At 70.8% G+C, this 44,175-nt stretch carries 44 protein-coding genes and 1 tRNA gene; 34 read left to right on the forward strand and 11 right to left on the reverse strand.

The window, feature by feature from the left end; translation table 11 throughout:
* The first annotated feature begins 54 nt into the window (after positions 1 to 54).
* The 4 genes from RR49_RS03295 to RR49_RS03310 all read left to right on the forward strand — a co-directional run bounded on the left by RR49_RS03295 (position 55) and on the right by RR49_RS03310 (position 3,269).
* Positions 55 to 888 (forward strand): DUF3097 domain-containing protein, encoded by an 834-nt coding sequence (locus RR49_RS03295; RefSeq protein WP_045246645.1) that lies wholly within the window; start codon positions 55 to 57, stop codon positions 886 to 888.
* Between the two features lie 31 nt (positions 889 to 919).
* The gene (gene trmB / locus RR49_RS03300) at positions 920 to 1,639 is read left to right on the forward strand and encodes a tRNA (guanosine(46)-N7)-methyltransferase TrmB (RefSeq protein WP_045246646.1); all 720 of its coding nucleotides are present in this window, start codon (positions 920 to 922) and stop codon (positions 1,637 to 1,639) included.
* A 165-nt stretch (positions 1,640 to 1,804) separates the two neighbouring features.
* Positions 1,805 to 3,121 (forward strand): hypothetical protein, encoded by a 1,317-nt coding sequence (locus RR49_RS03305; RefSeq protein ID WP_048809313.1) that lies wholly within the window; start codon positions 1,805 to 1,807, stop codon positions 3,119 to 3,121.
* Positions 3,122 to 3,196: 75 nt separating this feature from the next.
* Positions 3,197 to 3,269: transfer RNA gene (locus tag RR49_RS03310), tRNA-Arg, on the forward strand.
* 39 nt (positions 3,270 to 3,308) lie between these two features.
* Here the strand turns inward: RR49_RS03310 and RR49_RS03315 are convergent.
* The 5 genes from RR49_RS03315 to RR49_RS03335 form a co-directional block, all read right to left on the reverse strand.
* Complete coding sequence (locus RR49_RS03315) at positions 3,309 to 4,517, reverse strand: DUF2029 domain-containing protein (RefSeq protein ID WP_045246647.1); 1,209 nt, start codon at positions 4,515 to 4,517, stop codon at positions 3,309 to 3,311.
* A gap of 27 nt (positions 4,518 to 4,544) precedes the next feature.
* On the reverse strand, positions 4,545 to 5,720 hold the full coding sequence (locus RR49_RS03320) for a sensor histidine kinase (RefSeq protein ID WP_045246648.1): 1,176 nt from the start codon (positions 5,718 to 5,720) through the stop codon (positions 4,545 to 4,547).
* A 71-nt stretch (positions 5,721 to 5,791) separates the two neighbouring features.
* The gene (locus RR49_RS03325; protein ID WP_045246649.1) at positions 5,792 to 6,208 is read right to left on the reverse strand and encodes an arsenate reductase ArsC; all 417 of its coding nucleotides are present in this window, start codon (positions 6,206 to 6,208) and stop codon (positions 5,792 to 5,794) included.
* Complete coding sequence (locus RR49_RS03330) at positions 6,205 to 6,732, reverse strand: GNAT family N-acetyltransferase (protein WP_045246650.1); 528 nt, start codon at positions 6,730 to 6,732, stop codon at positions 6,205 to 6,207. The genes RR49_RS03325 and RR49_RS03330 overlap by 4 nt, the downstream gene beginning before the upstream one ends.
* Positions 6,720 to 8,027 carry an FAD-dependent oxidoreductase gene (locus RR49_RS03335; protein WP_045246651.1) on the reverse strand — a complete coding sequence of 436 codons (1,308 nt, stop codon included), beginning with the start codon at positions 8,025 to 8,027 and terminating at the stop codon, positions 6,720 to 6,722. Before RR49_RS03335 ends, RR49_RS03330 begins: the two co-directional genes overlap by 13 nt.
* Before the next feature lie 82 nt (positions 8,028 to 8,109).
* Between RR49_RS03335 and RR49_RS03340 the strand changes: the two genes are divergently transcribed.
* Complete coding sequence (locus RR49_RS03340; protein ID WP_045246652.1) at positions 8,110 to 8,454, forward strand: ArsR/SmtB family transcription factor; 345 nt, start codon at positions 8,110 to 8,112, stop codon at positions 8,452 to 8,454.
* A 183-nt stretch (positions 8,455 to 8,637) separates the two neighbouring features.
* On the opposite strand, the gene RR49_RS03345 is transcribed toward RR49_RS03340, so the two are convergent.
* The gene (locus RR49_RS03345; RefSeq protein WP_045246653.1) at positions 8,638 to 8,925 is read right to left on the reverse strand and encodes a metal-sensitive transcriptional regulator; all 288 of its coding nucleotides are present in this window, start codon (positions 8,923 to 8,925) and stop codon (positions 8,638 to 8,640) included.
* A gap of 116 nt (positions 8,926 to 9,041) precedes the next feature.
* On the opposite strand from RR49_RS03345, the gene RR49_RS03350 reads away from it, so the two are divergent.
* The 3 genes from RR49_RS03350 (at position 9,042) to RR49_RS15635 (ending at position 12,115) form a co-directional block, all read left to right on the forward strand.
* On the forward strand, positions 9,042 to 9,677 hold the full coding sequence (locus RR49_RS03350) for a DUF5134 domain-containing protein (RefSeq protein ID WP_169815881.1): 636 nt from the start codon (positions 9,042 to 9,044) through the stop codon (positions 9,675 to 9,677).
* Positions 9,678 to 9,714: 37 nt separating this feature from the next.
* Positions 9,715 to 10,371 (forward strand): YcnI family copper-binding membrane protein, encoded by a 657-nt coding sequence (locus RR49_RS03355; RefSeq protein ID WP_048809316.1) that lies wholly within the window; start codon positions 9,715 to 9,717, stop codon positions 10,369 to 10,371.
* A 73-nt stretch (positions 10,372 to 10,444) separates the two neighbouring features.
* Entirely contained in the window at positions 10,445 to 12,115 is a 1,671-nt protein-coding gene (locus RR49_RS15635; RefSeq protein ID WP_048809317.1) for a copper resistance CopC/CopD family protein, read from the forward strand.
* A 7-nt stretch (positions 12,116 to 12,122) separates the two neighbouring features.
* Here the strand turns inward: RR49_RS15635 and RR49_RS15070 are convergent, their stop codons facing one another.
* Complete coding sequence (locus tag RR49_RS15070; protein ID WP_048809318.1) at positions 12,123 to 12,950, reverse strand: M48 family metalloprotease; 828 nt, start codon at positions 12,948 to 12,950, stop codon at positions 12,123 to 12,125.
* 2 nt (positions 12,951 to 12,952) lie between these two features.
* Positions 12,953 to 13,324 carry a BlaI/MecI/CopY family transcriptional regulator gene (locus RR49_RS03370; protein ID WP_045246655.1) on the reverse strand — a complete coding sequence of 124 codons (372 nt, stop codon included), beginning with the start codon at positions 13,322 to 13,324 and terminating at the stop codon, positions 12,953 to 12,955.
* A gap of 140 nt (positions 13,325 to 13,464) precedes the next feature.
* On the opposite strand from RR49_RS03370, the gene RR49_RS03375 reads away from it, so the two are divergent.
* From RR49_RS03375 to prfA, 12 genes are all read left to right on the forward strand, one after another.
* Complete coding sequence (locus RR49_RS03375; protein ID WP_045246656.1) at positions 13,465 to 13,686, forward strand: heavy-metal-associated domain-containing protein; 222 nt, start codon at positions 13,465 to 13,467, stop codon at positions 13,684 to 13,686.
* Positions 13,683 to 15,809: a cytochrome c oxidase assembly protein gene (locus RR49_RS03380; protein ID WP_048809319.1), complete on the forward strand. Its 2,127-nt coding sequence runs from the start codon at positions 13,683 to 13,685 to the stop codon at positions 15,807 to 15,809. The genes RR49_RS03375 and RR49_RS03380 overlap by 4 nt, the downstream gene beginning before the upstream one ends.
* Positions 15,806 to 18,061 carry a heavy metal translocating P-type ATPase gene (locus tag RR49_RS03385; protein ID WP_045246657.1) on the forward strand — a complete coding sequence of 752 codons (2,256 nt, stop codon included), beginning with the start codon at positions 15,806 to 15,808 and terminating at the stop codon, positions 18,059 to 18,061. Before RR49_RS03380 ends, RR49_RS03385 begins: the two co-directional genes overlap by 4 nt.
* A 64-nt stretch (positions 18,062 to 18,125) precedes the next feature.
* Positions 18,126 to 18,956, forward strand: coding sequence for a transglutaminase-like domain-containing protein (locus RR49_RS03390; RefSeq protein WP_045246658.1), 831 nt, complete (start codon positions 18,126 to 18,128; stop codon positions 18,954 to 18,956).
* 42 nt (positions 18,957 to 18,998) lie between these two features.
* Complete coding sequence (locus tag RR49_RS03395; RefSeq protein ID WP_045246659.1) at positions 18,999 to 20,666, forward strand: arginine--tRNA ligase; 1,668 nt, start codon at positions 18,999 to 19,001, stop codon at positions 20,664 to 20,666.
* 7 nt (positions 20,667 to 20,673) lie between these two features.
* Positions 20,674 to 21,489, forward strand: a complete 816-nt coding sequence (locus RR49_RS03400) for an LmeA family phospholipid-binding protein (RefSeq protein ID WP_045246660.1) — start codon at positions 20,674 to 20,676, stop codon at positions 21,487 to 21,489.
* 125 nt (positions 21,490 to 21,614) lie between these two features.
* On the forward strand, positions 21,615 to 23,024 hold the full coding sequence (lysA, locus tag RR49_RS03405) for a diaminopimelate decarboxylase (protein WP_045246661.1): 1,410 nt from the start codon (positions 21,615 to 21,617) through the stop codon (positions 23,022 to 23,024).
* Positions 23,021 to 24,346, forward strand: a complete 1,326-nt coding sequence (locus RR49_RS03410; protein WP_045246662.1) for a homoserine dehydrogenase — start codon at positions 23,021 to 23,023, stop codon at positions 24,344 to 24,346. The genes lysA and RR49_RS03410 overlap by 4 nt, the downstream gene beginning before the upstream one ends.
* A gap of 1 nt (position 24,347) precedes the next feature.
* Positions 24,348 to 25,436, forward strand: a complete 1,089-nt coding sequence (thrC, locus tag RR49_RS03415; RefSeq protein WP_045246663.1) for a threonine synthase — start codon at positions 24,348 to 24,350, stop codon at positions 25,434 to 25,436.
* A complete protein-coding gene (gene thrB, locus RR49_RS03420) occupies positions 25,427 to 26,368 on the forward strand; it encodes a homoserine kinase (RefSeq protein WP_137877572.1) in 942 nt (313 codons plus the stop codon). Before thrC ends, thrB begins: the two co-directional genes overlap by 10 nt.
* A 165-nt stretch (positions 26,369 to 26,533) precedes the next feature.
* Positions 26,534 to 28,459, forward strand: coding sequence for a transcription termination factor Rho (rho, locus tag RR49_RS03425; protein ID WP_052671994.1), 1,926 nt, complete (start codon positions 26,534 to 26,536; stop codon positions 28,457 to 28,459).
* A 27-nt stretch (positions 28,460 to 28,486) separates the two neighbouring features.
* Positions 28,487 to 29,563, forward strand: a complete 1,077-nt coding sequence (gene prfA, locus RR49_RS03430) for a peptide chain release factor 1 (protein ID WP_045246666.1) — start codon at positions 28,487 to 28,489, stop codon at positions 29,561 to 29,563.
* A gap of 122 nt (positions 29,564 to 29,685) precedes the next feature.
* Here the strand turns inward: prfA and epsC are convergent, their stop codons facing one another.
* Positions 29,686 to 30,264 (reverse strand): serine O-acetyltransferase EpsC, encoded by a 579-nt coding sequence (gene epsC / locus RR49_RS03435; protein WP_048809322.1) that lies wholly within the window; start codon positions 30,262 to 30,264, stop codon positions 29,686 to 29,688.
* A gap of 1 nt (position 30,265) precedes the next feature.
* Positions 30,266 to 31,204 carry a cysteine synthase A gene (cysK, locus tag RR49_RS03440; RefSeq protein ID WP_045246667.1) on the reverse strand — a complete coding sequence of 313 codons (939 nt, stop codon included), beginning with the start codon at positions 31,202 to 31,204 and terminating at the stop codon, positions 30,266 to 30,268.
* 142 nt (positions 31,205 to 31,346) lie between these two features.
* Here cysK and prmC point away from each other — a divergent pair, with 142 nt between their 5' ends.
* The 13 genes from prmC (at position 31,347) to RR49_RS03505 (ending at position 42,380) form a co-directional block, all read left to right on the forward strand.
* On the forward strand, positions 31,347 to 32,264 hold the full coding sequence (prmC, locus tag RR49_RS03445; protein WP_084603790.1) for a peptide chain release factor N(5)-glutamine methyltransferase: 918 nt from the start codon (positions 31,347 to 31,349) through the stop codon (positions 32,262 to 32,264).
* Positions 32,265 to 32,298: 34 nt separating this feature from the next.
* Complete coding sequence (locus RR49_RS03450) at positions 32,299 to 32,973, forward strand: L-threonylcarbamoyladenylate synthase (protein ID WP_045246668.1); 675 nt, start codon at positions 32,299 to 32,301, stop codon at positions 32,971 to 32,973.
* Positions 32,970 to 34,124 carry an MraY family glycosyltransferase gene (locus RR49_RS03455; protein ID WP_045246669.1) on the forward strand — a complete coding sequence of 385 codons (1,155 nt, stop codon included), beginning with the start codon at positions 32,970 to 32,972 and terminating at the stop codon, positions 34,122 to 34,124. The genes RR49_RS03450 and RR49_RS03455 overlap by 4 nt, the downstream gene beginning before the upstream one ends.
* Positions 34,121 to 34,612 (forward strand): Cg1360 family ATP-synthase-associated protein, encoded by a 492-nt coding sequence (locus tag RR49_RS03460; RefSeq protein WP_045246670.1) that lies wholly within the window; start codon positions 34,121 to 34,123, stop codon positions 34,610 to 34,612. Before RR49_RS03455 ends, RR49_RS03460 begins: the two co-directional genes overlap by 4 nt.
* 145 nt (positions 34,613 to 34,757) lie before the next feature.
* The gene (gene atpB / locus RR49_RS03465; RefSeq protein ID WP_084603791.1) at positions 34,758 to 35,552 is read left to right on the forward strand and encodes a F0F1 ATP synthase subunit A; all 795 of its coding nucleotides are present in this window, start codon (positions 34,758 to 34,760) and stop codon (positions 35,550 to 35,552) included.
* Between the two features lie 42 nt (positions 35,553 to 35,594).
* The gene (gene atpE / locus RR49_RS03470; RefSeq protein WP_045246671.1) at positions 35,595 to 35,831 is read left to right on the forward strand and encodes a F0F1 ATP synthase subunit C; all 237 of its coding nucleotides are present in this window, start codon (positions 35,595 to 35,597) and stop codon (positions 35,829 to 35,831) included.
* Positions 35,832 to 35,860: 29 nt separating this feature from the next.
* Positions 35,861 to 36,412, forward strand: a complete 552-nt coding sequence (locus tag RR49_RS03475; protein ID WP_045246672.1) for a F0F1 ATP synthase subunit B — start codon at positions 35,861 to 35,863, stop codon at positions 36,410 to 36,412.
* The gene (locus RR49_RS03480; protein WP_045246673.1) at positions 36,412 to 37,203 is read left to right on the forward strand and encodes a F0F1 ATP synthase subunit delta; all 792 of its coding nucleotides are present in this window, start codon (positions 36,412 to 36,414) and stop codon (positions 37,201 to 37,203) included. Before RR49_RS03475 ends, RR49_RS03480 begins: the two co-directional genes overlap by 1 nt.
* A 60-nt stretch (positions 37,204 to 37,263) precedes the next feature.
* Positions 37,264 to 38,904 carry a F0F1 ATP synthase subunit alpha gene (gene atpA / locus RR49_RS03485; protein ID WP_045246674.1) on the forward strand — a complete coding sequence of 547 codons (1,641 nt, stop codon included), beginning with the start codon at positions 37,264 to 37,266 and terminating at the stop codon, positions 38,902 to 38,904.
* 18 nt (positions 38,905 to 38,922) lie between these two features.
* Positions 38,923 to 39,819 carry a F0F1 ATP synthase subunit gamma gene (locus RR49_RS03490; RefSeq protein ID WP_045246675.1) on the forward strand — a complete coding sequence of 299 codons (897 nt, stop codon included), beginning with the start codon at positions 38,923 to 38,925 and terminating at the stop codon, positions 39,817 to 39,819.
* 18 nt (positions 39,820 to 39,837) lie between these two features.
* A complete protein-coding gene (atpD, locus tag RR49_RS03495; protein ID WP_045246676.1) occupies positions 39,838 to 41,292 on the forward strand; it encodes a F0F1 ATP synthase subunit beta in 1,455 nt (484 codons plus the stop codon).
* Positions 41,293 to 41,294: 2 nt separating this feature from the next.
* Positions 41,295 to 41,555, forward strand: a complete 261-nt coding sequence (locus RR49_RS03500; protein WP_045246677.1) for a F0F1 ATP synthase subunit epsilon — start codon at positions 41,295 to 41,297, stop codon at positions 41,553 to 41,555.
* A 72-nt stretch (positions 41,556 to 41,627) separates the two neighbouring features.
* On the forward strand, positions 41,628 to 42,380 hold the full coding sequence (locus RR49_RS03505; RefSeq protein ID WP_048809325.1) for a YaaA family protein: 753 nt from the start codon (positions 41,628 to 41,630) through the stop codon (positions 42,378 to 42,380).
* Positions 42,381 to 42,439: 59 nt separating this feature from the next.
* On the opposite strand, the gene RR49_RS03510 is transcribed toward RR49_RS03505, so the two are convergent.
* On the reverse strand, positions 42,440 to 42,862 hold the full coding sequence (locus RR49_RS03510) for a DUF4870 domain-containing protein (RefSeq protein ID WP_045246678.1): 423 nt from the start codon (positions 42,860 to 42,862) through the stop codon (positions 42,440 to 42,442).
* A gap of 216 nt (positions 42,863 to 43,078) precedes the next feature.
* Here RR49_RS03510 and RR49_RS03515 point away from each other — a divergent pair, with 216 nt between their 5' ends.
* Positions 43,079 to 44,053 (forward strand): aldo/keto reductase, encoded by a 975-nt coding sequence (locus RR49_RS03515; RefSeq protein ID WP_045246679.1) that lies wholly within the window; start codon positions 43,079 to 43,081, stop codon positions 44,051 to 44,053.
* Positions 44,054 to 44,175: the final 122 nt, after the last annotated feature.

Raw genomic sequence — 44,175 nt, forward strand, 5'->3', positions numbered from 1 at the left:
GGTCGCGGGCTCGGTGTCGCCGCACCGGCCTAGGCTCGCTCGTCGGAGGCGACGATGGACGACAGGTACGGCGGCGATGTGCTGGCGGCGGGCTGGCGCGAGCGCGGCCGGCGGGTCGTCCCCGACGTGCCCGCGGCACGCGATCTCGTCGTCGAGGTCGCCGCCGACGGCTTCTGCGGCGCGGTCGTCGCGGTGCGCAGCGGCATGGTCGAGCTCGAAGACCGCCGCGGCGCGGTACGGGTCTTCCCGCTCGGCAGCGGCTTCCTCATCGACGGCGAGCCCGTGCGGCTCGTCGCCCCGGTCGCCGCCGCCCCCACGGCACCCCGCCGGTCGGCGTCGGGATCGATCGCGGTCGAGAACCATCAGGCGCGCGTCGCACGACCGAGTCGCATCCTCGTCGAGGGCCGCCACGACGCCGAGCTCGTCGAGAAGGTGTGGGGGCATGACCTCCGAGTCGACGGCGTCGTCGTCGAGTACCTCGAGGGCGTCGACCACCTCGCCGCCCTGCTCGACGCGGAGCCTCCGGCATCCGATCGCCGGTACGGCGTGCTCGTCGACCACCTCGTCGCGGGATCGAAGGAGTCGCGCATCGCCGAGGGCGTGGCCCGCGGCCGGCACGGCGCGCATGTGCGAATCGTCGGGCACCCGTTCATCGACGTGTGGCAGTGCGTGAAGCCCGCCGCCGTCGGCATCGCCCGCTGGCCCGAAGTGCCGCGCGGCATCGAGTGGAAGGTCGGCGTGTGCCGGGCGCTCGGCTGGCCCGCCGACGACCAGGCCGACATCGCCGCGGCGTGGCAGCGCATCCTGGCGGGCGTGCACACCTACCGCGATCTGGAGCCCGCGCTGCTCGGCCGCGTCGAGGAGCTCATCGACTTCGTCACGGCGTGAGGCGGGGGAGAGCAGTCGTTAGCCTGGACGGATGACCGATCCGGCGCCCGTGTTCCGTGACTCGCCCGTCTCGTTCGTGCGTCGCGGCGGCCGCATGTCCGACGCCCAGACCCGCGCCTGGAACGAGCTCGCACCGCGCTACGTGCTTCCGGTCGAGCGCGTTGTCGCCACGACGAGCGTCGCCGCCGGCAGCGCCGTCGATCCGGCCGAGGTCTACGGTCGACGGGCGTCGCTCATCGTCGAGATCGGCTCCGGTCAGGGGCACGCGATCGTGCACGCCGCCCGCACCCGGCCGGCCGACGACTTCCTCGCCGTCGAGGTGTTCAAGGCGGGGCTCGCGCGCACAATGCTCGACGCGGATGCCGCCTCCCTCACCAATCTGCGCCTGGTCGAGGCGAACGCGCCCGAGGTGCTCGAGCATCTGCTGCCCGCGGCATCCGTCGCCGAGGTGTGGGTGTTCTTCCCCGACCCGTGGCACAAGGTCAAGCACCACAAGCGGCGGCTCGTGGCGCCCGGCTTCCCCGAGATCGTGCGCGCCGCGCTCGCCCCCGGGGGTGCGCTGCGCCTCGCGACCGACTGGGAGGACTACGCATTGCAGATGCGCGAGGTGCTCGACGCCGCAGACGGGTTCGAACGCGGCTTCCCGGGGGAGTGGGCGGAGCGGTTCGACGGCCGTGTCGAGACGGCCTTCGAGCGCAAGGGCGCACGGGCGGGACGCGACATCCGCGATCTGGTCTACCGCGCGGTCTGAGTGGCGACCGTCGGCGCATACGGGATGCCGCCTGAGGGCGTGCTGAAGAGGCGTTCGCGGCGGAATCATGCCATCATCCATTGACACCATCGGCTCCACCGGCGCGCTCGTCGCGCGCCCCACAACGGACTCGTCTTGCCGCGCTGCGGCGGCGGAAGGGACGTCGTGACGACTTCTGGCGACCACGACCTGCGCGGCGCTGCGGGCTCTCTCCCGCCGGCCGCGACCGTGGCGTCCCCGCTGCGTCGGCGCGCCGTGCGCGCCTGGCAGGGGCTGCTCGACTGGTTCGAGGAGACCTCTCAGCCGAACCCGGCGGTGCGCCCGGTCACGGCCCGCGCGGTGCGCGCCGTCGTCGGCGTGTGGGCGCTGGGGCGTGGGGTCAACTTCCTGCTGATGTTCGTCATGTACGAGCTCGCGCACGCCTTCGGTTGGGCGTTCGGCCCCAACGCGCAGCGGGTGACGACGTTCCTGCAGTTCCTCTCCGACTGGGACGGCGCCCGCTACGGCCGCGTCTCGCAGATCGGCTATCCGACGCAGCTGCCACTCGACGCGTACGGCGCGGTCGTGCCGAACGACTGGGCGTTCCTGCCGGTTTTCCCCTGGCTCGAGCGCATCATCTCGGATGCCACGGGCATCCCGTGGCAGATCGTCGGCATCTCGATCGCCGTGCTCGCCAGCGGCGGTGCGACCATCATGCTCTTCCTGCTGCTGCGGGCTGTCACCTCGCCGACGGCGGCCTGGTGGGGTGCGGTGCTCTTCAGCTTCGGCCCGATGTCGTTCATCTTCGTCGTCGGCTACGCGGAGTCGCTCTACCTCTTCCTGCTGTTCGCTGCGATGCTCCTCGCCGTCAAGCGGCGCTATCTGTGGATCATCCCGATCGGGCTCGTCGCGTCGTACACGCGGCCGGGCATCCTGGCGTTCGCGCTCGGTCTCGGGATCGTGTTCGTGACGCGATGGTTCCGTCGCAAGGTCGATCCGTTCCCGCCGTCGCAGCTCGTGAGCCTGATGATCACGGGTCTCGTGCTCGCCGGTGCCGGCCTGTCGTGGTCGTGGATCGCCGACGCCGTCACCGGCACGCCCCACGCGTACCTGCTCACCGAGACGAGCTGGTGGGTGCCGTTTGTCGGGGAGGGGCATTTCGCACCCTTCACCCCGTGGTTCCGCATGGCGTGGACGTTCACGGGCATCATCGGCGTCGTGCTCGTCGCCGCGCTGATCGCGGCGTTCCTGCTGTGGATCTTCTCCCGCCCGGTGCGCAGGCTCGGCATGGTCGTCGCGACCTACGGGTTCGGCTATGGCGTCTACCTGTTCGCAGTGTTCCTGCCGCAGCAGAGCATCTTCCGGCTGCTGCTGCCGATGACCCCGATGCTCGGCGACGAGCGGCTCTCATCGACCCGCCGCCGCCGCATCATCAGCCTCGTCGCGGCGCTCGTCGGCCAGGTGCTCGCGGTGTTGCTGCTGTGGACGATCGGGTTCCCGTAAAGCCCCCGTTCAGCGTCGTGAGGTCGCCGTCGCTGTCGGCGGATGCCGCGGCGGACTGGTAATCTCGACCGGTACGCCTCCGTAGCTCAGGGGATAGAGCGTTGGTTTCCGGTACCAAAGGTCGCAGGTTCGATTCCTGTCGGGGGCACAGTTCACGGGGCGGGTGCCGCCCGCCGCGTCACACGCTCTATGCGGCGTAGGACGTCACCCGTACCGGCACCCGCGCCACCCTCCGCACGCTCCAGACGAGCAGCGTCACGAGCAGGATGTTGCGCACGCTGAGCACGGCGATGCCGAGCGGGTGCGCCGACCAGATCAGGTCGTAGATGATCGGGTAGATCAGCTGGGTGAGCAGCAGCACGGCGCCGCCGAGGCGCAGTCCGGTGCGCAGGCGGGTGCCGTCGACGGCGGCCCACAGCACGAACGGCGCGATGATCCAGTCGAGGAACTGCGGCGAGCCGACCTTGTTGGTGACGATGAGTACCAGCACGAGCGCGAGGGCGAGCGGCGGCAGCAGCTGCACGAGATGCGCGCCGCGCACGCTCTTCCACGCGCCGAGGGCGAGCACGGCGAGGGCGGCGATGGCGAGCAGCGGCGTGAGCAGTGCCGCCACGAAGGTCACGCCGGGGCCGGTCACCTCGAACGTGATGATGTCGGCGTTGTAGGCGACGTGGAAGCCGCCGACGTGCAGCGCCGCGAGCCAGGTGAACGGTGTCGCCGCGGTCGATTCGACCTGCAGCCCGCGCCCGAACTGCGACGACAGGAAGCCGAACACGTTGCCCGCTCCTCCCAACGCGAACAGCGTCGCGATCACGACGACGGTCACGCCGAGCGCCGCCGCCACGACGCGCACCCGCGTGCCGCGCCGGGCCACCACGAGCGCGCCGACGAGGGCGGCCGGCCAGATCTTGATCCAGGCGCCAGCGGTCAGCAGGGCAGACGACACGGTCGGCACGCGGAATGCGAGCAGCAGCGCGATGATCGCGAGCGGCACCGTCACCGCGTCGATGCGGAACATGCCGACCGGGCCGAGGCAGGCGATGAACGCCAGCCAGGTCAGCGCCGCGCGGGCGCGCCAGGGGGCCTTGCCGCCGTGCACGATCAGGGCGAACACGAGCCCGTTCAGCAGCGTGATGAGCACCGCCCAGCCAAACGTGTAGCCCGCGATCCACGCGAACGCCCACGCGGCGATCATCGGCACGAGGGCGAGCTGCGGGTACACCCACGGCTCGGTCACCCCGACGATCGGGCCGCCGGTGAGCGCCTGCGACGACCACGGTTCGTAGACGTTGTACACGTCGCCCATCGGCTGGCTCGGCAGCGTCCAGCCGAGCACGATCACGAGGGCGTGGGCGGCGAGGAACCATCCCCACAGGGTCAGGGTGCGTCGAGACATCGCCGCTCAGCGTAATCGGATGCCGCGTCACGCCGCGTGCGGCAGCACCACCCAGACACTCGCGCCGCCGGCTGGCGATTCGGCGATGCCGATGCGGCCGTGGTGTCCTTCGACGATGCGACGGCAGGTCGACAGACCGATGCCGAGGCCCGCGACATCCGTCTGGTCACCGCGCTCCATGAGTCCGAACACCTTCTCGCGCTGCGGCTCGGGGATGCCCGGACCGTTGTCGTCGACGGTGATGCGCGACCCGTCGGGGAGGGGTTCGACGCGCACGATGATGTGCGGCGCGTCGGAGGTGGTCGCACTGAACTTCACCGCGTTCGCGACGAGGTTCTGCAGCAGTCCGCGCAGCAGGGTCGGGTCGGCGACGACCGGCGCCGGGGCGTCGACCTCGATCGTGGCGCCCGTCTGTGCGAGCGGGGTGTCGAGGTCGTCGATGACGGCGGCCATGACGTCCTCGACGTCGACGGCGGCGACCCGCGGCACCTCGCCGCCCACGCGGGCGAAGTCGAGCAGGTCGCTGATCATCGTCGACATGCGGTCGGCGGCGGCCTCGGCGCGCGCGAGCGCACGGCTCGCCTGCGGGGCATCCGCGAGCTCGGGGCTGTCGGCGGCGAGCTCGATGAACCCCGACAGCGCCATGAGCGGGTTGCGCAGGTCGTGGCTGATGCGGCCGGCGAACTGTTCGAGCTCGTGGTTCGAGGTCTGCAGCTCACGGGTGACGCGGCGCAGCTCGAGCACGTCGACGACCTGGTGGGCGAGGATGTCGAGGGTCGCCGCGTGCTCGGGGGAGAGCTCGCCGACCTCTTCGTCGAAGATGCAGAGCGTGCCGATGGCGATGCCGGCGGGCGTGATGAGCGGGCTCGACGCGTAGAAGCGCACGTTGCCGATGACGCCCGTCACGAACGGATTGGCGGAGAACCGGTCGTCGAGGCGGGCATCCGACACGATCACGCGTCCGGGCTGCTCGAGCACGACCGCGCACATCGAGTCCTCCCGCGAGCAGACGGCGGCGGTGAAGCCCACCGCGGCGATCTGATGCTGGAAGCGGTCGTCGATGATGTTGATCACGGCCGTCGGCACGCCGCAGATGGTCGCGGCCAGTTGCACGAGACCCTGCAGGTCTGCTTCGGGCGGGTCGTCGAGCAGCTCGTAGTCAGCGATCGTCTGGCGGCGCGTGACGTCGTGTGCAGTCGACAAGGTCGGGCCCTCCCGTCGGGTGGCACCAGATTAGCGGTCTGCGCGCGCTCGGGGTGCGCGCAGCGGGCCACTCAGTCGGATGCCGCGGCGCGCCCGTAGAGCTCGGCGACCAGCGCGTCCACGCGCGCCCGGATCTCGTCGCGCACCTGCCGCACGACCTCGATCGGCTGGCCGGCGGGGTCGGTGAGCTCCCAGTCCTCGTAGCGCTTGCCGGGGAAGATCGGGCAGGCGTCGCCGCACCCCATGGTGATGACCACATCGGCCTCGCGCACGGCGTCGGTCGTCAGCAGCTTCGGCTGGCGGGCGCCGAGGTCGATGCCGAGCTCGGCCATCGCCTCGACGGCGACCGGGTTGATCGTCTCCCGCGGCTCGGACCCCGCCGAGCGCACGTCGACCCGATCGCCCGCGATGGATTCGAGGTATCCGGCGGCCATCTGCGAGCGGCCGGCGTTGTGCACGCACACGAACAGCACGGTGGGGGTGGTCATGAGTCGGCTCCTGTTCCGGCGATCGCTGATCGCCGCTCGATGAGTAGGGTGTCGCGCCACGTGCCGGCGCGGGGTCCAAGGGTCGATCGTGCGATGCGCTCGCGGCGGCCGACGACGCGGAAACCGGCGGACTCGTGCAGGCGCAGGCTCGCGGCGTTCTCGGGGAAGATCGCCGACTGCACGGTCCAGTAGCCTGCGGCATCCGTCGCGTCGAGGAAGCGTGCGAGCAGGGTGCGACCGATCCCGCGCCCCCGGTGGGCGGGGGAGACGTAGATCGAATGCTCGATGACCCCGCGGTAGACGGGACGAGCCGAGACGGCGGATGCCGCCACCCACCCCACGACCTCGTCGTCGAGGGTCGCGACGAGTCGGGGTGCGGCGAGGCGTCCGCGATCGAAGGTCGCCCAGTCCGGCGTCGCCGTCTCGAACGTGGCGTCGCCGCCCGCGATGCCGGCCGCGAAGATCTGCTCGACGGCCGGCCAGTCGGCCGCGACGAGCGGTCGGATCTCGGTCACGCGCAACATCCTCCCGCATCGGCCCGGTCGGTCGAGCACACGCCGGTGGCCGGCAGGTCGAGCACGACGGCCCGCGCGGCGGCGAGGTCGCCGGCGAGCCACGCCGCGACCGACCGCACCTGCTCGTAGCCCGTGGCGAGCAGGAAGGTGGGGGCGCGACCGTAGGACTTCATGCCGACCGTGAAGAAGCCGGGCTCCGGATGCCGCAACTCGGCGAAGCCGTGGGGTGCGACCGTTCCGCAGCTGTGCAGGTTCGGGTCGATGAGCGGCGCGAGTCGACGGGGCGCTTCGCTCACCTCGTCGAAGTCAAGTCGGAGCTCGCGCGTGATCGTGAGGTCGGGTCGGAATCCGGTGGCGGCGACCACGAGATCGACGTCGAACGCGGCGGGCGCATCTGCGGTGACGCCACTGACCCGCACGCCGTCGCCCGCCGAGGACACCCGCTCGATGAGAAACCCGTCGCGCACCTCGACGACGCCGGCGTCGACGAGTGCGTCGAGGCGGGAGCCGAGCCGCTCGCGTTCGGGGAGGTCGTCGGCGGTCGACGGGCGCAGCGGCGGCCGTCGACGCACCCAGACCGCGCGGGTGCCCGGGGCGTCTTCTGAGAGTTCCGCGAGGGCGAGAAGAGTGTGCGCGGCCGAGTGGCCGGTTCCGACCACGGCGACCGAGCGTCCGGCGAGCCGTGCCCGGTCGCGACCGAGCACGTCGGGCAGGGGCGGGAGCACGAACGAGCCCACCTCGTCGAGGCCCAGCGGAGGCAGCCCGTCGCCGCCGATGGGGTTGGGGGTGTCGAGGGTTCCGGAGGCGTCGATCACGGCGCGGGCGAGCACGGACTCGACCTCACCGGTCGCTCGCCGCACCCGCACGACGAACGGGGCGTCGCCACGGCAGTCGCTGCGGGTGCGGTCGCGGCCGAGACGGGTGACGGCGACGACGCGCGCGCCCGTGGTGATGCGAGGGGAGAGTGCCGCGGTCTGCGCGAGCGGTTCGAGGTAGCGGGTGACGACGTCGGCTCCGGTGGGCACCTCGTCGGGGTCGGGCGCGAGCCATCCGGTCGGCGCGAGCAGACGCCCTGCGGCCGGATCGACGAGGTAGCGCCAGGGCGAGAAGAGGGCCACGTGGCCCCACGACCGCACCGCGGCCCCGGCCGACTCGCCCGCCTCGAACACGATCGTGTCGATCGATCTCTCGAGCAGATGCGCGGCGGCGGCGAGCCCGACCGGGCCCGCACCGATCACGACGACGGGATGCGTCGACGCGGCCGTGGCGCCGCGAGGGCGGGGCGTGAGGTCGAGGAGCGGCACGCGGCATCCTTTCATCGATGACGATCGATGCTCAGTATGCGGACATCTATCGATGACTGTCAATATCGACTAGCATCTATGCATGCCGACCATGCTTCCCCTGCTCGGGCAGGATGCCTGCGGCCTCGAGCTCGCCCGACCTGCCATCGAGGCGGACGCCGCAGAGGCGCTCGCGCTGCGGGTCAAGGCGCTCGCCGATCCGACCCGTCTGCGCCTGCTGTCGATCGTCGCCGCGGCGGAGGCCGGCGAGGCCTGCGTCTGCGACCTGACCGAACCGGTGGGTCTGAGTCAGCCCACGGTGTCGCACCACCTGCGCGTGCTCACCGATGCCGGATTCCTCGAGCGCACGAAGCGCGGCACCTGGGCCTACTACCGACTCGTCGACGGCTCGCTCGACGCGCTCACCGCGCGCATCGCCGCGATCTGAGAATGACGACGCCCGCCTCCGAAGAGGCGGGCGTCGTGGTGTCTGCGGTGATTACTTGCCGCAGGTGCAGCTGTCGCCGCAGTTGCAGGTGTCGCCGTTGGCGGTGCAGTTGCAGGCGTGCTGGGCGACGGGAAGCGTCGTGGTCTCTGTCATGGGCGTGTCCTCTCGGTGGTGGGTCGTGCGTCAGGAGCGCACGAGTCGGGCGATGGCGGCGCTGGCCTCGGTGAGCTTCTCCTCCAGGTCACCGTGCTCGCCCGCGTGGGCGACGCAGTGGTGGAGGTGATCGTCGAGCAGCGACAAGGCGACCGATTCGAGCGCGCTCGTCACGGCCGACACCTGGGTGAGGATGTCGATGCAGTAGCGGTCTTCGTCGATCATCTTTCCGATGCCGCGCACCTGACCCTCGATGCGCTTGAGTCGTCGCTCCAGCGACGGCTTGTCATCGATGTAGCCCGGATGCGTGGTCTCCATGCGACCGACGATACCCCATCGAGGTATTCCGGGCGGGGACAGATCGCCGTGAAAATGACGCCCCCCGCCCGACGGGAAATTTCTCTACAGTTCGTGGAGTAATGTGTGCGCTCGTGATGTCCGATCCCGCCGCCGCGACCGCCGTCACCGTCATCTTCGCCCTCGTGCTCGTGCACGCCGTGGTGCGGGCTGTCGTCGCCTTCGGCTGGGTCGACCGCGTCTCCAACCTCGTGCACGCCGTCATGGCGGTCGTGATGCTCGCGATGCCGTGGTCGTGGTACGCCGTGTTCCCCGTCGCCGCCCAGATCGCGTTCTTCACCGCGGCGACGTTCTGGTATCTCTACCTCGCGCTCTTCCGCCCCTCCGTCGCCGCGGCCCCAGCCACCGACCACCACCGTCACCCGGCCGTGCTCGTGTACCACGCCGTCATGATGCTCGCGATGGTGTGGATGGCCGTCGCGATGACGCCGGTGGCCGCGGCATCCGGGATGGACGACATGGGCGGCATGTCGATGGGCCACGGCGTGGACAGCATGCCGATGACCGGCTCGGCCGACTGGGCGCTCGTGATCACGTGGGCGTTCGGGCTCCTGTTCGTCGTCGCCGCGCTCTGGTTTCTCGTCGCCGCACTGCGACGCGCGATCACCGCCACCCGCCTGTCCGGGCATGCCGGGATCGTGATTCTCGACACGCTCGCGACCGCTCTCATGGCGGCCGGCATGGCCTGCTCCCTCCTCCTCCTCATGACGTGACGGCCCGCGCCGACCTCGTACCCCGAAAGGACCCCTCATGCGATCACGTTCCACCCGTCGACCGGCGCGGCTCTTCTTCCGCATCGCCGCCGGTGCCGCCGTCGGCCTCGCCGGCGTGCTGCTGACCGCGACCGCCGCGTCCGCGCACATCCACGTCGACGGCACCGACGCGACCCGGGGCGGCGAGGGCGTGCTCACGTTCCGCGTGCCCAGCGAGTCCGACACCGCGTCGACGGTGGGTGTGCAGATCACCTTCCCCACCGATACCCCGATCGCCGGTGCCTCCACGCAGCCGAAGCCGGGCTGGACCGCCACGATCACGACCGCCAAGGCATCGACCCCCATCCAGACCGATGACGGACCCGTCGACAGCTACGTCACGCAGGTGACGTGGAAGGCCGACAGCGCGGCGGCGGGCATCGCGCCCGGCGAGTTCGACACCTTCGCCGTAGCGGTCGGACCGCTGCGGGCCGTGGCATCCGTCTCGTTCCCGGCGCTGCAGACCTACAGCGACGGCTCGCAGGTGAACTGGAACGAACAGGCCACCGGCGGCGTCGAGCCCGAGCACCCCGCGCCCACCCTGACACTCGCGGCGCAGTCGGACGCTCCCCCCCGACGCCGACTGCAGAAGCTGCCTCGGTCGACGGCGGCTCGACCGCATCGGCGCCCGCGTGGCCCGGTATCGTCGGTCTGATCGCCGGCGGCGTCGCGCTGGTGATCGCGATCGTCGCGATCGCCCGCACCTCTCGCAAGGAGACCCCGTCCGCGTGACGAACCTTCCCGCCCGGACCCGGCGTCCCCGCCGGGTCCGGGCGCTCCTGTTCGCGCTCGGCGCGCTGCTCGCCGCCGCGACCGTGCTGCTCGGCGCCGTTCCTGCCGACGCGCACGCCGTGCTCGTGCGATCGAGCCCGGTCGACGGCAGTCGGCTCGCCGCGGCTCCGGCGCGGGTCGTCCTGACCTTCGACGAGCCCGTGCAGCTCGTCGACGGCATGACGCGGGCCTTCTCGTCCTCGGGTACGCGCGTCGACACGGGAGACATCTCCCGCAGCGGCGGTGACACGCAGGTCGTCGTCCCGCTGACGCCCGATCTTCCCCGGGGCAGCTACACCGTCAGCTGGCGCGTCATCTCGGCCGACACCCACGTCGTGTCGGGCTCGATCTCGTTCGGCGTGCAGCAGGATGCCGCGTCCGCCGCGGCGACCGGTTCCGCCGCGCCCACCTCGCTCGACGTCGTCGCGCAGACCGCGACCGGACTCGGGTACGTCGGCGTCGTTCTCGCGCTCGGGGTCGCCCTGCTCGCGCGCCTGCTGTGGCCGGACACCTGGCGCCGTCGCCGCGTGCGGCTGCTCGTTCGGGCGGGAGGGGCGGCGCTGCTCGTCGGGGCGCTCGTCGACCTGCTGCTGCAAGGACCCCGCGCCGATGAGACCGGCTGGCACGGCGTGCTGCGGCTCGACGGTCTGGGCGAGACGCTCGCCGGCTCGTACGGGCAGTTGCTCGTCGCCCGCATCGTGCTCGCCGCCGTCGGCGTCGTGCTCGCCCGGTCGCTCGCGCGCCGCGCTGGGTTCGCCGCGTACTCGGTCGCGCAGTTCGGGGTGCTCGTCACCATCGCCCTCGCCGGGCACGCGGGTGTCGGCGCCGACGTCGTGCTCGCGGCCACCGCGGCCGTCGCCCACCTGGCCGCCATGGCTGCGTGGGCCGGGGGGCTGCTCCTCCTTCTGGTCGCCGTTCTCCCCGGCGTGACGGGCGCGCCTGACCTCGACCGCCTGCGCCTCGGCACCTGGTCGATCATCGCGTTCGTCTCGGTCGCCGTACTCGTCGTGTCGGGGGAGTACCAGGCGTGGCGCGAAGTGCAGCCGGTCGCCTCGCTCTGGTCGACCCCCTACGGTGTGACGCTGCTCGTCAAACTCGCGTTCGTCGCGATCGCGCTCGCCGGCGCGCTCGCCGCCCAACGGATGGTCGCTCGCCGACGTTCCGGCGCCGGCGCCGATGCGGCATCCGTCTCGGTCGTGCGCGTGCGCCGGTCGCTGCGGATCGAGGCGGTCGCCGTGGCCGCGGCCATCGTGGTGACGAGCGTGCTCACCGCCCTGCCGCCTGCCTCCGGTACCTACGGGCCCGCGGCGACCGTGACAGCCCCGGTCGGCGACACCGGTGCGACCGCCGTCGCGGAGCTCTCCACGACCCGCCACGGCCCGCTCGTGATCACCGTGCACGTCACCGATCGCAACGGCACCCGGGTCGATCCCGAACTCGTCACCGGCGTGCTCTCGTCGCCCGACAACGGGGTCGCCGGCATCGATGTCACCCTGACCCACGACGGGGCGTCGTGGGTCAGCACCGACGCCGTCGTACCGATCGCCGGGGCCTGGACGCTGCAGCTGACCGTCACGATCGATCAGGCGCACGCCTACGCGACCGCGACGACCTTCCGGGCGTGGTGAGCGCGGGTCAGCGCAGCGACGCGACCGCGCGCTCGTAGACCGGCGCGACCGGGGTGAGGCGACCGGCCAGCCGGCAGGGACGCTGGGCGAGGCGCTCGGCGCGCAGCTCGACAGTCACGTCGCCGGTCGCGCGACCGACCCGCACCAGCGCGTTCGCGAGGTGCACGGCACCCGCACGGCGGGAAGCCGCGTCATCGGCCGCGAGCTCGATCAGCAGGCTCGTCGATCGGCGCAGACGCTGCGCGGCGCCGCTGCGCGGCATGCAGGCGAGGTTGAGGTCGGCCAACCGCAGCACGAGCTCGTGGTGCGCCGACAGATGCGCCCGCTCGTGCGCGACGACCGCGCGCAGCTGTGCCGGGGTGAGTTCGCGCACGAGCCCCGCCGACACGGCCACGGTGTGGGGCTTCCCCGGGATCGCGCAGGCGAACACCTCGTCGGTGTCGCACACCAGCAGCTGCCAGTCGGATGCCGCCACGTGCACCGTGTGCGGCAGGGTCAGCACCGAGCCGCGATTGCGGCGCACCGCGTCGAGCACCTCCGCCGACCCCGACGCCACGATGACCACCGTGCCGCCGACGGCGAGGAGCGACATCCATGCGAAGACCGTCATGATGACCCCGGCCGCGCCGGACTCCGATCCTGACCCGGCGATCGCCAGCACCAGGCCGACGATGCCGGCACCGATCAGGCACGCGATGCCGCCGAGCACCGCGGTGAGCCAGAGCCCGAGGGCGAGGCGCGGCATCCGCACCTGCCAGCGACCGGCCGCGAGGGTGCGGGGAGCGAGCAGCACCACGGCGACGGCCGCGGCGAGCAGGACGAGGAGCGCGACCACGGTCAGCGCTTGCGGGGGGCGAGGGCCGACCGCAGCAGGTCGGCGTCGGTCTCGCTGAGGTCGCCGACGAACTTGAGGAGCACGGCGCGGCGGTCCTCGTTCTGGCTCAGCGCGTCGACCATGGTGCGGCTGGCGCTCTCGGCGGCGGTGAAGGTCGCGGCGAAGCGCTGCTTGCGCGGCGAGTCGCCCGATCGCACGACCTCGCCCTTCTCGGTCAGTCGCTCGAGGGCGGTGAGCACCGTCGTGTAGGCGGGTTCATCTCCGACGATCTCCTCCTGGATCTGCGCGGCCCCGACGGGTTCGTCGTGGGCGCGCAGCACCGTGAGGATCGCGGCCTCGAGCTCGCCCCTGCCGCGCGTGCGCACACCTGCCATCTGCGTACCTCCGTGCGTGATTCTACGAGATGTGGAGACAAGGATGCCGCGCCTCAACGCGCTAGACAAGACGTAGAGTTGTCTCCGACACATCGCCGATGGGCGCGCGCGGCGCGGTCGGCACGAGAACGAGGCGAATCATGACCCAGGACCTGGCCGACATCCAGCTGCTGCGCATCGACGGCATGACCTGCTCCCACTGCGAGCACTCCGTCACCGAGGCGCTCGTCGCCCTTCCCGAGATCGCCGCCGTCACCGCCGACGCCGCCGCCGGCACGGCGCGCATCGAGGCCGTCGGCGCCCTCGACCTCGACCGGATCGACGCGGCGGTGACCGAAGCCGGATACCGCCTGGTGCGGTGAGCTCCGCCGCCGCGGTGGCCGCGGCATCCGCCGACGAGCTGCCGGCCTACGAGACCGCCCGTGACACGCGGCGCGGCGCGGTGCTTCCCGCGCTCATCGTCGTCGCGCTGGTGATCATGCTCGGCACGCCGGTCGTCGTCGCGATCGTGCGCGGCGACACGAGCTACACGCAGCTGTTCCGGAGCTATCCGGGTCAGCTCACCGCGATCGCCGCGACTCTCGGGCGTGCGCTCGTCGACCTCGCCGGCTGGCTCACAGCCGGCTCGCTCGCGGTGCTGATGTTCCTGCTCGCGCGACCCGGCAAGGACCGCGTGATCATCGACGACCAGCCCGAATGGCACGTCGCCCGCTGGGCGTCGATCGCCTGGGCGGTGCTCGCCGCCGCGATGATCGTGATCGATGCGGCGGATGCCAACGGACTCAACGTGTTCGACGCGATCGGATCGCCGGCGCTCGGCTACCTGCTGCAGATCTCGTACCTGCCGGTCGCGTGGATCGTGGTCGCCGTGCTCGCCACCATCGCGGCCGTCGTCATCAACTTCGCCGTCACCTGGGTGGGACTTCTGATCCCGCTCTGGTGCAGTGCGATCGCTCTGCTGGCCCCGGTCGTGGTCGGTCAGATCCTCGTGGGTCCCGGTCACGACTTCGGCACCGATGCCGGAACCGTGCAGACCATCGCCGCGGCGGCACTGTTCGGAAGCGGCATCCTGCTCGCGCTCCGCGTCTGGCGGGGCCGACTGCTGCGGCCCGCCACGCTGCGACGCTTCTGGCTGCTGGGCGTCGTCGCCTGGGCCCTTGTCGCAGGAGCGGCGATCGTGCTCGCGTTCTTCAAGCTCGCCGGTCCCGGCGCCTGGGTGAACCCGACCTGGTACTTCGTGATCGCGCAGGGTGTCGTGCTCGCGGCGACCGGCGTGCTGCTGTTCGCGGGGTTCCGCGCCTTCCGGGCGGGTTCCCTGACGAGCCGCCGGGTGACGATCCTCGCGACCTCCATCGCCGCGTGCGGCGTCGCGTTCTTCGCCATCGCCGAGGCGATGATGCGGGTGCCTCCGCCGCAGTACTTCCTGCCGAGCGACATCACCGAGGTGTATCTCGGCTTCGACCTGCCGATCGCGCCGAACTTCCTCGTGCTGGCGACGAACTGGCGGCCGAACATCCTGTTCCTGGTGATCGCGGCGGCGGGCCTCTCCCTGTATTACGGGGCGCTGTGGCGCCTGCGGCGTCGCGGCGACCACTGGCCGCTCGGCCGCACGATCGCGTGGACCCTCGGATGGGTCACCATCGTGGTCGCGACCTCCTCGGGGTTCGGCCAGTACTCCGGTGCCCACTTCGGCATTCACATGATCGTGCACATGACGCTGAACATGCTCGGGCCGCTGCTGCTGGTCATGGGCGGCGTCGTGACCCTGCTGCTGCGTGCGACGACGCCGCATCGCCGCGGCGAGCCGGCCGGTCCGCATGAATGGCTCACCGAGCTGCTGCACTGGCCGGGGCTGCGCATCCTCTACAACCCGCTCGTCGTGTTCGTGCTGTACATCGCCTCGTACTACGGGCTGTACCTGTCGGGCCTGTTCGAGGCGATCATCCGATACCACTGGGCCCACCAGGCGATGAACATCCACTTCCTGATCGCCGGGTACCTCTTCTACGGGCTCGTCATCGGCGTGGACCGCCCGCCGAGGCCGCTGCCGCCGATCGGCAAGCTGGGCTTCGTGCTCGCCGCGATGCCATTCCATGCCTTCTTCGGCATCATCCTGATGACCGCCTCGGTGCCGGTCGCCGAGAACTTCTACGCGACCCTCGACCTGCCCTGGAACCAGGACCTCATGGCCGCGCAGTACCTCGGTGGCGGCGTCGCGTGGGCGGGGGGAGAGATCCCGCTGATCATCGTCGTGGTGGCGCTCGGCATCCAGTGGGCCCGCCAGGACCAGCGCGAGGCCGCCCGCAAGGACCGCCACCTCGACAGCGGGCTCGACGACGACTTCGACGCCTACAACCGCATGCTCGCACGGCTGCAGGCCCGCGGGGGGACTGCTCCGGTGACGGATGCCGCACCCGCCGTTGCGGCGTCCACCGGCCCCGCCGCTCCGAGCGCCGCCGCCGACCCGGGGGAGACCCGCCCGTGACCACGCCCGTCGACACGCTGCCGCTCGCCGACCTCGACCGTGTCGAGCTCTCGATCGGCGGGATGACCTGCGCCGCCTGCGCGGGCCGGGTCGAACGCGCCCTGGGAAAGCTCGACGGCGTCACCGCATCGGTCAACTTCGCGACCGAGCGCGCCGTCGTGACGGGCCTCGCGCCGTCGGACGCCGATCAGGCGGTCGCGGCGGTCAAGAAGGCCGGGTACGAGGCATCCGTGCGGGTCGACGGAGACGACGAGTGGAGTCGACGTGCCGCGGTCGACCGCGTCACGAGCCTGCGTCGACGCCTGCTGGTGTCGGCGATCCTCACCGTGCCGCTGATGGACATCACCCTCGTGCTGGCGCTCGTGCCGGGCCTGCGCTTCCCGGGATGGGAGCTGCTGTGCGTGCTGCTGTCGCTGCCGGTCGTGACGTGGGCGGCGTGGCCATTCCATCGCGCGACCGCCCGCAACCTGCGTCACGGCTCGGTGACCATGGACACGCTCGTCTCGCTCGGCATCCTCGCCTCGTTCGGGTGGGCCGTCGCGACCATCCTCATGGGCGAGGGCGGGTCGTCGTACTGGATCGGCTACGGTCAGACCCCCGCGGGCGCGAGCGCCATCTATCTCGATGTCGCCGCGGGCATGACCACGTTCCAGCTCGCGGGCCGCTACTTCGAGTCGCGTTCGCGGCGCAAGGCGGGCGACGTGCTCGACGCGCTCGCCGCCCTCGCGCCCGACCGGGCGCGCGTCGTGCGCGACGGGGTCGAGGTCGTCGTGCCCTCGGGTCAGGTGCGCGTCGGCGAGCTCGTCGTCGTGCGGGCGGGGGAGACCATCCCCGTCGACGGACAGGTCGTCGAGGGGCGTGCGTTCGTCGACACGAGCACCGTCACCGGCGAGCCCGTGCCCCGCGAGACGACCGTCGGCGACCTCGCCGTCACCGGCACGACGAGCGCCGACGGGCGGCTCGTGCTGCGCGCAGTCGCGGTCGGCGCCCACACCCAGCTCGCTCAGATGACCGCGATCGCCGAGCGCGCGCAGGCCTCCAAGGCCCGCGTCGAAGCGCTCGTCGACCGCATCGTGCGCGTCTTCGTTCCGGTCGTGATCGCGCTCGCCATCGCCGTCGGCGTCGCGTGGCTCTGGGCCGGCGCCCAGCCCGCCCACGCGATCGGCGTCGGCATCTCGGTGCTCATCATCGCCTGCCCGTGCGCCCTCGGGCTCGCGACCCCCACCGCCCTCATGGTCGGCATCGGGCGCGGCGCCCAGCTCGGCATCCTCATCAAGGGGCAGAGCGCGCTCGAGGCCTCCGGCCGCATCGACACCGTCGTGCTCGACAAGACCGGAACCCTCACGCTCTCCACCCTCGTGATCGAGCAGCTGACCCTCGCGCCGGGAGCCGACCGGGTGCGCGTGCTGCAATGGGCCGCCGCCGTCGAGCAGGGGTCCGAGCACCCGGTGGCCGCCGCGATCGCCCGGTACGCCGCGGCATCCGTCGCAGATCTGCCGACCGTCACCGACTTCCGCACCATCCCTGGCCGGGGCGCCGCGGGCGTCATCGACGGCCGCGAGGTCGTCGTCGCGAGCGTGCCCCACGCGATCGACGAGCGGATGCCGCTCCCCGCCGACGTGCGCGACGCCGTCGACGACGCGACGGCATCCGGCCGTTCGAGCGTCGTGCTGGCCGCCGACGGTGTCGTGGAGGCGGTCTTCACTGTCGCGGACGAGGTGCGCCCGAGCGCGAAGGCCGCCGTCTCCCAGCTGCAGCGCATGGGGCTCTCGACCGTGTTGCTCACCGGCGACACCGCGGCCGCCGCGCGCCGCGTGGCCGACGAGCTCGGCATCTCCGAGGTGCGCGCCGAAGTCATGCCCGCCGACAAGGCCGGGGTCATCGCGGCGCTGCAGGCCGACGGGCACCGGGTCGCGATGGTCGGTGACGGCATCAACGACGCCGCCGCCCTCGGCACCGCCGATCTCGGCATGGCGGTGGTCTCCGGAACCGACATCGCGCTGAAGTCGGCCGACATCATCCTGGTGCGCGACGATCTGCGGGTGATCGCCGATGCGATCGCGCTGTCGCGGCGCACGCTGCGGACCATCCGCGGCAACCTGGTGTGGGCCTTCGGCTACAACGTTGCCGCGATCCCCCTGGCTGCGGCGGGCCTGTTGAACCCGCTGATCTCGGCCGCGGCGATGTCGCTGTCGTCGGTGCTGGTGGTCTGGAACAGCCTTCGCCTGCGGTCGGCGAAGGCGCGTCGCTAGCGGCATCCGGGGCGGATTCCACCGCCGTCATCCGGGCGTCACAAACCCGTGCGAGGATACCTCGGTGCAACGCTCCGTCCTCGCCGAACTCGACCTCGATCTCACCTCGACGACCGACCTGATCTTCCAGATCTCGGCCGCCCAGAACGTGCAGACCTCGAGTGAGAATCTGACGTTCCGTCAGGGTGAGCGCATCTACACCCCGACGGAGATCGTCGATCAGTCCGGCAGCCGCCTGCACCGTCTCACGGCCGAGGCGGGCGCCCTCGAGGTGCGCTACGACGCGATCGTGGAGGGGCAGTCCTCCAACGGTCACACGAGCGACCTCGAGGCGATCACCTACCTGCGGCCGAGCCGCTACTGCCAGTCCGACGAGGTGTTCACGCAGGCCCGACGCCAGTTCAAGGGCCTCACCGGCCACGACCTCATCGCCGCGGTGACCTCCTTCGTCTCGACGAGCACGACCTACACCCCGGGACTCAGCCTCGGCACCGACAGTGCGGTGACCACCCTCATGACCGGGCAGGGTGTCTGCCGTGACTACGCGCATGTGGTGATCGCGCTGCTGCGCGCGATGGACATGCCCGCCCGCTACACCGCGTGCTTCGCCCCGGGCCTTCGCCCGATGGACTTCCACGCCGTCGCCGAGGCCTATCACGACGGCGCCTGGTACGTCATCGACGCGACCCGCCTGGCGAACCGCCGCTCGCTCGTGCGCATCGCCACGGGGCGCGACGCGGCCGACTGCGCGTTCCTCAGCTATTACGGCGGCAACGTGCGGCTCGCCCGCATGAACGTCGACGCGTGGGTGACCGACGTCCCCGAGGGGCAGCCCGCCGAGGAGCTCGTCGACCCGGCCGTCGACGACCACGAGTCGCTCGTGCAGCTCGTCTGACGCGGAAGGATGCGCCGCGCCCGCCCGTAGACTTGTCGGGCTATGGATCCCGAAGCCCTCTCTACGCTCCTGCTCGATGTCGTCCGTCCCGCCGCCGAGCGGCGACGCGAGGGCGCGGGCGGCGAGCTCGCGGCATCCGACATCGTCCTCGAGCGTCCCAAGAACCGCGACCACGGCGACTGGGCCTCGAACATCGCGCTCAAGCTCGCCAAGGGCCTCGGGGCGAACCCGCGCGAGCTCGCGACCGAGATCGCCGACGCCCTGACGGCGGCGCCCGGTGTCGCGAGCGTCGAGGTGGCAGGCCCCGGCTTCATCAACATCCGACTGGATGCCGCGGCCGCCGGCGCACTCGCGAAGGTCATCGTCGAGGCGGGCGCCGCGTTCGGCACGAACGAGAGCCAGCACGGCAACACGATCAACCTGGAGTTCGTCAGCGCGAACCCGACCGGTCCGCTGCACATCGGCCACACGCGCTGGGCGGCGCTCGGCGACGCGGTGGCGCGACTGCTCCTCGCCAGCGGTGCGACGCTCGTGCGCGAGTTCTACATCAACGACGCCGGCGCGCAGATGGAGCGCTTCGGCCGCTCGGTGCTCGCCGCGGCCACCGGGGGAGAGGCACCCGAGGACGGCTACGCGGGCGCCTACATCGACGACCTCGGCCGCCGGGTGCTCGCCGCCCGCCCCGACATCGCCGACCTCGACGCCGACGAGGCGGTGATCGTCGCGCGCGATCTCGCCTACGAGTACCAGCTGGGCGAGATCCAGGCCTCGCTCGCGCGCTTCAACGTGCACTTCGACGTGTGGTTCTCCGAGCGCGTGCTGCACGCACAGCCCGAGGACGGCGGGCCGAGCCTCGTCGACGAGGCGGTCGACCGGCTGCGCGCCCAGGGACACGTGTTCGACCAGGACGACGCGGTGTGGGTGCGCACGACCGCGTTCGGCGACGACAAGGATCGCGTCATCCGACGCTCGAACGGCGAGTACACCTACTTCGCCGCCGACGCCGCCTACTACCTGAACAAGGGCGACCGCGGCTTCGCGCACAAGATCTACCTGCTCGGCGCCGACCATCACGGCTACGTGCACCGACTCAAGGCGCTCGCGGGCGCGGCGGGCGACGACCCCGAACGCGACATCGAGGTGCTCATCGGCCAGCTCGTCTCGGTCAACGGTGCACGCCTCAGCAAGCGCGCGGGCAACATCATCGAGCTCGACGACCTGCGGGACTGGCTTGGCACCGACGCGCTGCGCTACTCCCTCGCGCGCTACCCGGCCGACTCGCCGCTGACGCTCGACCCCGAGATCCTGCAGAAGCGCACGAACGACAACCCGGTCTTCTACGTGCAGTACGCCCACGCGCGCACGCACAACGTCGCCCGCAACGCGGCCGACTCCGGGGTCGACCGCTCGGCCTTCGCACCCGAGCTGCTCACGCACGAGACCGAGAGCGCGCTGCTCGGGGCGCTGCAGGAGTTCCCGCGCATCGTGGCGTTCGCCGCCGAGGTGCGCGAGCCGCACCGCGTCGCGCGCTACCTCGAGGAGCTCGCCGGTCTCTATCACCGCTGGTACGACAACTGCCGCGTCATCCCACTCGGCGACGACACGATCGACGACGTGCACCGCACCCGCCTGTGGCTCAACGACGCCACCGGCCAGGTGCTGCGCAACGGCCTCGATCTACTGGGTGTGAGCGCCCCCGATCGCATGTGAGGCATCCGTGACCGACGACGCCCGATCGACGTTCCCGTTCGAGATCCCCGAGCAGGATGCCGCGCCGCGCCGCCGGCGCCGGTGGGTCGTGTGGGTCGTCGCGATCGTCATCGTGGCGGTGCTCGCGGTGGCTGCCTGGTTCGCCGGCGACGGGATCGCCCGTGCGATCGTGACCTCGGTCATCCAGCAGCAGGTCAAGAGTCAGCTGGCGCTGCCGGCAGATCAGCAGGTCGACGTGCAGTTGTCGGGTCAGGTCATCCCGCAGCTCATCGGCGGGCGTCTCGACGAGGTGCGCGTCTCCTCGTCACAGGTGAGCGCCGGAGGGGTGACGGGCGCGGCCGACGTCACGTTGCACGGCCTCGACCTGTGGAACGATCACGCCATGACCGGCGGCGAGGGCACCATCCGCCTCGACGAGCAGCAGCTGCGCACCCTGCTCGCCGCACAGCAGGGATTCCCTGCGGAATCGGTCGGGCTGGCCGCGCCGAACGTGACGGCCTCGAGCCAGCTGTCCTTCCTCGGCGCGCAGATCCCGGTGTCGATCGCGCTCACGCCGTCCGCGAAGGACGGTGCACTCGTGCTCACCCCGGCCTCGCTCCAGATCGCGGGCGCGACGGCCACCGCCGACCACGTGCGGGCACGATTCGGGGCGCTGGCCGCGCCGCTCACCCAGTCGTGGACGATCTGCGTGGCCGGCAGCATCCCCCGTGGCATCACCCTCACGGGGGTCTCGGTCGAGGCATCCGATCTCGCGGCGACGTTCTCGATCGACGGCAGGATCCTCACCGATGCCTCGCTGCGTCAGAAGGGCTCGTGCGGCTAGCCGCCCATCGGCGGCGCTGTATGCCCGGTGCCCTAGACTCGTGCCGTCCCGTTGTGTCACCGCGCCGCACGGTGCGGGCGCGTGGGTTTCACCGCGCCGCAGCATCCGTCGATTGGTTCCCGTCCGTGTCCGCCTCGCCCGACCGCCCCACCGTGCCGACCTGGCTCGAGGTGCCGCGCGACGCCAATGACCTGGCTGAGCGTGTGTGGCCGGCGTCGACGACACGGGATGCCGCGGGCGCGCTGCAGCTCGCGGGCGTCACCGCACCGGCGCTCGCGGCCCGCTTCGGCACCCCTCTCTACGTGATCGACGAGGACGAGGTGCGGGGCCGTGCTTCCCGCACGCTCGCGGCTTTCACGGCGGCGGCCGCACGACACGGGGTGTCGGCGCGCGTCTACTACGCCGGCAAGGCGTTCCTGTCGACCGAGGTCGTGCGCTGGGTGACCCAGGAGGGTCTTGCCGTCGACGTGGCGAGCGAGGGTGAGCTCGCCGTCGCGCTCGCGGCCGGCGCGGACCCGTCCCGCATCGGCGTGCACGGCAACAACAAGTCCGTCGCGCAGCTGGAGCGCGCCGTCGCCGCGGGCGTCGGCTCGATCGTCCTCGACAGTCTCGAGGAGCTTGATCGGCTCAGCGCGATCGTCGCTCGCACCGGGGCGACCCAGCCGGTGCTCGTGCGGGTCGTGAGCGGTGTGCACGCCGAGACCCACGACTTCCTCGCGACCGCCCACGAGGACCAGAAGTTCGGCTTCGCCCTCGCCGATGCGCCGGCGGTCGTCGCCCGCATCCGTGCGACTGTGGGCCTGCAGTTCATCGGACTGCACTGCCACATCGGCTCCCAGATCTTCGGGTCGGCCGGCTTCGCCGAGTCGGCCCGCCGTCTCGTGGCCGTGCACGCCGAGCTGCTCGCCGCCGGTGCCGTGCCCGTGCTGAACCTCGGTGGCGGGTTCGGCATCGCCTACACCCGGGTCGACGTGCCGAGCCCGATCGACGAGCTCGCGGAGCAGATCGTCGACGGTGTCGCGCTGGCGTGCGCCGAGCGCGGCATCCCGATCCCCCACCTGGCCTTCGAGCCCGGACGCGCGATCGTCGGGCCCGCCGGCGTCACGCTGTACACGGTCGGCACGGTCAAGCCCGTGCGGGTCTCCGACGACCTCACCCGCACCTACGTGAGCGTCGACGGCGGGATGAGCGACAACGCCCGCCCCGCGCTGTACGGCGCCCACTACTCCGCGCGACTCGCGAGCCGTGTGAGCAGCGCCGATGCGGCACTCGTACGTGTGGTGGGCATGCACTGCGAGTCCGGCGACATCGTCGTCGACGCCGAATACCTTCCCGGGGACGTCGCCGCCGACGACCTGCTGGCCGTGCCCGCGACAGGTGCCTACTGCTTCTCGCTCGCGAGCAACTACAACTACGTGCCCCGCCCGCCCGTCGTCGCCGTGCGCGGCGGCGAGGCGCGCGTGATCGTGCGCGGAGAGACCATCGATGACCTCCTGGCGCGCGATGCCGGGGTCGCCCTCGAAAGGAACGCATGACCGACTACCGACTGCTGCGCGTCGCCCTGTTGGGCGCCGGCGCGGTGGGCAGCCAGGTGGCCGCCCTGCTGCTCAAGCACGCCGACGAGCTCGCCGACCGCGCGGGCGCCCGTCTCCAGCTCGCAGGGATCGCCGTGCGCAGCCTCGACGCCCCGCGCGACACGGAGCTCCCTCGCGAGTTGTTCACGACCGACGCGGCGAGCCTCATCGCCTCGAGCGACATCGTCATCGAGCTCATCGGCGGCATCGAGCCGGCCCGTGAACACATCCTGAGCGCGATCGGCTCGGGCGCGGACGTCGTCACCGCGAACAAGGCGCTGCTGGCCACCCACGGCCCCGAGATCTTCGAGGCCGCCGACCGCGTGGGCGCCTCGGTCTACTACGAGGCCGCCGCCGCCGGCGCCATCCCCATCATCCGTCCGCTGCGCGACTCGCTCGCGGGCGATCGCGTGCGACGCATCATGGGCATCGTCAACGGCACGACGAACTACATCCTCGATCGCATGGACACCGAGGGTGCCGAATTCTCCGACGTGCTCGCCGACGCGCAGCGCTTGGGCTACGCCGAAGCCGACCCGACCGCCGACGTCGAGGGCTACGACGCCGCGCAGAAGGCCGCGATCCTCGCAAGCCTCGCCTTCCACACCGCCGTGCCGCTCGAGGCCGTGCACCGTGAGGGCATCACCGCCATCGACAAGTCGATCATGGATGCCGCGCGTCACGCCGGCTACGTCGTGAAGCTGCTCGCGGTGTGCGAGCGCCTCGACGGACAGGACGACAGCCCGACCGGTGAGGCGATCTCGGTGCGCGTCTACCCGGCGCTCGTTCCCCGCAGCCACCCCCTCGCGAGCGTCCACGGCGCCAACAACGCCGTGTTCGTCGAGGCCGAGGCCGCCGGCCCTCTCATGTTCTACGGCGCCGGCGCCGGCGGCGTGCAGACCGCGTCCGCCGTGCTCGGCGACGTCGTGTCGGCCGCACGCCGTCACATCGCCGGCGGTGTCGGCGTGGGGGAGTCCACGCGCGCCAACCTCCCCGTCGTCGAGGTCGGCCGCGTCGTGACCCGCTACCAGATCACGCTCGAGGTCGTCGACCAGCCGGGCGTCCTCTCCACCGTCGCCGGACTCCTCAGCGACGGCCACGTCTCGATCGCCACGGTCGAGCAGACCACCACCATCGGTGAATCGGATGCCGCGGCCACCGCGCGTCTGGTCATCGGCACGCACAAGGCCAAGGAGCAGGACCTGAGCGCCACCGTCGAACGACTCGCCGCGAGCGAGGTCGTCGCACGGGTGGTCTCGGTGCTGCGCGTCGAAGGGAACTGACATGGCACACGTCTGGCGCGGAGTCCTGCGCGAATACGCCGACCGCCTCGGGGTGACCGAGGCATCCACCGTCGTCACGCTCGGGGAAGGCGGCACGCCGCTCATCCCGGCCCAGGCGCTGTCCCAGCGCACGGGCGCCGACGTCTGGGTGAAGTTCGAGGGCATGAACCCGACCGGCTCCTTCAAGGACCGCGGCATGACCGTCGCGCTCTCCCGCGCCGTCGAGCACGGCGCGAAGGCCGTCATCTGCGCGTCGACGGGGAACACGTCCGCGTCGGCCGCGGCCTACGCGGCGCACGCCGGCATCACCGCCGCCGTGCTCGTGCCCGAGGGCAAGATCGCGATGGGCAAGCTCAGCCAGGCGGTCGCCCACGGCGGGCGCCTCATCCAGGTGCGCGGCAACTTCGACGACTGCCTCGAGATCGCCCGCGAGCTCGCAGCGCACTACCCGGTGCACCTCGTGAACTCCGTCAACCCCGACCGCATCGACGGCCAGAAGACCGCGGCCTACGAGGTCGTCTCGCAGCTCGGCGACGCCCCGGACTTCCACTTCATCCCGGTCGGCAACGCCGGAAACTACACGGCCTACACCCGCGGCTACCGTGAGGAGGCCGACCGCGGTGTCTCGACCCGCGTGCCGCGCATGTTCGGGTTCCAGGCCGAGGGCTCTGCGCCGCTCGTGCGGGGCGAGGTCGTGAAGAACCCCGAGACGGTGGCGAGCGCCATCCGCATCGGCAACCCCGCCTCCTGGGACTTCGCGATCGAGGCGCGAGAGGCCACCGACGGCTACTTCGGCGCGATCGACGACGCACGGATCCTCGCGGCGCAGAAGCTCCTCGCCGAGACCGCGGGCGTGTTCGTCGAGCCGGCCTCCGCGATCAGCGTCGCGGGCCTGCTCGACCGTGCCGAGGCGGGCGTCATCCCCGCCGGCGCGCGTGTCGTGCTCACCGTCACCGGCCACGGGCTCAAGGACCCCCAGTGGGTGCTCAAGGGCGCGGACGGCGTCGACGTGACCCCCACGGTCGTCGACGCGGCGACCAGCGAGGTCGCCTCGGTGCTCGGCCTCGCGCCCGCCGAGGCATCCGCGTGAGCGTGCCCCCGGGCCGTCGCGCCGTCGTCCGCGTGCCGGCGACGAGCGCGAACCTCGGCCCGGGCTTCGACACGCTCGGCCTCGCGCTGAGCGTCTACGACGAGGTGACGGTCACAGCTCTCGCCGACGACCGCCTCGAGATCGAGGTCACCGGCGCGGGCGCGGACGGCGTGCCGCGGGATGCCTCGCATCTCGTCGTGCGTGCGATGGCCTACGCGTTCGAGGCCGTGTCGCGCACGCTGCCCGGCATCCGGCTCGAGGCCCACAACGTCATCCCCCACGGCCGCGGCATGGGGTCCTCCGGCGCCGCGGTGGTGTCGGGCCTGCTCGCCGCGAAGGGCCTGCTCGAGGGTGACGTCGAGCTCGGCCCCGACCTGCTGCTGCGCCTCGCGACCGAGCTCGAGGGGCACCCCGACAACGTCGCGCCGGCGTTGTTCGGCGGCCTCACGATCGCCTGGGTCGACGAGCTCGGTCCGCAGCACAAGAAGCTGCTCGTGCACCGCGGCGTCTCGCCGATCGTGTTCGTGCCCGAGTTCACCATGTCGACGTCCGTGGCGCGCTCCCTGCAGCCGCTGCAGGTGTCGCGCGAGGACGCGGTGTTCAACGTGTCCCGCTCGGCGCTGCTGATCGCCGCGCTGACCCAGAGCCCCGAGCTGCTGATGGCCGCCACCGAGGACAAGCTGCACCAGAACTACCGGGCCGCAGCGATGCCGGAGACCGATCTCCTCGTGCGCGAGCTGCGCGCGGCGGGGTTCCCCGCCGTCGTGTCGGGGGCGGGCCCGAGCGTGCTCGTGCTCGCCGACGGCCCGGGCCGTCGCCTCGAAGCGGCGGCCCTCGCCGCGACGCGCACCGAAACGCCGTGGGAGGCGCTCATGCTGGCCGTCGATGTGAGGGGTGGTACAGTGAACACCGACGCGGAGGGTGCCTCGTAACGTCGTTTACACGGCCTCCGTCGCAATCTGCGAAACCGCGCGATCCCTGAAATCCGATTTCCGAGCCACGCTCGATCGGTCCCGAGGATCCTCTTCGGGTGGGCGGATGTCTCTCTGTCGATGTCCGTAGTCGTCGCGCGCCCCATCCTCTACAAGGGAGTACTCGTGGAGTCCATCTCCGAGATCCAGACCGAAGACAACACCACCCCGGCCGACGCGGCGCTGCCGTTCGAGGGCCCCGACATCGAGGTGCCGAGCGACCAGCCGGCGCCGGCCGATGCCACCCCCGCGGAGGCCGACGCGCCCGCTGCCGAGGCCGACGCACCCGCGCGCAAGACGGCCCGTAAGCCCGCCCGCCGCCGCGTCTCGGCACTCGCCGCCGACCTCGGCGTCGACGCCAAGACCGTCATCGCTCGCGCCGCCGAGCTCGGTGCGAGCCTGAAGAGCGCGCAGTCGGCCGTCGACGACGACCTCGCTGCGCAGCTCACCGCATCCTTCGCCGAGCCCGCTGACGCCGCCGCGGTCGAGCCGGCAGCGGTCGACACCGTCGAGGGTGACCTGGCCACCGAGGGGGATGCCGCGGCATCCGCCGCCGACGAGGCGCCGGCCGACGCCGCCGCGGCCGGTGAGACCGAGGGCGCCGAGCAGGCCGACGGCGAGCCCGCCGAGGGCGAGCAGCCCACCGGCAGCCGTCGCAGCCGTAGCCGCAACCGGAACCGCAACCGCAACCGCAACGCCAACGGCGGCGAGCAGGGCCAGGCGCCCGCCGCGAGCGAGTCCTCGGACGACGCGCAGGCCGCCCCGGCGATCGCCGGCGGCGCGCAGACCCCCGCCCAGAGCCGCAACCGCCAGCGCAACAAGCGCCGCGGTCAGGGCCAGACCGGTGACGAGTTCGAGACCGAGATCGGCGAAGACGACGTGCTGCTGCCGATCGCCGGCATCCTCGACGTGCTCGACAACTACGCCTTCGTGCGCACGACCGGCTACCTTCCCGGCCCGAGCGACGTCTACGTCTCGCTCGGCCAGGTCAAGAAGTACAACCTGCGCAAGGGTGACGCGATCGTCGGCGCGATCAAGCAGCCGCGCGAGAACGAGGCACCCAGCCGCCAGAAGTACAACGCCCTCGTCAAGGTGGACTCGGTCAACGGCCTCGCCCCCGACGACGCCGAGAACCGCGTCGAGTTCGGCAAGCTCACCCCGCTCTATCCGCAGGAGCGCCTGCGTCTCGAGACGGCGCCGGAGAAGCTCACGCAGCGCATCATCGACCTGGTCGCCCCCATCGGCAAGGGTCAGCGCGGCCTGATCGTCGCGCCCCCGAAGGCGGGCAAGACGATCGTGCTGCAGCAGATCGCGAACGCGATCGCGACCAACAACCCCGAGGTCCACCTCATGGTCGTGCTCGTCGACGAGCGGCCCGAAGAGGTCACCGACATGCAGCGGACGGTCCGCGGCGAGGTCATCGCCTCGACCTTCGACCGTCCCGCCGAAGACCACACCACCGTCGCCGAGCTCGCCATCGAGCGCGCCAAGCGCCTCGTCGAGCTCGGTCGCGACGTCGTCGTTCTGCTCGACTCGATCACCCGTCTCGGCCGCGCCTACAACGTCTCAGCGCCCACGAGCGGCCGCGTGCTCTCGGGCGGTGTGGACGCCTCGGCGCTGTACCCGCCCAAGCGCTTCTTCGGCGCGGCGCGCAACATCGAGAACGGCGGCTCGCTGACGATCCTCGCGACGGCGCTCGTCGAGACCGGCTCCAAGATGGACGACGTCATCTTCGAGGAGTTCAAGGGCACCGGCAACAGCGAGCTGCGCCTCTCGCGCCAGCTCGCCGACAAGCGCATCTTCCCGGCCGTCGACGTGAACGCGTCGAGCACGCGCCGCGAGGAGATGCTGCTGTCGGCCGACGAGGTCAAGATCACGTGGAAGCTGCGCCGCGCACTCGCCGGCCTCGACGCCCAGCAGGCGCTCGAGGTCGTGCTCGGCAAGCTCAAGGAGACGCAGTCGAACGTCGAGTTCCTCGTGCAGATGCAGAAGTCGATCCCGGCGCCCGCCGGTGGCGGCCACTCGCACGGACACGAGAACAACATCCGCTGATCCGGGTTCGCCGTGGCTGAACCCGCGATGTTCGACTCGGTCCGCCAGCTGATCGACGAGCACAAGGCCGTCCAGGAGGAGCTCTCCGACCCGGCCGTGCACGCCGATGCGGCGCGCGCGAAGCGCGTCAACCGGCGCTACGCCGAGCTGTCGAAGATCGTGCACGCCTACGAGGCGTGGGGCGCGGCATCCGATGATCTGGATGCCGCGCGCGAGCTCGCCCGCGAGGACGACGCCTTCGCGGCGGAGGTCCCGGCGCTGCAGGAGCGCCTGGCGACCCTGCAGGAGCGCCTGCGACGCCTGCTGATTCCGCGTGATCCCGACGATGCGCGCGACGTGATCATGGAGATCAAGCAGGGCGAGGGCGGCGCGGAGAGCGCGCTGTTCGCCGCCGACCTGCTGCGTATGTACCTGCAGTACGCCGCCTCGATGGGGTGGAAGACCGAACTGCTCGAGCGCAACGAGTCCGACCTCGGCGGTTACAAGGACGTGCAGGTCGCGATCAAGGGCGCGGCCGGCGACCCGTCGCAGGGCGTGTGGGCGCATCTGAAGTACGAGGGCGGGGTGCACCGCGTCCAGCGGGTTCCGGCGACCGAGTCACAGGGACGCATCCACACCTCGACGACCGGGGTGCTGGTGTTCCCTGAGGTCGACGAGCCCGAAGAGATCCACATCGACGCGAACGACCTGAAGATCGACGTCTTCCGGTCGTCGGGGCCGGGGGGTCAGTCGGTGAACACGACCGACTCAGCGGTACGCATCACCCACCTCCCGACAGGCATCGTCGTCTCGATGCAGAACGAGAAGAGCCAGCTGCAGAACCGCGAGGCGGGAATGCGCGTGCTGCGGGCACGCCTGCTCGCCCAGCAGCAGGAGGAGCTTGCGGCGGCCGCCTCCGACGCGCGTCGATCGCAGATCCGCGGCATGGACCGCTCGGAGCGCATCCGCACGTACAACTTCCCCGAGAACCGCATCGCCGATCACCGCACCGGCTACAAGGCGTACAACCTCGACCAGGTGATGGACGGCGCCCTCGCGCCGGTCATCGACGCGTGCATCGCCGCGGACGAGGAAGAGCGTCTCGCGGCCCTCGCCGCGGACTGATCACACGCCGCGCCGACCGCGCCCGCTGCGCACCCATGCGCACCTCGCGCCGTGCGCGGTCACGCCGCGCCCCACCTCGGGCCGCGTCATCCGCGACCTCGTCGCCGTCCCCGCGGGCCGTGTCAGATGTGGTACTCGGGCGTGGTCAGGATGCTGCGCGTGTCGTCGCCGTCGCGGCGCGGGCGCGCCTTGGCGGGGATGCCGACGATCACGGAGTCGTCGGGCGCGTCGCGCGTCACGACGGCGTTCGCGCCGATCACGGATCCCGCACCGATGCGCACCGGCCCGAGCACCTTCGCGCCCGCGCCGATCGCCACTCCGTCGCCGATCGTGGGGTGTCGCTTGCCGGCGTCGCGCGTGCGACCGCCGAGGGTGACCCCGTGGTAGAGCAGCACGTCGTCGCCGACCTCGGCCGTCTCGCCGATGACGACGCCCATGCCGTGGTCGATGAACAGGCGCCGGCCGATCGTGGCGCCCGGGTGGATCTCGATGCCGGTGAGCCAGCGGGTCAGCTGCGAGCCGGCGCGGGCGAGGAAGCGCACCCGGCGCACCCACAGCGCATGCCACACGCGGTGCGACCACACCGCGTGCAGCCCGGGATAGAGCAGCGCGATCTCGAGGGAGGAGCGGGCGGCGGGGTCGCGGAGGCGGGCGGCCGCGAGATCCTCCCGCAGCCGCCGCAGCATCCCGCCGCCCGTCATCTCACTCCTCGCGCAGGTGCTCGTAGAGCGCGGTCGAGAGGTAGCGCTCGCCGTTGGACGGGATGATCACGACGATGTTCTTGCCGGCGGCCTCGGGGCGCGCAGCGATCTGCTGGGCGGCCCAGAGCGCCGCACCCGACGACATGCCGACGAGGATGCCCTCGCGGGCACCGGCCTCGCGGGCGACACGGATCGCATCGTCGAACTCGACGTCGATGACCTCGTCGATGATCTCGCGGTTGAGGATCGCGGGCACGAAGTTCGGGCCGATGCCCTGGATCTTGTGCGGTCCCGGGTGGCCCTTGGTGAGGATGGGGGAGTCGGCCGGCTCGACGGCGATGACCTTCGCGCCGGGCACGCGCTCCTTGAGCACCTCGCCGACGCCGGTGATGGTGCCGCCGGTGCCGATGCCGGCGACGAAGTAGTCGACCTGGCCGTCGGTGTCGCGCAGGATCTCCTCCGCGGTGGTCTTGCGGTGGATCGCGGGGTTCGCCTCGTTCTCGAACTGGCGGGCCCACACGGCGCCGGGGGTCTCGGCGACGATGCGCTTCGCCTCTTCGACGGCGAACGACATGCCCTTGGTGGGGTCGGTGAGCACGAGCTCGGCGCCGAACGCCTTGAGCAGCAGGCGGCGCTCCTTCGACATCGACGCGGGCATCGTGATGATGACGCGGTAGCCGCGGGCGGCGCCGACCATGGCGAGGGCGATGCCGGTGTTGCCGCTCGTGGACTCGACGATCGTTCCGCCGGGCGTGAGTTCGCCGGAGGCCTCGGCGGCGTCGACGATCGCGATGCCGAGGCGGTCCTTCACGCTGGATGCGGGGTTGTAGAACTCGAGCTTGCCGAGGATGTGGCCGCCGAGGCCTTCGCCGATGCGGCTGAACCGCACGAGCGGCGTGTTGCCGAACGCGCTGGTGATGTCGTCGTGGATCGCGGGCATGTCGGGGCTGCCTTCTCTCGCTGGTTCCCTGTCGTCGCGCGTCTGCGCGCGCACCGCGCCCAGCCTATGCGAGCGGATGCGATGAGGAGGCTGTGTGACGGGAGCCGGGTCGGCGGTGCGGCCGATAAACTGGGAGGCGCCCATGCCCGAGACCGCACTGCACCCCGGCGATCTGCCCGACGTCGTCGCGTCCGAGCGTCCTGAGACGCTCGCCGACGCGCTGCGCGCCGCTGCGGCGACCCTCGCGCGTGCGGGAGTGGCAGACGCGACCGTCGACGCCGAGCTGCTCGCGGCACACGTGCGCGGCGGCGGGCGCGGCGAGGTGCAGGCGGCTGCGCTGCGCGGCGACGCGATCTCCGAACCGGATGCCGCGTCCTTCGCGTCCCTCGTCGAGCGCCGCGCTGCGCGCGAGCCGCTGCAGCACATCACCGGCCGCGCGCCGTTCCGTCACCTGGAGCTGAGGGTCGGCCCGGGGGTGTTCGTGCCCCGCCCCGAGACCGAGCTGCTCGCGCAGATCGCGATCGATGCGCTGCGCGCCGCGGCATCCCCTTCGCCGATCGCCGTCGATCTCGGCACCGGATCCGGTGCCATCGCCCTGTCGCTGGCGACCGAGGTGCCGCACGCTCGGGTGCACGCGGCCGAGAACTCCGTCGACGCCTTCGTGTGGACGAAGGAGAACTTCGCCGAGGTCGGCGCCGAGAACGCACGTCTCGCGTTCATCGACCTGGCCGTCGCATTCCCCGAGCTCGACGGCACCGTCTCGGTGCTGGTGTCGAACCCTCCCTACGTGCCGGATGCCGCGACCCCCCGCGACCCCGAGGTGCGGCTGTTCGATCCGCCCGCGGCCCTCTACGGAGGCGAGGACGGCCTCGACGTCGTGCGCACCCTCGCGCAGGTCGGGCTGCGACTCGTGCACTCCGGCGGACTCATCGCCATCGAGCACGGCGAGCTGCAGGGAGCGGGCGTGAGGGACGCGCTCGCCGAGGCCGGCTGGCACTCCGCGGCGACCCACCGCGACCTGACGCTGCGCGACCGGGTCACCACGGCGCTGCGGCCCTGACCGCCCAGCCGGGCCGAACTAGACTGGCCCAGTCATGTCTTCCCTCTTCGATTGCCGCGACGAGGCCGAGCTTCTCGCGGGCATGCGTCAGGCGCGCCAGGCCATCGGTCGCGGCGAGCTCATCGTCCTCCCCACCGACACCGTCTACGGCGTGGCCGCCGACGCGTTCTCCCCGGCTGCCGTCGCGCGTCTGCTGGCGGCGAAGGGCCGTGGCCGTCAGCAGCCCCCGCCTGTGCTCGTGCCCGGCGTGAACACGCTGCGGGCGCTCGTGAGCGAGGTGCCCGAGCCCATCGACCGCCTCATCGGCTCGCACTGGCCCGGCGGGCTCACGATCGTGCTGCCGGCCCAGCCCTCGCTCGCCTGGGACCTCGGTGACACCCGCGGCACCGTGGCCGTGCGCATGCCCGCCCATCGTCTGGCGATCGAGCTGCTGGAGGAGACCGGACCGCTCGCGGTCTCGAGCGCCAACCTGACCGGCGCCCCGGCCGCGATCGTCGCGAAGGAGGCGGAGCGGATGCTGCGCGACAGCGTCGCCGTCTATCTCGATGACGGCCCGGCCACCGCGGGCTTCGCCTCGACGATCATCGACGCCACCGGGCTCTGCGCCGGTCGTCAGGGAACCGTGCGCGTCCTGCGCGACGGGGTCGTGTCCCGCGCCGAACTGCGCTCCGTGCTGGGCGATGCGCTCGAACCAGACCCGGGGACGTGAAGCAGTACCTGTTCACCGCGCTGGTCACCGCGGTGCTCACGTTCGTGCTCGCCGGGGCGGTGTGGCGCCTCGCGCTGCGCTTCAAGCTCTACCCGGCCATCCGCGAACGCGACGTGCACACGCGGCCGACGCCGCGCCTGGGGGGCATCGCCATGTTCCTCGGCATCGTCGTGGCCTTCGGATTCACCGCGCAGAACGACTTCTTCCACCGGGTGTGGATCGACCCGCAGCCGGTCCTCGCGATCCTCGCCGCGACCGTGCTCATCGTCGCTGTCGGCATAGCCGACGACCTGTGGGACCTCGACTGGATGATCAAGCTCGCGGCGCAGGTCGGCGCGGCCGCGATCATCGCGTGGTTCGGGGGCATCCAGATCTACTCGCTCCCCGTCGGCGGCCTCACGGTGGGGTCGAGCTGGATGAGCGTCGTCCTCACGATCCTGTCGATCGTGGTGGTCATGAACGCGGTCAACTTCATCGACGGGCTCGACGGCCTCGTCGCCGGCGTCGCGCTCATCGCGAACGGCGTCTTCTTCGCGTGGTCGTACCTTCTGGTGCGCGACACCGGCCAGAGCACGTACTCGAACCTCGCCTCCCTCATCGCCGTCGTGCTCGTCGGCGCGTGCGTCGGGTTCCTCCCGTGGAACTGGAGCCCCGCGAAGATGTTCATGGGCGACTCGGGCGCGCTCATGCTGGGACTCCTCATGGCCACCAGCGGCATCGCCGTCACGGGTCAGCTCAACCCCGCGACGCTCGACCCCGAGACCCTCGGACGCTCGCAGCTGCTCGGTGCCTTCATCCCGGTGCTGCTCCCGGTGGCCGTCGTCATCCTGCCGCTGCTCGACTTCGGTCTCGCCGTGATCCGGCGCACGGGGGCGGGGCGCTCGCCCTTCTCGCCCGACCGCAAGCACCTGCACCACCGGCTGCTCGACCTCGGTCACTCCGACCGCTCGGCCGTGCTGATCTTCTACGCATGGGCCGCCATCGTCGGGCTCGCCGTGCTGCTCATGTACATCGCCACCCGTGAGAACTGGCCCGGCCAGTACTGGATCGGCGTGGGCTTCGGCGTCCTCGGTGGCGCGGCCTGCGTGATCGTCACCGCCCTGCCGTCCCGGCGCCGCCGCCCCGACCCCCGAGCGAAAGACCCCGCATGATGTCGTCTCCCGTTTCCAGCACTCCCGTCCTGCGGGCCACGCTCCAGTGGTCGGCATGGGCCGCCCTCGCGCTCGCGGTCATCGCGGGCGTGGCCGGGTTCATCGCCGCCGGCCCCTCCGGCCTCGTCAGCGGGCTGGCCGGTGTCGTCGTCGGCGCGGTGTTCCTCTCGATCACCTCGGGCAGCATCCTCATCGCGAACCGCTGGTTCGGCGACGCGCTCTATGTGCCGATCTTCTTCGCGATCGTGCTGGGCGGCTGGCTGCTGAAGATCGTGCTGTTCGTGGTCGCGATGCTCGTGCTGCGGGGGCAGCCGTGGATCGCTCCGCAGGCCTTCTTCCTCGCGCTGGTCGCGGCTGTGATCGGGTCCCTCGTCGTGGACGTGGTCGTGCTGGCGAGGATGCGGCTGCCCCATGTCAGCGACACGACGCTCCCGACCGACCCGGAAGCGGGGGAGCGCAAGGACCCGCAACCTCCGAGCGGCACCTGAACCTCCAGCGGTTTGATAGGGTTGGACACGCACCCGACCGCGAGCGCCTGAGTGCCGGCCCTGGGGTGCACCCCGACCCATCGTCGTACCGATTTCTTTCGGTGCCCCGGAGCTGGAGCCTGTGCTGTTTCATCACGCTGCGACTGTGATCGCGAATGCCGAGTCCACGGGCGACGGTGGTTTCCACGCCCCCTCCATCGGAGAGTTCTTCCCTGACGCGGTGCTGTTCGCGGGAACGCCCTTCGCCCTCACGCGGATCAACCTGATCCAGATCCTCGCGACCGTCGTGCTCATCACGCTGTTCCTGCTCGCGACCCGCCGCATGCGCCTCGTGCCGACCCGGTTCCAGAGCGTCGCCGAACTCGGTCTCGACTTCGTGCGCAACGGCATCGCCCACGACCTGCTCGGCAAGAAGGACGGCAACCGCTTCCTGCCGATCCTGACCACCATCTTCTTCATGGTGCTGTTCATGAACCTCACGGGTGTCGTGCCGTTCCTGAACATCGCCGGTACGAGCATCATCGCGGTGCCGCTGCTGCTCGCGATCGTCTCCTACATCACGTTCATCTACGCCGGTGTCAAGAAGAGCCCGAAGAACTTCTTCAAGAACGCGCTGCTCCCGTCGGGCGTGCCGTGGCCGCTCTACTTCATCATCGTCCCGCTCGAGTTTCTCTCGACCTTCATCATCCGCCCGGTGACGCTCACCCTCCGTCTGCTGATGAACATGATCGTCGGGCACCTGATGCTGGTGCTCTTCTTCTCGGCCACCTGGTTCTTCACGGTCGAGCTCAGCGGCTGGTGGACGGCCCTCGGTCTCGGCACCCTGGCCTTCGGCTTCGTCTTCACCCTCTTCGAACTCTTCGTCGCCTTCCTCCAGGCGTACGTCTTCACGATCCTCACCGCGGTCTACATCCAGCTCGCGGTCGCGGAAGAGCACTGATCCGGTCGGCATCCGCCGCCCACAACCGAAAGGAATAACCCCGTGGACGCAACTACGGTTCTCGCCGACGTCTCCGGTTCGCTCGCGACGGTCGGCTACGGTCTCGCCGCCATCGGCCCCGCCATCGGCGTGGGCATCGTGGTCGGCAAGACCATCGAGGGCGTCGCCCGCCAGCCCGAGCTCGCAGGCCGCCTCCAGGTGCTGATGTTCATCGGTATCGCCTTCACCGAGGCCCTCGCGTTCATCGGTATCGCGACCGGCTTCATCTTCGGCTTCTGATCGCGAACGACTTCAAGTAAGGAGACAGGATGCTTCCCGCTCTTGTCACCCGCGCCGCCACGGAGGCGGGGCAGAACCCGCTGCTGCCCGCGGTCTACGACATCGTGTGGTCCGCGGTCTGCTTCGTCGTCATCCTCCTGGTGTTCTGGCGTGTGATCCTGCCGCGCATGCAGAAGCTGCTCGACGAGCGCTCCGCAGCGATCGAGGGCAACATCGCGAAGGCCGACGAGGCCCAGCGCCAGGCCGAGGCCGCGCTCGAGGAGTACACCGCGCAGCTCGCCGCCGCCCGCAAGGAGGCCGGTGAGATCCGCGAGTCCGCCCGCGAGGAGGGCAAGCAGATCGTCGCCGAGGCGAAGGATGCCGCGACCTCCGAGGCCGCGCGCGTCACCGCACAGGCCCACGCACAGATCGAGGCCGAGCGCCAGGCGGCCCTCGTCTCCCTCCGGGGTGAGGTCGGTGCGCTCGCGCTCGATCTCGCCGGCGGCGTGATCGGCGAGAAGCTGAAGGACGACGCGTCCGCGCAGGGCGTCGTCGACCGCTTCCTCGCCGACCTCGAGGCATCCGAGAAGGCGACGAAGTAATGGGCGCCGCGACCACTCACGCACAGGAGGCCGCGAACGCGGCACTGTCGACGACGGCGGGTGTCGACCTCACGGTCGCCACCGAGCTGTTCCAGGCAGCGCGCGCGCTCGCGCACCGTCCGACCCTTGCCGGCGCACTCGCCGACTGGGCGGCGACCCCGGAGTCGCGCGCGAAGGTGGTCGAGGACGTCTTCGGCGCCGCCGTGTCGCCCGTCACCCGTCAGGTGCTCGCGGCCGCAGCCGTCGAGCGTTGGTCGTCGGCGCACGACTTCGTGTTCGGCGTGGAGGAACTGGCCGTTCGTGCCGCCTCCAAGGCCGCGCCGTCCGCCGACGTCGAGGGTGAGCTGTTCCGGGTGTCGCGAACGATCGCCGACAACCCGCAGCTCGAGCTCGCGCTCGGCAGCCGGCTCGGCGACGCCGAAGCGAAAGGCGAGCTCGTCGAGACGCTTCTCGGCGGACGTGCGTCCGAGGCGACGACGCTGATCGTGTCGTCGCTGGTGCGCCAGCCGGGCGAGCGCCGGGTACGCGAGGTTCTCTCGCGCGCCATGCGCGTGGTCGCCGCGGAACGCGAGCGCACCGTCGCGACGGTCGTGAGCGCTGTGGCGCTGACCGACGCGCAGACCGAGCGACTGGGCGCGGCGCTGGCCGCGCGTTACGGCACGCAGGTCTCGATCAACACGGTCATCGACGAGTCGATCGTCGGCGGCCTGCGCATCCAGATCGCGAACGACGTGATCGACGCGAGCGTGTCCACCCGTCTTGCGGATCTCCGCCACCGGCTGGCGGGCTAACGGGACCTCCCTCCCGACGATGAGACTTCGGGGCGATGGCCCCATGAACGAAGGAAGACAATGGCAGAACTCTCCATCAGCCCCGACGTCATCCGTGACGCGCTGAAAGACTTCGTCGCAGCGTACGAGCCCACGGGGGCCGCGGCCACCGAGGTCGGCACCGTCATCGACGCGGCCGACGGCATCGCCCACGTCGAGGGCCTGCCGGGCGTGATGGCCAACGAGCTCGTCACGTTCGCCGATGGCACGCAGGGCCTCGCCCTGAACCTCGACGAGCACGAGGTCGGTGTCGTGGTGCTCGGCGAGTTCGCCGGCATCGAGGCGGGCCAGGAGGTCACCCGCACCGGCGAGGTGCTCTCGGTCGCCGTCGGCGACGGCTACCTCGGTCGCGTGGTCGACCCGCTCGGCAACCCGATCGACGGTCTCGGTGAGATCGCGACCGAGGGCCGTCGCGCGCTCGAACTGCAGGCTCCCGGCGTCATGCAGCGCAAGAGCGTGCACGAGCCGATGCAGACCGGCATCAAGGCGATCGACGCGATGATCCCGATCGGGCGCGGTCAGCGCCAGCTGATCATCGGCGACCGCCAGACCGGCAAGACGGCGATCGCGATCGACACGATCATCAACCAGAAGGCGAACTGGGAGTCGGGCGACCCGACCAAGCAGGTGCGCTGCATCTACGTCGCCATCGGCCAGAAGGGCTCCACGATCGCGGCCGTCAAGGGTGCGCTCGAGGACGCCGGTGCGCTGGAGTACACGACCATCGTCGCGGCCCCCGCGTCCGACCCGGCCGGCTTCAAGTACCTCGCTCCCTACACCGGCTCGGCCATCGGCCAGCACTGGATGTACGGCGGCAAGCACGTCCTGATCATCTTCGACGACCTGTCGAAGCAGGCTGAGGCCTACCGCGCCGTGTCGCTGCTGCTGCGTCGTCCGCCGGGCCGCGAGGCCTACCCCGGCGACGTCTTCTACCTGCACTCGCGTCTGCTGGAGCGTTGCGCGAAGCTGAGCGACGAGCTCGGCGCGGGGTCGATGACGGGTCTCCCGATCATCGAGACCAAGGCGAACGACGTGTCGGCCTACATCCCGACCAACGTGATCTCGATCACCGACGGTCAGATCTTCCTGCAGTCCGACCTGTTCAACGCGAACCAGCGTCCGGCTGTCGACGTGGGCATCTCGGTGTCCCGCGTCGGTGGTGACGCGCAGGTCAAGTCGATCAAGAAGGTCTCGGGCACGTTGAAGCTCGAGCTGGCGCAGTACCGCTCGCTCGAGGCGTTCGCGATGTTCGCGAGCGACCTGGATGCCGCGTCCCGCCGTCAGCTCGCCCGTGGCGCGCGCCTCACCGAGCTCCTCAAGCAGCCGCAGTACTCGCCGTACCCGGTGGAAGAGCAGGTCGTCTCGATCTGGGCCGGCACCAACGGCAAGCTCGACACGATCGAGGTCGCCGACATCCTGCGCTTCGAGCGCGAGCTGCTCGACCACCTCCGCCGCTCGACCACGATCCTCGACACCCTGCGTGAGACGAACGTGCTCAGCGACGAGCTCGTCACGGAGCTCGAGAGCGCGGTCGACGCGTTCACGCTCGAGTTCCAGGCGGGCACGGGAGCGGGCATCGGCTCGGTCGGTCGCGAGGAGTTCGACGCCGCGGACGCCGATGACGTGAACCAGGAGAAGATCGTCAAGGGTCGCCGCGGCTGAGCCGCGGGAAGAGCAACTATGGGCGCACAACTCCGGGTCTACAAGCAGAAGATCTCCTCTGCTCAGACGACCAAGAAGATCACGAAGGCGATGGAACTCATCGCGGCTTCGCGCATCCAGAAGGCGATGGCGCGCGTGCGCGCGTCCTCGCCCTTCTCGCGGGCCGTGACGAGCGCCGTCTCCGCCGTGGCCACCCACTCCAACATCGATCACCCGCTGACCCGGGAGCGCGAGGTCGTCCGCCGCTCGGCGGTGGTCATCTTCTCGTCCGACCGCGGTCTCGCGGGCGCGTTCAACTCACAGATCCTCCGTGAGGGACTCGAGCTCGCGCAGCTGCTGCGCGACGAGGGCCGCGAGCCGGTGTTCTACCTCGTGGGGCGCAAGGCGGTGGGGTACTTCCAGTTCCGGCGCATCGCGAGCGCGGCCGAGTGGACCGGTGACACCGACACCCCGCAGTTCTCGACGGCCGAGGAGATCGCGGCGGCGCTGCTCGACGCGTTCGCGCTCGGTGGCGACAACGGCGGCGTCGACGAGATCCACCTCGTCTACAACCGCTTCGTCAGCATGATGACCCAGTCGCCCGAGACGGTCCGCCTGCTTCCGCTGGCGGTCGTCGAGGCGGAGGATTCGGCCTCGCACGCGGTGTACCCGCTGTACGAGTTCGAGCCCGACGCCGAGACGGTGCTCGACGCGCTGCTGCCGGTCTACATCCAGAGCCGCGTGTTCAACGCGCTCCTGCAGTCGTCGGCCGCGAAGCACGCGGCCACTCAGAAGGCGATGAAGGCGGCGAGCGACAACGCCGACAAGCTCATCACCGACTACACCCGCCTGCGCAACAACGCGCGTCAGGCCGAGATCACTCAGCAGATCGCAGAGATCGTCGGCGGCGCCGACGCTCTCTCGTCGGGCAAGTAGAGACAGGAAGACAGGACAATGACTCCCTCCGCCACCGCCGAGAAGGCCCCCACCGAGGTCGTCGGGCGCGTCGCACGCGTGACCGGCCCTGTGGTCGACATCGAGTTCCCGCACGACTCGATCCCCGACATCTACAACGCGCTCACCACCTCGATCACGATCGACGGCGAGAGCACCCCGCTGACCCTCGAGGTCGCCCAGCACCTGGGTGATGACCTCATCCGCGCCATCGCTCTGAAGCCGACCGACGGCCTCGTGCGCGGCCAGGAGGTGCGCGACACCGGCGGCCCCATCTCGGTGCCGGTCGGCGACATCACCAAGGGCAAGGTCTTCAACGTCACGGGCGACATCCTCAACGGCGCTCCGGGGGAGACCGTCGAGATCACCGAGCGCTGGGGCATCCACCGCAAGGCGCCGAGCTTCGACCAGCTCGAGTCCAAGACCGAGATGTTCGAGACGGGTATCAAGAGCATCGACCTGCTCACTCCCTACGTGCAGGGCGGCAAGATCGGCCTGTTCGGTGGTGCGGGCGTCGGCAAGACGGTCCTCATCCAGGAGATGATCCAGCGCGTCGCGCAGGACCACGGCGGTGTGTCCGTGTTCGCCGGTGTCGGCGAGCGCACCCGTGAGGGCAACGACCTCATCGGCGAGATGGAGGAGGCGGGCGTCTTCGACAAGACGGCGCTCGTGTTCGGCCAGATGGACGAGCCGCCGGGGACGCGTCTGCGCGTCGCCCTCTCGGCCCTCACCATGGCCGAGTACTTCCGCGACGTGCAGAAGCAGGACGTGCTGCTGTTCATCGACAACATCTTCCGCTTCACGCAGGCCGGTTCCGAGGTGTCGACCCTTCTCGGTCGCATGCCGTCCGCGGTGGGCTACCAGCCGAACCTCGCCGACGAGATGGGTGTGCTGCAGGAGCGCATCACCTCGACCCGCGGCCACTCGATCACGTCGCTCCAGGCCATCTACGTGCCCGCCGACGACTACACCGACCCGGCCCCGGCGACGACGTTCGCCCACCTCGACGCCACGACCGAGCTCTCCCGTGAGATCGCATCGAAGGGTCTGTACCCGGCGATCGACCCGCTCACTTCGACGAGCCGCATCCTCGACCCGCGCTACATCGGTGCGGACCACTACCGTGTGGCCACCGCCGTGAAGCAGATCCTGCAGAAGAACAAGGAACTGCAGGAGATCATCGCGATCCTCGGTGTCGACGAGCTCTCCGAAGAGGACAAGATCGTCGTGTCGCGTGCACGTCGCATCCAGCAGTTCCTCTCGCAGAACACCTACATGGCGAAGAAGTTCACCGGTGTCGAGGGCTCGACCGTCCCGATCAAGGAGACCATCGAGTCGTTCGACGCGATCGTGAAGGGCGAGTTCGACCACGTCGCCGAGCAGGCGTTCTTCAACGTCGGCGGCATCTCCGACGTCGAGGCCAAGTGGGCGCAGATCCAGAAGGAGAACGGCTGATCATGCCGCTCAACGTCACCCTGGTGTCGGCCGAGGCGGAGCTGTGGACCGGCGAGGCCAGCCTCGTCGTCGCCAAGACCGTCGAGGGCGAGATCGGTTTCATGGCCGGACACGAGCCGGTGCTCGCGATCCTCGCCAGCGGCCAGGTGCGCATCACCGGCGCCGACGGCGCGAAGGTCGTCGCGGATGCCTCGGACGGGTTCATCTCCGTCGAGGAGGACGTGGTGACGATCTTCGCCGGTCACGCGACGCTGGTCGCCTGACGTCGATTCCTCGTTCGACGCGCCGTCCGTGATCCACGGGCGGCGCGTCGCCGTCTGACCCGGAGGGTCTGCATGCTGGTGCTGCTTCCGCCGTCCGAGACCAAGCGTCCCGGAGGACTCGGCACGTTCGCCCTTGAGCGGCTGTCGTTTCCCGAGCTCGACCTTCCGCGCAGGGAGGCGATCGCCGCGCTCGCTGCACTGTCTCTGGACCCTGAACGTGCAGCGTCCGTGCTGGGGCTGAGCGCCCGTCAGCGAGACCTCGTCGCCGTCAACGCGGCGATGCCGCACGCGCCGACGCTGCCGGCCATCGATCGGTACACGGGGGTTCTCTTCGATGCGCTCGACGCCCACAGCCTCGACGCCTCGGCGCGGCGGTGGCTCGGCGGTCACGTCGCCATCCAGACGGCGCCGTTCGGGCTGGTCGGTGCGACGGACCGCATCCCCGACTACCGCTTGTCCGCGGGTGTCTCGTTGCCGGGCATCCCCGCTCAGCCACGGCACTGGGGCGCGCCGACGACCGCCGCGCTGGTCGCGGCATCCCGATCATTCGTGCTCGACCTGCGCTCTGAGGCCTACGCCGCCCTCGGGCCGGTGCCGAGCGGGGTGCCGAGCACCTACGTGCGGGTCGTCGCCGACTCGGGCGACGGCGAGGTGAGGGCCCTCAACCACTTCAACAAACGCACCAAGGGTCTGCTGGTGCGTCTGCTCGCCACGGGTCGTCCGCCGGTGCGCTCGCTCGCGGGCTTGGCATCATGGTTGCGCGCGCACGACGTGCGGGTCGACACGACCGACGCCGCCGAGTGGCGGGTGCACGCGCTCCACTGAGCGCGCACATGACGGAGGGGTCGGGATGCCGCGGCATCCCGACCCCTCCGTCATGACGATTACTTGATGAAGCGGAAGTTCACCGGGTAGCGGTAGCTGCCGCCGGCGTTCACACGCACACCACCCATGATCGAGAAGATGATGTTCACGACCCAGAGGGCGAAGAGCACGAACCCGATGAGGATGCCGAGGAACCACAGCGGCGTGAAGCCGATGATCGTGTTCACGATGATCCCGGCGATGTAGACGAGCTCCCACGTGATCTGCCAGTTCAGGGCTTCCTTGGCCTCGACGTTGGTGCGGGGTCCGCGGTCCTTGAGGATCAGCCAGATGATCAGCGAGGGCAGGAAGCCGACGATGCCACCGATGTGGGCCCACATCGCGGCCGTCTTGTCGGACTCGGGGCTGAGGGGCTGTGCGGGAGCAGCGGAGTAGGCCGGCGGAGGCGTCGGCTGTTCGGGAGTGGGGGTGGAGTCGCTCATGGGATGGCCTTTCGGAAGGCTAAGGACGGGCGATGGACGTCATCGGCCCGGCCGCGGCTGGCGGCTTACCTGAAAAGGTACTGGGAAGGCTGTTCTCGGTGCAATCATCATCCACGCCGAGCCGTCACTCAGCGCCATCTCCGGGTCGCAATCCCGCCGTTTCCCTCAGGGGCCGGGAGCGTTCCCCGTGTCAGGCGCAGGGGTTAGCGTGGACCCGTGGCCACGTCTCCCGCTCAGCGCCGTGTCGGCGCCTCCGGTCTGCTCGTCTCCGCCGCCGGGCTCGGCTGCAATAATTTCGGCCGTGCCGGCACCCGCACCGAGTCGATCGAGGGAACGCGTGCGGTGATCGATGCGGCGATCGACGCGGGCGTCACGCTGTTCGACACCGCCGATGTGTACGGCCGGGAGTTCGGGCTCAGCGAGACGCTGATGGGGGAGGCCCTCGACGGTCGCCGGGACGAGGTTCTCCTCGCGACGAAGTTCGGCCACGCGGCGCTGGCACCCGCGCGCCTCGGTGCGTCGAAGGGGTCGCGCTCCTACATCCGCTGGGCGGTCGAGGGATCGCTGCGGCGGCTGCGCACTGACCACATCGACCTCTATCAGCTGCACACCCCCGATCCCGACACCCCCATCGAGGAGACGCTCGATGCCCTCCGCGATCTGGTGCGGGAGGGGAAGGTGCGCTATCTCGGGCACTCCAACTTCGCAGGATGGCAGATGGTCGCCGCGGATGCCGCGGCATCCGATGTGCCCTTCATCTCGGCACAGAACCACTACAGCCTGCTGGCTCGCGGCTCCGAGCGCGAGGCGCTGCCGGCCGTCGAGCACCTCGGCCTCGGGTTCTTCCCCTTCTTCCCCCTCTACAACGGACTGCTCACCGGCAAGTTCACGCGCGCCGGCGGGCCGGCCGACAGCCGCATCATGAACGTGCGCCCGCACCTGTGGCGCGACGCGCCCTGGGATGCGCTCGAGGGGTATCAGCGCTTCTGCGACGCGCGCGGCATCACCATGCTCGAGGCGACGTTCGGCTGGCTCCTCGCGCGCCCCGCGACCTCGAGCGTCATCGCCGGGGCGACGTCTGCCGAACAGATCGCGCAGAACGCGGCGGCATCCACCGCGTGGCACCCGACTGCCGCGGATCTCGCCGAGATCGACGCGCTGATTCCGCTGCCCGCCGACCCGGCCGCCTAGGCCGTGTTGATCAAGAGGTTTCGCTCCCGGCTGGGTGAGTCTTAAGCGGTGACGCGACAGGAGATCTCTGACGAGGTGTGGGCCGTGATGGAGCCGTTGATGCCGACGGCGTCCGGGAGGTC

The organism is Microbacterium ginsengisoli (assembly GCF_000956535.1).
GTDB classification, from domain to species: Bacteria; Actinomycetota; Actinomycetes; order Actinomycetales; family Microbacteriaceae; genus Microbacterium; species Microbacterium ginsengisoli.

Coding starts and splice junctions, on each gene's coding strand:
- RR49_RS03295 (WP_045246645.1), top strand. CDS start 55: ATGGACGACAGGTACGGCGGCGATGTGCTGGCGGCGGGCTGGCGCGAG.
- trmB (WP_045246646.1), top strand. CDS start 920: ATGACCGATCCGGCGCCCGTGTTCCGTGACTCGCCCGTCTCGTTCGTG.
- RR49_RS03315 (WP_045246647.1), bottom strand. CDS start 4,517: ATGTCTCGACGCACCCTGACCCTGTGGGGATGGTTCCTCGCCGCCCAC.
- RR49_RS03325 (WP_045246649.1), bottom strand. CDS start 6,208: ATGACCACCCCCACCGTGCTGTTCGTGTGCGTGCACAACGCCGGCCGC.
- RR49_RS03330 (WP_045246650.1), bottom strand. CDS start 6,732: ATGTTGCGCGTGACCGAGATCCGACCGCTCGTCGCGGCCGACTGGCCG.
- RR49_RS03340 (WP_045246652.1), top strand. CDS start 8,110: ATGCCGACCATGCTTCCCCTGCTCGGGCAGGATGCCTGCGGCCTCGAG.
- RR49_RS03345 (WP_045246653.1), bottom strand. CDS start 8,925: ATGGAGACCACGCATCCGGGCTACATCGATGACAAGCCGTCGCTGGAG.
- RR49_RS03350 (WP_169815881.1), top strand. CDS start 9,042: ATGTCCGATCCCGCCGCCGCGACCGCCGTCACCGTCATCTTCGCCCTC.
- RR49_RS03355 (WP_048809316.1), top strand. CDS start 9,715: ATGCGATCACGTTCCACCCGTCGACCGGCGCGGCTCTTCTTCCGCATC.
- RR49_RS03370 (WP_045246655.1), bottom strand. CDS start 13,324: ATGGCAGGTGTGCGCACGCGCGGCAGGGGCGAGCTCGAGGCCGCGATC.
- RR49_RS03375 (WP_045246656.1), top strand. CDS start 13,465: ATGACCCAGGACCTGGCCGACATCCAGCTGCTGCGCATCGACGGCATG.
- RR49_RS03395 (WP_045246659.1), top strand. CDS start 18,999: ATGGATCCCGAAGCCCTCTCTACGCTCCTGCTCGATGTCGTCCGTCCC.
- RR49_RS03410 (WP_045246662.1), top strand. CDS start 23,021: ATGACCGACTACCGACTGCTGCGCGTCGCCCTGTTGGGCGCCGGCGCG.
- thrC (WP_045246663.1), top strand. CDS start 24,348: ATGGCACACGTCTGGCGCGGAGTCCTGCGCGAATACGCCGACCGCCTC.
- prfA (WP_045246666.1), top strand. CDS start 28,487: ATGTTCGACTCGGTCCGCCAGCTGATCGACGAGCACAAGGCCGTCCAG.
- epsC (WP_048809322.1), bottom strand. CDS start 30,264: ATGACGGGCGGCGGGATGCTGCGGCGGCTGCGGGAGGATCTCGCGGCC.
- cysK (WP_045246667.1), bottom strand. CDS start 31,204: ATGCCCGCGATCCACGACGACATCACCAGCGCGTTCGGCAACACGCCG.
- prmC (WP_084603790.1), top strand. CDS start 31,347: ATGCCCGAGACCGCACTGCACCCCGGCGATCTGCCCGACGTCGTCGCG.
- RR49_RS03450 (WP_045246668.1), top strand. CDS start 32,299: ATGTCTTCCCTCTTCGATTGCCGCGACGAGGCCGAGCTTCTCGCGGGC.
- RR49_RS03460 (WP_045246670.1), top strand. CDS start 34,121: ATGATGTCGTCTCCCGTTTCCAGCACTCCCGTCCTGCGGGCCACGCTC.
- RR49_RS03475 (WP_045246672.1), top strand. CDS start 35,861: ATGCTTCCCGCTCTTGTCACCCGCGCCGCCACGGAGGCGGGGCAGAAC.
- RR49_RS03480 (WP_045246673.1), top strand. CDS start 36,412: ATGGGCGCCGCGACCACTCACGCACAGGAGGCCGCGAACGCGGCACTG.
- atpA (WP_045246674.1), top strand. CDS start 37,264: ATGGCAGAACTCTCCATCAGCCCCGACGTCATCCGTGACGCGCTGAAA.
- RR49_RS03490 (WP_045246675.1), top strand. CDS start 38,923: ATGGGCGCACAACTCCGGGTCTACAAGCAGAAGATCTCCTCTGCTCAG.
- atpD (WP_045246676.1), top strand. CDS start 39,838: ATGACTCCCTCCGCCACCGCCGAGAAGGCCCCCACCGAGGTCGTCGGG.
- RR49_RS03500 (WP_045246677.1), top strand. CDS start 41,295: ATGCCGCTCAACGTCACCCTGGTGTCGGCCGAGGCGGAGCTGTGGACC.
- RR49_RS03505 (WP_048809325.1), top strand. CDS start 41,628: ATGCTGGTGCTGCTTCCGCCGTCCGAGACCAAGCGTCCCGGAGGACTC.
- RR49_RS03510 (WP_045246678.1), bottom strand. CDS start 42,862: ATGAGCGACTCCACCCCCACTCCCGAACAGCCGACGCCTCCGCCGGCC.